Origin of the sequence: Leptospira fainei serovar Hurstbridge str. BUT 6 (assembly GCF_000306235.2) — a bacterium.
Taxonomy (GTDB): Bacteria; Spirochaetota; Leptospiria; order Leptospirales; family Leptospiraceae; genus Leptospira_B; species Leptospira_B fainei.
The window spans coordinates 1-57,671 of sequence record NZ_AKWZ02000012.1; the positions used below are offsets into that span (position 1 = coordinate 1).

Here is a 57,671-nt window from a genome sequence, read left to right on the forward strand (position 1 = left end):
AAATATCAAAGCCGAAGTCGAAAACTAAACCTGTCGGATGTCCGCCTAACGAAAGATAATTGTCGAAGTTCCGCGAGTCCGAAGGACTTGGCGCGAGACTTGCTTTGCAAGACGAGTGACAAAGCGGAATTTGGCGAAGCCCAAGCAAGGGTCGCGAAGCGATCCCGAAGCGCCGCGACAATTTTTAGTTATCTGCTGTGCCGCGCCCCGAATGTCTAACCGGCGGAGCCAAGGAAGGCGAAGCCGGTTAGGGAATGCCAATAGAATTGGAATTGAAGACTTAACGCAAAGCTTTTAAATATCCAATAAATCTCTGGGTTTAACTTTTAATCGTTTAGAGAGTTTGAAAATTGAGTTAGCGGTAAAATTAGCCCTGCCCGCTTCAATATCTTGTAAAGTCCTAACAGGAACGGCATAATCGCCTTCATCCATGTTTTCCTGAGTAAGCCCTTTTTCTTTTCGCACTGTCTGAATATTCTTTCCGACTTTTAATAAAAATTCTTCAAAATCCACACACGGTATATTGCGGCAGAGTTGACAAAAAGTAAACGCGGCATACCGTGGGTCACATATTCTTTCGAGATTTCCGATCGCTAAAGGCTCATTTATGACGAGAAAATTCAAAAGCAAGTCTCAAAGTGCTACCTACAGACAAACAATAGGGAGAATTTCCGAGGAAGAGAAGAAAGCTTTTTATAACCAACTAAAGATAGCTAGAATAGAAGCAAATCTTACTCAGGCGCAAGTAGGTAAAATGATCAAGAGGAGCAGAAGCCAGATTTCAAAAATAGAATCTGGTAAATGTAGATTATACATGGATGAGTTCTTAAAGTTTATGAAGATTTATAGGAAGTCTCCTTTCTTCTTTTATTCTGTATTTACGACAGATGAGATCATTCAATCGCAGAAGAAAGCCCGAGTAAAATCTGCGAAGCAGTTTTAACGAGAGCCCTTAGTACTAACTAAGTGGGAAATTCTGCGTCCCGATCGCGAAGCGTTCGGGTTGACCAGTCGTAAAAACCGAGACAAGCTCAAAGATGTCAAAAAGAGTCTAAACTAGTCTTTCAGACCCGACACATGTAATAGTTCTTCAATTACCACTCGAAGATCGGAACGAATATTATTCAAATCCGGAAGTGTAGCATTATATCGCCTACTATGAGCGGATAGATCGCCTATCTCCTTTAACTTTGGTAAAGCGGTCTTTGAATTTCGAGACACAGACCAAGAATTTTCGGATAAAAAAGCGCTAATTAAATCCTTCAAATAGAAGTAATCACCATTGCCATTTTTAATCTTATTTCCAATAGAATACTTTTCAAAACATTCAATAATAAGCGTTTCCAATAGTCGACGAAACATTACGGCAGAAGCATCATAAAAGCCTACTTCGTATGAACCACATGCCTGTTTCGCAACTCTTTCGATATAACTTCTGGTATTGTTAAAAAGCTCTGAAGGGATAAAAGAATCGGATAATGTAAATTCAGTTTTTTTAGCATCCGAATTCGCTAATAATAGCTTTGATATTTCCGATTTATAAATGAAATCGAGTTCATTTACTGAGCGATTTCTATCTTTAGAATTTGTTTCTAAATCAAAAATTAGCTCTATCGCATTGACTATTTTTTGAAGTGATTCCTTTTTAATGGTTTTGAATTGATCTGATTTATTGAATATTTCTAAGTGATGATGTGCTTTTGCTTTTAGCAAATTAAATTTTTCAGCGTAAAAATTTCGACCCGTAAGAGATTTCCCTGCCCGTTTCGCTTTAGTACAGCACTTAACAGCCTCCTTTGCAACATCGATGAGAGAATCTTTTTCTTGTTTAGCTTTCTTCTTTACCAATTCGTATAAAACCAATTTTCTTTCGAACTTTGCCCAACTTTCATTTTCTTTCTTCTCAACTTTTTCTCCGCCATTAGTGCATCAAGAGGTCTAGTTAAATCACTTTGTTTATATATAACCCCTCTTTCGCTCAGTATTTCGAGCATGTTACTCATATTTCTCGGCTGTTTGAAATAATTCTCATCGACTAATTCATCTAGGCGCGCCTTAGGGCCTAACTTTTTTGAACTGCTTGAAGAGGCTGGTTTTTGACCATTTGCTTTCTTCGATTTAGCATTTGCTTTTTTGCCTTTTACTCGTGGTATCCCTTCGGGATCCACCTCCACATCATCGCCACTTAATAGATGTTTTAACATTATACCAAAGGCGACCTCTTTCAATTTAGGGTCGGCAACCTTGCTCACGCTGCTTTCAGCCTTACCAATAATTTCTTGATATTCCATACGTCAATAGTCCCGATCCAGGCTTATTATGTCAATTACTTTATAAGACATAACAAAAACATACGCGATATACTTAGCCTGCCACGGACGGCAGGCGCTATAATGAGGGGCGCGGCATGGCAGATAACGAAAGAGCGGCTCCGAAGTTCGGCGCGTGCGAAGCACTTGGCGCGAGCTTGCTCTGCAAGCGAAGTGACAAAGCCGAATTTGGCGTAGCCTGGAGCGAAGGTTGCAAAGCAATCCTGAGCGGAACGGAGCTGCGTAGTTAGTCGCCGGTCAGTACTTTATTTCTTAAAACAGCTTCGATATCCCGAGTCTACTTGTTTATATCTTACTTTGCCGGGGTCGTGAGGAACGTATTTGACAGGAGGCGCCAGCAATAACTTAATTAAATTCGGTGAAATTGAAGACATTGTGGTTTCACGTATTTTTAAAGCTAAATTTGAAATTAAAAATCCTTTATTAATCCAATTTGCAACATCTTCAATTGTGCATGCAAAAGTTGGTGGATCAAAATGATTCAAGTGATTTCTTACTGCTTTTAACTCAGTTAAAGCATTCATCTCAGAAGTAATATCGGGCAAATGTTTACCAGTAATTTGGTAGATCCATTTAATTTTATCTACAAGACGAACATAGATTGTACCCCCAACAACTTCTTCATCAAATTTCCAACCGAACAACTGTCCATCATGCTTTCCTTTGTAGTATAACATTATGAGCATATTCTCTATCAAAGAAACAGCCGTATTAAGAAAAGTAATCAACTTCTCAAGCCAATAGTCATTTTCATTAGAGAACATATGAGCTGCATGAAGCACTAAATCAGTCCTCGAAGAATAAAGCATTTGTTCTAATGTACTTAATGTTGATGAAAGAGCAATGCCCTCACGATCAATATTAGGCAAAATTGGATAGTTATGTGAGCCTTTTGTATTCAGTTCTATAGTCAGCGATTTTTCCGAGCCATTTTCCGGAAAATAAAAGTTCAATTTCACTGCTAAGGATGAATCCATCCAAGTCGGAAGTAATTCAGGAGGCCCCCCCTCACTATGTAAATATTGGCGATTTTTCTTAAGGATATTTTCAACTTCGGAAAAACTTGTTTTTCCACTAATCTCTTGCCCCTGTAAATTTTTACCTGAATAATTGAACCTACCCCGTTTATTCCATTTTGATATAGAATCATCTAATCCAGAAATTCTGTTTAATATTTTTTTAGTAACAAGCTTAATTAGATCTTTCCGATAAAAACCTTCTTCAAAGGCTAGAGGACTATAAATTCCTTTAACCAACATATCTGTTGAACTTGTATCAAATGTTTTTTCTGGTTCATCCATAATTTAACTGACTGGCGACTAACGACCAAGGCTTGACGACGTTTTGCAATGGCACGAGTTTGCTCTGCAAACGAAGTGACAGAAGCAAAATGTGCCGGAGGCCAAGCGAGAGTGCGAAGCATCTCGAAGCGATGCGTCAGAGCCGTAAGTTAGGCGTCGTTTTTGCATGAGAGCAAAGTCTCACCCTTTTGGAATATCAAATACAAGTAAAGATAAAGTTAACTTCTTTTCTAAATCGGATGGATGATGAAATTCGTATACAAAAGTACTTCCAAGATTCGAAAGAACCTTCGATCTAAACGCAAGATTCTTATCAAAACAGGAATGCGAAGTTACTATTTCTTGGGCCTTTCTAATGACTTCTGATAATCCCTTATTTTTATTAAATAGAATTATACAAAGTCGATTATCACGCCAAGTCGTATATCGCAAGATTTGATCAATAGTATCTATTAAGCCTTTTTCTCCAGACCAAAATTTACATTCGGCAATAAAGATATTTCGATTTTCATACCGAATTAATATGTCTGTTTTTCCTTGATAATTAAATGTTTCACCCGTTGCCGCTCCTTCAAAATGCCCATTAAGATGAATTAGAATATGGTCTCTAATTTCTTCTTCTTCCAATTTTACAAAAGTGGACGGGCTTCTTTCCATCATCAAAGATAGACTTTGTATAATCTCTAAAATTTGTTCAAAGACTTCGACACTAATCGAATACTCTTTACCTGAGGAGTCTACATTTTTACTAATCTTTGCTTTTTTTCGTATTAGAGGAACTTCAAGTTCCTTAGGCATGTTAGTTCTTTTACGAACGGGTAAGTTAAGAATTTCTGAAATTTTTGCAGAATCAGCTGAAAGAGATTTTTTATGTATTAATACTCTATTCACCAAATTGATAACTTCTAATCTTAGCTTATCAATATCCGAATTCATTGAACCTTCAATATTCTTTAAATGTCGTAAATCATCTTTATATCTACTTTCAATTTTCTGGGGCTCAGGCTTAACAAATTCGTATCTAAGGTGTATCTCATTTCCAATTACTTCACCATACAACACCTTTCCGAGAGTTATCGTAGAGGGCTGAAATTTAAAAAGTTTAGAGTCACCGGAATAAGGAACAGCAATTTCGATATACCTACCTCTAATCAGATTCTTTCCTCGTCCAAAAGGTGTGAAATAATTCGGATCTCCCGATACATCAACATCAGTCTCCCCTTCGTCAACGATTTCAACTTTATCAGTCGAAAACAAAACTCTATCAGGGAAAGATTCCGAAACAATTTCCTGAATTATAGTTTCAATTGACTCTTCGTTAAGTCGAATGGTATCAAAAGTTTCCGCAATGCGTCTAGCTTCATCCTGTAGACCTAAAAGATATTGGAATAATTGCCTCCCAGAAAAGAGGCTTTCCTTTTTACGACTCATTCCTATTTTCCTTCATAATAATTTTAAAAATGACGCCTAACGGCCAAGGTTTGCCGAAGTCCGGCGAAGCCGGATTTGCCGAAGGCCGAGCAAGGGTCGCAAAGCGAGCCCGAAGCGAAGTGGCAAACCGAAGTTAGGCGACGTCCGACCCAAACTCGTTGCAATTCAAATTTCTTTCTAATTTACTATTAGTAACCAAATGCCGAGTTAGTAAAAGTGTTTCTTATAGCTAACTGTTTCGCTCCGAATACGCCAGGCATTGACACCTCTCGCTCAAATCGAACTATATAGATGTAATTCAAATCCCGGCACCAGATCAGAACAGGAGCGACCGTGTAGGAATACATCCACCTCCGGCCAGAACACGAAAATATCAAAGCCGAAGTCGAAAAACTAAACCCGTCGGATGTCCGCCTAACTCAAAATCTCCGTCGGGCTGTCTAAAAATACACCCCTGCTCATCTTCCGCTGTGACGTAAAAGCGTACAACTCCGAACCTTCGTATAAGCGTACATTTCCGGCGTGTCGGATAAATCGCATACCGAATATTTCTATCCCTGTTTAAATAGGAATTTTAGGCCTTTTAGAAATGAAAGTTTTAATCGGAAAGTCTTAAAGATTTTCGGAAAGGCTACCTTCAGTCGATTTCAATCATCTTCTTTAGGGAGAAGAACTGAGTTTTGATCTTACTTTGTATGAATAATATTACGGATTATATTTCCGTTGAATTGAAAGCGTCCAGTGGACTTTGAACCATCAATAGCGAAGGGTCCGTAATCCGGGCGTAAATTTCAGTTGTGCGAACTGAAACATGTCCAAGGAGTTTTTGAATGATTTTTATCGAGGTACCCGATTCAAGCAAATGAATCGCAAATGCATGCCGAAGATCATGGATCGAAACTTCTTTTTTAACTAGAGCCTTATCTCTGGAAGATTCGAAAACTCTTTCTGCAGTCCTAACGTGAATATGCGAGCCGCTCGATTGACCTTGAAATACCCATGCGTTTTCTCCGAAACGATTTACTTTTTTTCTTAATTCCTCCTTACAGAACTTAGGCAGGATTGTGAATCTATCCTTCTTCCCTTTTCCCTGACGAACTCGAATCTGGTTCTTGGACCATTCCAGATCCGTTCCACGAATGGATACCAACTCGCTCACTCGTAATCCCGCCCCATAACACAAGGACAGTAGAAGTCTATGTTTAGCATTTACCGGACTTTTCAAAATCCTAAAAACTTCATCCTTAGTTAAGGCCTCCGGAATTTTCTTTTCGCGCTTTGGGATGGAATAGGAGAGGAGAAATTGTTTTCCGAGGACCGAGTTATAGTAAAATTTTAAAGCTTGTAGAATGGACCGGACTGTGACCGAAGAAAGTTTGCGTGAATAATGAATATCATCCAGATACCCTGTTAGATCCGAATCTTCAACGTAGCAAGGGTGTTTACCCGTCGCTCTCAAGAATGCACGATTGTATAGGAAATAAGCCTTTTCCGTTTTCCGGCTGTAATTTCTCCTCAATAATTCTGTTTTTAAAGGAAGAAGAAGAATATCCGGTTCCGCCTCCACGAACCTACCGGAGAAAAAAATAAACTCGGATAAATGCGAGTCGACTCGGGGAACCAGCCATTCGCTTGAGCTTCGATTCCATTTGGCATTCGGAAGTTTTTTAAAGAAATCAAATATTCCGGAATCGAATTGAAGCATCCGAACTCTTAGGAAAACTCTACCGTTGATCCATTCTTGAACGACCTTGACTCTTGGCGGCATGGGAGAGAAATACAAAATACCAAATATTTGTATAGTAAAATATAAAAAACACTAACTTCATAGCTTCGCCCCTCGAGTCCCAGAAGGCTCAAAAAAAACCGTAAATAGGCAATTTGGTCAAGTAGATTTGTCGAATATATGTCGAACTAGCCCAAAAAAGATCGCATAACGTGGTAAATTTCTTTCAGCCCTAAGCTCGAAAGACTATTTAGCAAAATTAATCATATTACTCGAGTAACGACTGGCCTTTCATTAGCGCATTTATTCATTTCCCCTGCAAACCAGTAACCAAAGTCGATTCGTGATGGCCGGACCGGGCGGGCAAGGGTTCGATAAATTCTTCAGAGAGTCTGAGGAGAATTTCGTGAGATAATTTCAAGATCATAAACATGGATCCGCTCAAGCAAAGGCCAAATGTTCATTCTCAATTGAAGTCGGAAGCTAAAGTCGATTGAATTATAGAGGGCGAGAAAAACCGAACCGACGTCACGGCTACGTTTAATTGCAAAAGTCCTGATTAGCGCGAAGATAATGTATTACGAAAACTCTAAGCAAAGATTTCCGGGAAGGTCAACTCGCAAAATCCTTACTTAATGAAAACGAACATTTGATTTAAGTCAGAGAACAGACTCACAAAAGATTTTTTCCCCTTTTTTTAGATTGGATTTTTCTAAAGAATCGGTTTGAATCCTGTGAAGCGCGATTCTACTCTATAGATTCGCGAAAGACTAAACGTATGGAAAATCGTGAATACGACGTTATTATCATCGGCTCCGGTATGGGAGCATTGACTACGGGATCTCTTCTCGCTCAGTTTTCCGATAAGAAAGTTTTACTTTTGGAACAACATTTCAAAGCGGGCGGCTTCACCCACGTTTTCAAACGGGAAGGAAAATTTCTTTGGGATGTCGGGATCCATTATGTAGGCGATATGGAATCCGGCTCCGCCCTCAGAAAGGTTTTCGACTTAGTTACTGCAGGTAAAGTCCGTTGGGCCGCAATGCCGGACGTATTTGAGAAGTTCGTGTATCCGGATTTTACGTTTAGCGTTAGGAATGATCCGAGCATATATGAAAACGATTTAATAGAATCTTTTCCGGAAGAAAAGGAAGCTATCCGGCGATATTTTCATGATATCAAGAAGGTGGCGTCTTGGCACGGGAGGCACATGATGCTCAAAGCTTTACCCCCTTTTCTGGACACTTTCGGAGCCGCTCTGGATTTGATCGGCTCTTCCTCTGCTTTGGTAACAACCGGAGAATACCTGGATAAAAACTTTCGGAACCAAAAACTCAAGGCGGTGCTTTGCTCTCAATGGGGAGATTACGGCCTTCCTCCTAAAATAAGCTCTTTCGCCATTCATGCTCTTATCGTCTCACACTATCTAAAGGGCGGCTTTTATCCGATCGGAGGCTCCGGTCAGATCGCACAAGCAGTTCAAGATATTCTAAAAGCGCACGGAGGCAGGATCGCGTTGTCCCGGGAAGTGAAGGAGATACTCGTCGATAACGGAAAAGCGATCGGAGTACGAGTCCTCAACAAACGAAAGACCGAGGAAGAAGGAAAGGAAATAGAAGAAATTTATTACGCTCCTCAAATCGTATCCGATGCCGGCGCATATAATACTTTTTTAAATCTCTTACCGACGTCGGTTAAGCTCCCTTACCGTCAAGAGCTGGAATCTTTCTCGAAAGTGTTCCCGTTGACGACAAACGTAACACTCTACCTGGGTTTAAAGGAGGATCCGAGACGACTCGGCTTCCAAGGAGAAAACCACTGGATCTATTCCTCTTACGATCATGATAAGAATTTCTCCGAAGGATATAAATGGACGGAAGGCGGTAGAATTCCCGGCGTCTATCTATCCTTCCCTTCTCTCAAAGATCCGGAAGCACACGCGCACACGGCGGAGATCATCGCATTCTGCGATTATAAGGCTTTCGAATTTTGGAAAGACCAGCCTTGGAAAGAGCGAAACGAAACCTACAAAGCCAAAAAAGCCGAACTCATTCGTCGTCTTCTGGATTACGTAGAAGAGAAATACGAAGGATTTAAGGATTTGGTCGAATATACCGAACTTTCCACGCCGATTACCACGGAGCATTTTACCTTACATCGGAAAGGAACCATTTACGGTCTACCTTGTGTACCCGATCGATTTAGAGAGGTTAAATCGCCCTGGTTTTCGCCCAAGACTCCTATCGAAAATTTGACATTGACTGGAGCGGATGCGGCCTCCCCTGGATTGAGCGGTGCGATGATGGGTGGCTTCTCCGCTTTCGCGAATATGTCGGGCGGAATGACGGTTCTACAACTGTTTCGAAAAACGATGAATTCGTAGGAATCTAGCGTTTAAGAGATCTCTTGAAATCCATCATTCTCAAAAATTTGTATCGTAAAATCCTATGCTATTAGGAAATTCTTTTCGGGCAGAATCGCCATTGAAAAGGTCTTGCTAATAATACGCATGGATTTCGGAAATCAAATGTCGGAATGGTTTCATTGGACACCCTATGCATTCCTGCCCGTTCTTAGCTTCGCGCTCTCTTTCTTAACCCTATATCTCTCTATTCGAAATCGGAATACTTCCGGCTCGAGAGAATTTACCGCCGTTTCATTTGGAATGCTTCTCTATAGTTTCGGTTACTTTTGGGAAATGGTTTGCGTTAAACCCGATAATATCCTATTTTGGGATAACTTTCAATTCTTAGGGCCGGATATCATTGTAACGGCTCTGCCGTTTCTTTGCATGAGAGTCGTGAACTTGGATAGATTCATCAAACCGATTACAGTGGCTCTCTTTTCCGCCATTCCTATTTCCATAGAAACCGTCGTTTGGTTCGGAAAGCCGGAATGGATTCGACCTTCATTATATTTTGATGATACTGCGCCTTGGAGAGCCTTAGTTTACGAATACGGTCCTTGGATGAACGTATATGTCTATAATTTCTTAATTATTTTTTCTCTATGTCTACTGGCTCTTCTGGTCGGCACAATCTTTCAAAGAGGGTTCCACAGAATCCGCAGCGTTGTCTTTTTAATCGTGCTGAGTATTCCGTTTATCGGGCAAATCATGACGGTGGCAAATTTCGTTCCGTTTGTCCATCCTAGACTCGACATTTTTCCTTTAGCCGCAAGTATCTCATGTTTAATCTGGGTCTACGGTCTTTTTTACTTTCGGATTCTCGATTTGATCCCTCTCGCGAGGAACCAAGTCTTCGAATGGATACAAGACGCTGTTTTCGTTTTAAACCGAGAAAATTATATCATAGATTGCAATCAAGCCGCTCTCAATCTGCTCGGAACCACTCGGCTTCGAGGCGATACCAAGCTCTCGCAATTTCTTCCGGATCTAGTCGATGTGCTAAACGATTGCTTGATGCGTCAAAAGACTACTACCGAATGGAAACGCCCCGGGTTAGTTCCGATCGGATACTATGATGTTTCGATCAAACCGCTCGGAGAATTCAACTCCATTTTTCGAATCGTCACGTTAAGGGAAATCACCGAACGAGTCCTGGAGGAAAAGAAAATTTCCGAAAGACGGGATATTCTACAAAGTATTTTAGATTCCACTAAAATACTTTTTCTGGTCTTAGACGGAGAAGGTCGATTAATTTTGGTTAATAAAGCCTGTCAGGAAGTGACCGGATACGACCTCCCGCAACTGGAAGGAAAATCCTTTTGGGATGTGGTTCTTTTCCCCGACGATAAGAATCGGGTCTTCCGAGTGTTTTACAAGAGGTTCGGCCCTAAACGGTTTCCAAAAAGAACCAATATTCATCTGAAACGGCGGGACGGAAAATCCAGATATACCGTTTGGGAACATAAAGAGGTACGGGATCAAGAAGGGAAATTGTCATATGTTATTTCGACGGGAGCGGACGTAACGGGTTTGGAGGAAGCGGAAGGACGAATTCACACTTTACAGCAGGCAAACGAAGAAATTTCCAATAAGAACGAGATCATCGAGTTACAAAAGAAGGAACTGGAAGAAGCTCTCCAGAATTTAAAGCGGACTCAATCGCAGCTCATTCAAACCTCTAAGTTGGCGGATTTAGGACAACTTGCGGCAGGGATCGCTCATGAAATCAATAACCCGATAGGAGCCATCCATGCAGCAGGGCATAATATTCTTTCGCATCTAGTCAAAATTAGGAGCGGGATACGGTCCGAGTTGGATAAGTTAACGAAGCTCACCGATAAAGAATGGAATCTTTTCGACGAATTTATCCTACAAGGAATCGAATCCAAAGAAATGACGATCGGGTTGGAACGAAGGAGAATCCTTGCGCAACTGAAGGAAGAAATGAATGCTAACAAGGCCCTATTACCGGATGAAACTGCCGAATTGTTCGTGGATCACGGAATCATTTCCAATTGGAAAAAATTTCTTCCGCTAGTGACCGAAACAAAGACCAGAGATCTTCTTCCTTTCTTTTTGAATTTATTGGGCCCGGAGCAAAGCGTGGCTACGATTCGAACCGCCGTGGAGCGTTCTTCCAAAATCGTTTATGCTCTCCGAAGCTTTGCCCACTTCGAATCTTCCCACCGCAAGCGGATCTTTTCCTTAAAGGATAATGTGGATACCGTTTTGACTCTCTATCAAAATTTATTCAAACATGGGGTCGATGTTTCCACGGATCTTAAAGATGTTCCCTCCTTTCTAGGTTTTCCGGACGATTTGATGCATCTTTGGACGAACTTGATCATGAACTCGGTTCAAGCTATGAACTATAAGGGGAAATTATCCATCCAAGCTCACGTAGACGGGGACGAGGTTCTGATATCGATCGAGGATAACGGTCCCGGAATTCCGGCCGAAACCAAAGATAAGGTATTCGAAGTTTTTTTTACGACGAAGGCTTTAGGAGAAGGTTCTGGGCTCGGTTTAGATATTGCTAAGCGAATCGTCGAAAAGCACCAAGGCAGAATTTGGTTCGAATCGGATCCTGGCAAAACGATCTTTCACGTATCGCTCCCGTTCGAAAAAGCCTAAAACGAGATCCTTATATTATAAAATTACAAAATTCCTTTTGGAGGCAGAAAAACGATCTCATCCAAATTGAATGTATCGGGCTGAAACGAGAGATTCGCTAGGAAATCAGCGGCGTCCGCCACCGGAATCATATCTCTTCGATCGAATTCGTTTCTCCCGTCCCAAATCGGCGTATCAATAGCTCCCGCATAAACGATACTGACTCGGACTTCCCTATTTTTCCATTCCTCTCTAATTGACTTTGCAAAACCTGCTAATCCGTGCTTAGAAGCGCAGTAGGCGGAAGATTGAGGAAATCCCTGGCGACCGGCTGTCGAAGACAAATAACAAAGTAGAGAGCCTTTCCCGATCAAAGAGGACAATTCCTTAGTCAACAAATACGGCGCCGTCAGATTGAGCGCGATATGCTTTTCCCAATCCTCCAGAGATAAGGTTTCAACGGATTGGAATAATCCGTCTCCGAAAGTAAAGTACAAAGCATCCAAACGGCTCCAATGAATTCTCAGAGTATGGCAAAAATTCAAAAGACTCTTCGTATCGGTGACATCGCATGCGTAATTAGCTCCGGCTTTTAGGGATTGAACGAGCGGAATCCCGCGACGGGAAATACCGATCGCTTCCACGCCCGGAAGAGCATGCAGTTTTTCTAATAGAGAACGGCCGACGCCGGTCCCAGCTCCTGCAACCAGTATTTTCTTGGACATTATGGGTTATCGAGAAAGCGCCCGGACTTTCAATATGAAATCGGCAGCTTCCAAATGGCGATTCGCCTGGGTTAAATCCTTTCCCCAAACTGTTATACCGTGATTTTCAATGACACAGAGCGGAACTTTAGGTTTCTTTTCTTCCAAGTATGCCTGGAGAGCGTCCGATATTTCCTGAACCACAGGAAAATTATAAACGACCGGCGCAAAGACCTGAGGGCTTTCATCCCAAATCCCGAATGCTTTAATAATTTCTAAAGAAGGTAGATTCCATTCCTGCACCGGCGACTCTCTAGTGACTCCCGATTTAATTAGATTCGATTCGGGGGTATGCACGTGCAACGAACATCCGATTTCCGGAAAGGCTTTATACACAGCCCTATGGATGGAGGTTTCCGCCGAAGGTTTCAATCCTTCCCGCCCTTTCCATCCTTCAATCACTTTTCCAGTCTCTATATCGACCGGTAAAAAATCCTTTTTGCTCAGGAGGTTTTTATCCAAACCGCTCCCGCTTACCCAGAAAACATCCGGACGTTTCAAATCGCGAAGGGAAAGATTCCCGGCCGTTCCGGGCATCCAACCCTTCGAATGATACAGAACGCCCGACTTAGCCAGCCGGGAAAGTTCTTTCTTAATGGACATCCTGCTTATGCAAGAACCGTGGTTTCTTCCACGTAATTAGGAACCCAACCGCTCATGTCCTGGAAGTAACGAACCGCTTTGATTCTTTTCTTTTCATCAAGAGTAAACCAATGGTTCGTATTTTTCGGCACAGAAATGAAATCGTTCTTCTCTACCTTTACGAGAAACTTTTCTCCGTTGAGGGAAAATCCGAATATTCCGGAACCGTCCACGATATAACGGACTTCGGCATCCGTGTGATAGTGAACTTTATCGAACTTAGCTAACATCTCGGATAAACCGGGCACCTGTGCATGAAGGACGATCAGATCCCGTGATTGGTATCCTTCTTCTTCCTTTAAGGTTTCAAAGCGATTGTCTAAATTTTTAAGAAGCGTTTCCTTCTCATCGTCGGAAAGAACTTCCTTATCGGTCAAGTTACTGGAAGACGCAGGCACATGCCAATGATCGTATTCGATTCCGCGTTTTTCGAGGAAGGATTTTACTTCCGAATTATCTTTGATTTCCGGTAACCCGGGTTTCTGGACGATAGTCGCCATAACTCATTCTCCTTGGGTGTCGTACTTTTCCCTAAAAAAGCCCCCGACTAAAAACGGACCCCGTACCCTTTTCGGGGAGACCCTAACCGAATTTCTATCCGTCGATACAGGATCTAAGTATGCCGTATAGGAGAAGAATCTCCTACTTATTTATTGACTCTCTCCACGTACGATAAGTCGCGAAGATCTATCTTAACAACGTCGCCCTGCTTCACAAAAATCGGAACGTTAATTTCTCCGCCAGTTTCCACAGTGACTCTCTTCAGAGCAGTGCCGGAAGTGTCTCCTTTGAGTCCTTCTTCCGCGTAGGTTACTTGCAAAATAGCAAAGTTCGGAGGTATTACTCCGATCGGCTTCCCTTCATAAAAGGAAACTTCCATCGGAGTTTCTTCTTTTAAAAACGGAAGGATATCCTCCAGGTATTCCTTTGAAACCGGGATCTGTTCGAAATCGTTCGTATCCATGAAGATTATATCATCTCCCTCGGAATAGCAAATTGTCATTTGCCTTTTTTCGAGTTCGACGGATTCCAATTTTTCCGCAGCTTTGAATGTCCGCTCGATGGAACTGTTACGGACCAAATTTTTTAACTTTGTACGGATAAAAGCGGATCCCTTGCCGGGGTTGACGAATTCGCTCTTGATAACTGTGTAGAGTTCGCCCTCTACTTTAAGGACCATGCCCTTCTTAACTTCGGTAATGCCTAAGTTCATATACGACCTAAAAAAAGGATTGCGCTCCTTCTATATCCGAGCCGGAAGGCGGGGTGTCAAGGAAAAAGAACGCCCCCGTTAGCGACGAAAAAAGGCAAAATTCTTTCCGTTACGCGCCAGCATTGCCAACTTAAAATGGAATCGATGCTTCCGTCGCAGGGCTAAAACCGGCCCTAATATTGAAAAATATTTCCGGACTCAGATTTGAAAGCTCTACTAGCTTCAGTCTCAAGGCGGCTGGAGTTCCTCACCGTTTATTAACGGACGGTGCGAGGAAGCGTAGTCGATCCGGATTCTATTTCGAGACGATCTTGGAAAACGATCGACTATTTTCAAATGCTTACCTCCCTCTTGAAAATTGAAAGACAAGATACATTCGAAAACACTCGTACAAGGGCTAGATCAAAACGCGATCCATTTCGGGGATTGGCAGCGCACAAATAACTAATAAAAGAAAAATCAAAACCCTTTCACTTTCGCGACAAGCATATCGGAAAATTCCGATTACGCAATTCGGTTCTTGTAATAGCCTAAACATAGTAGAATGTCGATATGCAGAAGAATTAATTTTCTCTTTTTTGCCCTATCTTTCATTTTTCAGTATTTTTTGCAGGAAAAAGGTTGCCTAAGTATTTTTATCTCGTCTATACTTACTGAAGACGTATGAAACGATTCTGCATTTTATTTCTGGTCGCGTTTCTTTCCGTAATTTTCGTTTCCGATATTTTGGGGCAGGAATTTGCGGGAGGAAAGGTTCGCGTATTCCAGAAAAAGATCAAAATCCGAGAATATACGGAACTAGTTTCACAACATCATACCTATCTTTCTTCGGGAGAAGACGATAAGGGATTGGTTTTCGGAACGCGTTCCCAATTTTTGTACGGGGCCGACCTTCATTCGGATTACGGATCTCGTATCCATGAGCCGGTAGTCGTACGCCATACGCTATCCTATCGTTATCTTTTCCTTCCTCCCCCGGCCTGAATCCGACAGTCAGTTCTGTAAGTCCCTCTGGGAGGTTGTTCCCGGGAGAATTCAACGGTTTCGGGCAAAAATTCCGTTGTAATACATAGAAAGCGGGAACCCGCTCATCCTTCTCCTAAGTCTCCAACCTAAATTGATGAGCACATCTCCCTGAGGTTTATATAAAGAAAAACCTCTATCGGAAACCTCACGGTTTCCGATTTTTTTATTCGGATACTTCAGTTGACGTCCTTGGCTCTTCGTTAATACAAGAACGAGAGGAGCAAAAATCTGGGATCTTACTCCGTAAGCAATCAACCTTCTCTCATCGATGAAACGAATTGGTGGGATTGGAAATGGCAAATCCGTCATCGCGTCAAGGACGAGAGCGGGTTATGCGAATATTTAGAGCTTACCGATTCGGAAAAAGAATCGCTGCGGGACTGTAGCGAACTTTTTTCATTTTCCGCGACTCCTTACTATTTGAAGCTTGCGGATCCATTGGATCCTCTCTGTCCCATACGTCTCCAAATCGTTCCTCGAAAGGAGGAACTGACTCCGCGAGTTTGGGACCGAATCGACCCGCTCGCAGAAGAATCGCACATGCCGGTAAGAGGAGTAACGCATCGGTATCCAGATCGAGCGCTTTGGTATCTTTCTCATGTATGTGCGGTTTACTGTCGTTTTTGCACTCGAAAAAGAAAAGTATCTCGTTCAATGGAAACTCCGAGTTCGGAGGACTGGCAGGAAGCGCTGAATTACTTCCGAACTCATACCGAAATCCGAGAAGTCATTCTTTCTGGCGGAGATCCGCTAAATCTCTCCGATGCGAAACTCGATTACCTATTAGGTGAATTAAAATCGATTTCGCATATCAACCAAGTGAGAATTCATACTCGCTATCCTGTAACTTTACCGATGCGAATTACGGAAGAACTTTGTTCGATCCTGCGTAAACATTTTCCGGTCTTCATAGTTACACATTTTAATCATTCCAAGGAACTTACTCCAACTGCAAGAGAAAGAATCGAACGTTTGATTAAGGAGGGCGCCGTTACGGTTCTGAACCAGGCGGTTCTTTTAAAAGACATTAACGATTCGGTCGAAGCGCTGACTAATTTATTTTACGGACTGACGTCCGCAGGAATCAAACCGTATTATCTGCATCATTGCGACGAGGTGTACGGCTCCTCGCACTTTCGAGTACCGATTTCACGGGGAGTAGAATTGATGAAGTCTATCCGGGGAAGAATCAGCGGTCTCTGCATCCCTTTATATGTGGTCGATCTTACGGGCGGTGGAGGAAAAGTTCCGCTACCGACGGACTATTTGGAAGAAACGAAATCTTCTTCTTACGTATTTAGAAATTATCGGGGAGATCTGTATGAGATCGGTTATTAGTTTTTTGACGATTCTCCTACTATGCTCAGGTTGTAAAACGCCTATGACCGAGGGAAAAGTTTCGGTCGCGGAAAATCCTTCGATGCTCCGTTTAAATTACGATATCGTTTACTCCACGCAGGGAAACGCAGTGTTATTGGACGCGGGTCGCTTGTTTGCTCGCGGACTTTATTACGACTGCAAGGTCGCCGACGTGAATTCCAACTTTGACCGATTCCGCGCCTCCTCCTACACGGAAGATAATGCGAATGATTTTCGCCAACTTGTTCCGGAATCTGAGCAGGCAAAAATGAACGGGCGTCAGTTCCAGTATTTCCCCATGAAGGAAGATACCCGGTCCACGGTATTCTCGGGTTGCTTTCAAAAATCCTCTCCCGAACGCTGCTATGTGCGTTGGGAATGGCAGAGAGGCAATTTTATCATCGTCTTTGAGACTGAGGTCGAAAATAAAAAGAGCCTTACCACTCTGGAATTGGGCAAGGAATTCCATGATTTTGTAAGCCGTGGGATTCGAGCCTTTTAATCGAAGTTTATTTTTGTCATAATCAGAACGGGGATTTCGTTCCACTCGGTGGCTTGAGTTTAATGTGTAGGAACTTCGACACAGAAATTTGTCGAAGTTCCTACACAATTTCCCGAAGATAAAACGATTTTCCCGCCAGTAAATCGTGAAATAGGCGCGTTTCCCCCCATGAATCGGTCCAGGCCATCCTAATAATAACGACGGGTTCCCCAACTCCCGGTTTGACAATGCGTCTAATCGATGGGCGGATATTGAGATTTACGTTCTAGATTACTGCTAATTCGTATTTTCTTGACCGAATCCGTTCCGGCAACTACCCTATCCGTGCAAGGGGTTTCGCCCCAGGATTCGAAGGAAAATGTGGTTAAAATTAGGGGATACTGAGGTCATCAATTTGGACTTTATTTCCTCCATTAAAAAAAACGTGGCGGGTAACTCGATCGAGATTACTTATCACGACTTTAACCACGTTAAGTCCCTGCCCTTCGGAGATGCGGAAGCAAGGGACAAGGCTTACAAAGCGATTTTAGAGAATCTTTCTAGAATGCGGTTGTTTTTCGAATGAGAAAAGGACATGGAAAGAATTAAGGAAAATCTCTCGAGTGTATCTTCGCTTAAGCCGTTCGAACTGATTTTCTACGGTTCGAGACAAAGGGGCGACGGAACCCCCATGTCCGACTTTAATTTCTTTCTATTGGCCGATCCGTCAGATCAATTAAAGAGCAATTTCATTCGTGAAATTAACCAAGCCTTAGAACCCTTACAATCCAGCGGGCCGGTAAATTTAGTTTCCGGAGATTGGGACAGTTTTCGATTAAGAATGAAATGTTTCGATCCGGGAGCCGTTCATCTATGCGAAATCGGAGAACCGTATTTCGGTTCCGAATATTTTCCGATCATCAAGGAAGAATGGGATAAAATCAAAGTCGAACCCGCCGACGTCTTAAACGCCGGAAAATATTTACGCAAACGCTATCGATTCTTTAAAGGAATCGTTCCGAGAAATACGAAAGAGGACGTTCTACGTATGGAACGCTTATTGGCGATCTATTTGCAGAATTGGATGTTTCGTCATATCGACGATGTAAGCGTTTCCGAGATCGTAAATTCGGATATTCCTTCCCGTATAGGACAAATGTTTCGAATCCTGTATTCCAAGGAGGCGAAGGGAAACATCATCGAACTCACCGATCTATATGATGAAATCGTAAAATTAAAAGCCGAGCTTAAGAGTCCTGACTCCGCTTTCTCAGCGGAACGATTCCAACAAATCAAGGAAACTCTTCGATTCGAAGAGAAAGAAATTCGTATCCTAAAATTGAATTATTAGGAATGCCCGACCGAATTTCAGGCCGGACATTCTTTCTTTAGTTTCGAAGTTCTTTTAGAAGGGCGTTGCTTCCGATTACCGCGGTTGCCGCCGCAAGCCCGGCCATCATCGCTCCTGCAATTCCCGGAGATCCGGCATCGGCTCCAGTAAGAAAAAGTCCCGAAACGGGAGTTCGAACGTCGAACCAAGGGCATTTTTCCTTATCGTATCTTTCTGCTACGCAGGCAAGCCCGTAGATCGCGCCGTCAGGATGAGATGTGAAATGTTCGTTCGTGATCGGAGTGGATAACTCGGAAAATTCCACTAGCTTAGAGAACCCTGGAAATTTGGATTCTATCGTGGATAAGATTCGATTCGTAATCTTCTCTTTTAGAATCTTATAATCCTCTCCTCGTTTTTTCCAAGGAAAAGATTTCCATTCCGCGAAATTTTCATAATCGGTAAAAGTAATCACGTCGGCAGTATGGCTTTTTGCCTCCGGATTCTTCAGACTCGGAAAGGAGACATACAAATTCGGAATTTCGCCCGATTCGTTAATCCAATCGTTCCTTTCGGAGAAATTCTTATCGTGATCGGAAGATGCGAAAATCCAGTAGTTCTCCCCCTTAAACCCCAACTTCGCAGGGCTATCGGAAAGTCCTAAATACAAACAAAGACTCGTCGTCATCTTCTCCCGATCGTAAAAATCCTTCAGTTTTTTACGAAACGAAATAGGAAACGATTCGGGAATCAGCTTCGTGTAAGTCGGATATGCACCGGCGCAGGAAATGATTACGGGCGCAAAAAAATCCCGTTCCTGGCCTTCGCCTCGTAACGCTTTCGTCTTCACTCCAATAGCTTTACCGTCTTGAATCAGAATTTCCCGAACTTCCACCGAGGACAAGACGTCTCCGCCGCCTGCCTTTACGATCGGCTCGATCGCATCGAAAATTTTTCCTGCGCCGCCGACGGGATAATATCCACCGTTAATATAATGTTGCACTAAAGAAGCATGCATCGCGAACGCTACCTTCGAAGGAGGCAATCCATGATCTCCCCATTGGGCCGCTAAAATTCCCTTCAATTCTTCGCTTTTGAAATTCGCGTCAAAATACTCTTTCAGCGTCGTGATCGTCGGGTCTCCTAATAACTCGGAGAAGGATTCCAAAGGTGGAGGAGCCAATCTAAGCATCAGTGATTTGCCGAATAATGCGGAGGTTTTCTTGATATCCTTCAGATAACGCTCGATCGCTTCCTGCTCTTCCGGAAATTGCCGGATCAAGTCGGTTTTGAATTTTTCCGGATCCCCGTAAATATCGAAGGTTCCTGAAGGAAACATCAATCTTTCAAACGGCTCATACATCCGATTCCAGCGAACGGCTTTTCCGGTAATCTTATCCGAAAGCTTTCTACATAGACCTTCTTCGTGCATATCCCCTACGTAATGGATTCCTACGTCCCAATGGTATTTTCCCTGCTTCCTCTGGAATTCGTGGGTAAACCCTCCCGGCTGAAAATGCTTTTCTAAAATTAGCACTTTCTTACCCGCAAACTGAGTCAAAAGACTCGCCGCCGTTAAGCTTCCCATTCCGGAGCCTATAAAAATAACGTCATACCGGTTATCCGAATTTTCGATTTCCATTGACAAAACCCTCTCGTTCCTTAATGTTAACAGTGATTACATTGAGGAACAAATGTAATACTCGTTAACAATGTAATAGATGTCAACATGAAAAACGCTCCCGACAAAAATTCCTATCATCACGGCGACCTAAAACGGGCTCTTCTGGACGCTTCGATACGCATCCTAAAAGAGGAAGGCTATAAGGCACTCAGTCTCAGAAAAGCTGCAATGCTCGCAGGAGTCAGCCAATCCGCTCCTTATAGACATTATAACGATCTTGAATCCCTTTATGCGGATATCGCGGAAGAAGGTTTTAAATTACTTTCGGAACGTCAGAGAAAAATTCAGTCGAAATACCGAACGAATCCACTTTTGCTTTTTCGGGAGGCGGGAGTTTCCTATGTAGAATTTGCTCTGGAGCACCAGGATTTGTTTAGAATCATGTACGGAAATCAAATCGAAAGTCATTTGAAATACGAATCTCTCGTTAGGATGGAGGACGATTCCTTTCGGATCATCGTCGAGATCATCCAAGCTTGCGAAACCGCCGGAATCATCAAAACTCCTAGCATAGAAAAATCCGCCATAGCGGCTTGGACGATGGTACATGGAATCGCCGTACTTTTATCGGGAAAACAAGTCATGTTTCGCTCGGTCGAATTACGTAAAGCGAGAAAGATAACGAAAGATTTGATTTTATTCCTGTACACGGGTATGAAAGCCTAACCGCAATCGAACGGGAATCCGATAAAGCGGTTCCGTAAAATTAAGCTTTCTTAAACAGATAGTGGGAGACAATCCATTCCTCGCCTTTTCGATACTTCCATAATTCGGCGCAAGCCATAAAGAATACCTTCCAGTAAACGAACCATTTGACGGCCTGGCCCGAGCCGTACGTATCTCCCAAAATACGCAATATCTTGTTCCGATGCGCATACATATTGGATAACCATGCTTCCGAAGTAAGTCCGTAATGAGTTCCGTTAACGACCCACTGATCCTCCAATAAGAAATCCTTTTGAAAATGCAAGAGCAGATTATGGGAAGGCATTTGGCCGCCCGTGAAGAAATATTTCGCCATCCAATCGGTCTCATCCACCACCTCGAACGGATATGCGTAGTCCTTGTGGGTGAATATATGCACGAAGAATAATCCGTTAGGTTTCAAAAATCCGGCCAATCTTTCGAACAAGGCTTCATAGTTTTTCATATGTTCGAGCATTTCGATGGAAAGAATTCGATCGAACATTATGGAAGTCTTAAATACGTTCATATCCATAGTCAAAATCGTTAGATTTCTTAATCCCTTCTTTTTAGCCTCTCCTTCGATGAAGATCTTTTGACTTCTGGAATTGGAAACTCCTGTGACTTTACATTTAGGATATTTTTCGGCTATATAAAGAGAGAGTGATCCCCATCCACAACCTAAATCCAGGACGCTCATTCCGTCGGACAAATCAGCCCGATCGCAGGTTAACTGAAGCATCGTCCGTTCCGATTCGTCGATTCCTACCGCTGGGGAAACCCAATATCCCGAACTGTATTTCATGTACTTCCCCATAACCAACTTGAAAAATTCGGCAGGGACCTCATAATGCTGTTCGTTAGCTGCGATCGTATGAACCGCTATCGGAGAAGCTTTCAGAGTCCGAATATATTCCATTAGATGCTCTTGGTTCTTTTCGAAACTCCCTCGATTCTCCTGCCGCAATCGTAATCGCAAAAGTTGACGTATTCGCAGGCGAATCAACCAGTCCGGAAATACGTCTCTCTCCATTAAACTATATAGGAAGTTCATTCGCTAATTCCTTCTTCATATAATGATGACCTAATGATTTGCACGGGTCCCGTACAAAATCAGTCGAACCTCTACGTGAACCGATTTTTATTTTTTAGGAAACCAGGGGAAGAACGAGCTGGTTTTTTCCTGATATTCGCGGTAGGCGTCTCCCTTGGATTTCAATTGCCCTTCTTCGTTTAACGGAATACCTGTGACTTGAGTCAGTAACAGGAACATAACTATAGGAGATAATAAACCGATCCATCCCCAGGGAGACGCTAAAGAAACTAACCCGAAAGAAACCCAAACCAACCATTCGAAAAAATAATTGGGATGTCTGCTGAACTTCCACAGTCCCGCGTCGCAGACTTTTCCTCGGTTTAAAGGGTCTAGCTTGAAGTCGGCCAATTGGGAATCGGCAATCGATTCTCCCAATACGCTAACGGCAAAAAAAACTAAGCCGAAAATTTCCAAAGGATGAATTATCATAGAGGCGTTCAATGCCGGGAAAATAAAAGGAAGACTGAGAGCGATCCCCAGGATTCCTTGAAATTGAAAAACGTTGGTAAAAAATTTCCGATCGACTTTCTCTCCGTATTCCGTTCGAAAAGCCGTATATCTAGGATCTTCATGGCCGGTAAGAACACGAGTCACTAATATGAAATAAGAGAGCCTCCAGCCCCATACGGTAGCCATGAACGCAAAAATCGCCTTGCGGACCGGATACCCGTCTCCAAGTATAAAATAGATAATTGCGGCAGTCGAAATGCAAAGTCCCCAACCCATATCGACGATCGAATAATTATGAAATATCTTACCTAAGAGCCAAAGAACGCTCATCAGTGCAAACACGACCGCCCAAGCTGTGAAGATTAAGAATAAAGCGTTTTCGTACACAAAATTCTCCTGCCTATTCAACTTTTCGCGGATTCTTTACGAACAAGCTGATTGATTTTTTTTACGATCGGTAAAAGAACGAAATACGAAGCGATAGCGAGTAGAGGAACTATGGAACCCCAACCGACTACGGCATAGATCGCGGAATTGGAGAGACCTTCCCAGAGTTGAGAAGCGTCGCCGTCCACAAATCGATAAGCCCAGCCTAAATCCAATTCCTTACCGGAAATTCGAGCTCCCAATTCAAGAAATGGAATTAAGAAAAGTATCTGGAAAGGATACATTAAATAATTTGCAATCTGAACCGAAACCGGGTTGAGCCTTAAAAGAAAACCTAATAAAGCACAAAGGGCCATAGTCGTTCCGATCAAAGGAAATACGCCGATTCCGGCTCCCAACGCCAAGGATAAGGCTATTTTTTCGGGAGTCGTTCCCGTTTTGAGTTCTTTTACGATGACATCCTTCGTTTTTTGTACGATGGACGTCTTTTTTTTAGATTGTGGAAATTCGGATGCAGTCACGCGCGATTTAGCTTGAGATTATTAGGTCGAGTGTACACCGCTTGTACCACAGTAATGTTACGCATATGAAACGCAGCGGCACAATAAGAGAAATAGTACCTCCACTTTCTGATGAAAGTTTCATCGTGCCCCAATTCACGAATTCCTAAAAGATTACTTTCAAAGCTTTGTAACCAGGATAAGAGAGTGCGATCATAGTTTCTACCGATATCTTCCATTTCATGGAGAAACATATCGCTAGTGCGATTGATCGCTTGATTGATTCTTGCAATCGAAGGAATCAAAGAGCCTGGGAAGATGTGTTTTTGTATAAAATCGATCCCTTTACGAAAGGATTCATAGCGCGAATCGGGACAGGTAATGATTTGATGCACCATTAAACCGTCTTTTTTTAAAACCTTATCGCACATCGAAAAAAAGTCCTCGAAGTATTCATGTCCGACAGCTTCGAGCATTTCCACGGTGACAATCTTATCGTACGTACCCTCTACAAGTCGATAGTCTTTTAACCGGACTTCGATTTTATCTTCGAGTCCCATAGATCGGATTTTCTCCGTCGCGAACTTGAATTGTTCCTCGGAAATCGTGTAGGAAGTCACTTTGCAGCCGTAATTCTTAGCGACATACGTCGAAAATCCTGCCCAGCCGGTTCCGATTTCTAGAATATGATCGTCCGGTTCTAATCTCAATTTTTTACAAAGTCGCTCGATTTTGGCCGTCTGCGCGTCCGCCAATGTCATGTCGGATTTCTTAAAATAGGCGCAGGAATACGTCATCGTAGAATCGAGAAACGTCTTATAGAATTCGTTCCCAAGATCGTAGTGTTCCACGATATTTTTCTTACTCCCTCGGACGGAGTTCGCTCTAAAAAGATGAAGGAGACGATTTCCTAGATTCATCAACGTTAAATGAAAAAAGTTCTTATTAGAGCCGCTGAGAGAAGGCGTGCTATCTATATTCAGAAGAAACCAGCAGATAATTGCCCGAATATCATCCGTATCCCAGTCTCCGTCCAAATAGGATTCCGCCAATCCTATATCGCCGTATAGAACCAGCTTCTTAAAGAATACGGAGTTCTTAACTTGAATGAGCGCATGATGGAATTCGGACGAAGCGGTCGAATTCGGATCGCCAAGATAAGCCTGTCCTCCGTTCGGGAATAGGATCCGAAGCGATCCTTTATTCATTCCGGACAAAGCACCGAAAAAAATCTTTCTATAAAATCCGTATCCTTCTACGCCGAATGCGGCTCCGGATTCCAAACGTTCAACCTTAACGAAATTATCGCTTTCCAAGATGAACTCCTATTTGCAGATTGCCGTTTTCATTTTTTCGAATGAACGGAATTTTCCGTAAGTACAGTTTCAGCGCCTGCCAGTGAATCAAACTTATCACTTTAAACGTAACGAACGGGTACTTGAAAAACATCCAAAGCAATCCTAAATCGGTCAATCTTCTAGCCTTTCCGGTATAAGTCGTCACCATAGTAGTCTCGCCATTTTCGAGAGCGTCGATCCGAATATTCAATCGATCATCCGCCGGCGGATTGAGCCGAAAATCGAAGACGGAGTCCAAGCTTACGAACGGAGAAACATAGAAGTATTTTCTCTCTTGTCTCCGAAATCCTCGATCATCGAGAGTTTCCTTTCCCAAAAAGTAATGCTTCATTTCTCCGAACGTATTTCCAACTTCCGCCACGCTGCAGAGAGGTTGCCCAAATTCATCCTCCGCAAAGTAAAAGGAAACCGGATTAAACGTATAACCTAGAATACGCAGATTCGTGACCAGCGTAACCTTGCCTACCTTCTCTTTGACCCCTGCCCGAGCTATGTACTCTAAAAAATTCTCCTTAATTCCCGCTTTTCCAAAATTCATATGATCGGTATCTCGAAACGCAAAAAGACGGTTCCTATTCCTCCCGATCAATCGAAACGATTGGTTCAGCAAATCCAATTCATCCAAGTCGACCTGAAAGGTAAAAATTCCGTAACGAAAACGGTTTCGCTTTGGGACTCGGCGATCGTGCATTACTTTGGCTTCGATTATTTTGGAATTCAATCCCATATCTTCCTGCCTAGCAAAACCTCGGACAAGATCTTGGCTGACCAAAAAGCATCTTCGTGAAACCCGTATCTAAAATAACTTCCGCAAAAGTAGATCGAACCGCCGCCTTGGTTCAGCGTCGAAAGCCGCTGTTGTGCTTTCAATGATCCTACATGAAACAAAGGGTGCTCGTATTCTATTTCCCGTATGATTTTTTTAGAACTCACTTTACCCGGATCGCCTATCGACACATAGTAGTTCCTTTTTTTAGATACGTCCTGCAAACTGTTCATCCAGTAAATCGTATGAGGACGTATCGTTCCATCAACACTATCCATTCTATAATTCCAGGAGGACCAGGTGGATTTCGTTTTCGGCATCACGGAGTCGTCAGTATGAAGAGTCGCAATATTCTTTTGATAGGAAAATTGAGAAAGAAGTTCTTTCTGAAGCGACGTAGGTTTCTTTAATAATTCTAAAGACGTATCCGCATGGGAGGCTAAAATCACTTTATCGAAGGTTTCCGTTTTTCCGCCCTTCAGAATGACCTTTACTTTTCCTCCGGCTGCGGGCTCCACGCCGAGTACCGGAGTTTTTAATCTGAAAGCTTCTTTAATCGGAGCCGTTAAACGCTTTACATATTCTTTAGATCCCCCGTCGACAGTGTACCATTGATGCTGGGTGTTTAGTCCGAGAAATCCGTGATTCAGAAAAAATCTAACCAAAGAATACGCGGGGAATTCCAACATTCTTTCCTCCGGCGTGGACCAGACCGCCGAACTCATCGGGACCAAATAGTATCGCAATATGTCCGGGTGATATCCTTCCTCGCGAACGTATCGACCGAGAGAATAATCCATATATTTCGGATTGCTTAGAATCGCCGGGGCTTCCGAATTGAATCGATTAATGTTTAACAGTAAGCGAAGAAAACGAAAATTGATTAAATTCTTTCGTTGAGCGAATAACCCGTTCATTCCCGATCCGCAAAATTCCAACCGCTCAGGCACATGCTGAACACTGAAGGACATGCTTGTTTTTTTGGTCGGAACGTTTAGATCCTCGAACAGGCGCTTCAAGTTCGGATACGTTACGTGATTAAAAACGATAAAACCGGTATCGATCGGGATCGAGTCTCCGTCTTCGCCGACCATAACGGTATTGGAATGGCCGCCGATATAATCCCCTTTTTCGAATATTGTGAGCCGAAACTCATTTTTCAAAAAATGAGCGCAACCCAATCCGGCAATTCCGCTCCCAATAATCGCTAACTTCGGTTTCGACCCGCCAATCTTCGGTCGCCGGAAAGACATTCGAGACGCGGTCTTTTTCTTGGGAGCAGATTGCTTCAAGTAAATCTCCGAAAAATATTTCCTTATAGACCGATCGAGATGGCTTCCTTGCCGGAAAAAAATTGAACTTCGATGCTTGGGAGAAAAAAGTTAACGGCAATTAAGACTTCGCAAATCGAATATTCAGCCGGGAGATAGAAGTCCGTAAGCGAGAACGATATATCTTAAAATTCTAAGAGAGAATACTAAAGGAATAAAAATGACAAGCCTCTGATGAAGGAAACCGCTTAAAACCGTAATTGGATCGCCGATGATCGGCAAGAAAGAAAGAAATAAAACGGGAATTCCTCTTCTTTTCATTACTGCCGCCCAATGAGAATACGTCTTGGATTTCGCTATCTTCATCTCAACGCCGTTTCGAAACCAATACCCTATCCCATAGTTGAAGCAACACGCGGCACAGTTTCCAATGGAGGCCCAAAAAACGGCCTTTTCCGGAGACATCCCTGAGAGGATAGCTACCGCCAAAGCCGCCTCGGAGCTGAACGGTAAAAGCGTAGCAGCTGCGAAAGAAATCAGCATCAGCCCGGACCCGCCGAATTGGGCAAGTAACTCGGTACCTATTTGCAAAAAATCTAGGCTCATCGATTGTATGAAGGGCGTCCCTTAATTAGTATATAGGAATCTATATTAGAATTCTATGCATCAATTAAACTTGATCGACGCATATCCGTTTATCGGGAAAAGCGAGGTTAAAAGGAAAGAAGTTTCTTCATCTGAACGGTGATCGATTCGGCCGACTTCCGAGCGGCTTCCGCAAAATCAGACCCGGAAGACGCGAAAATAATACTTCTAGAGGAATTAATAAGCGAATTTTCCCCACAGACAGCGATCACTTCCTCAAGAGAAGCTCCTTGAGCTCCGTACCCGGGGATGAGAAACATGCGATCCGGGTGCAAGGTCCTGAGCTCTCCCAATTCGCTTGGATGAGTCGCACCCACGACCAAACCCACGTTTCGTGCGGAAAATGTTTCGCTTAACGCTGCAACTTCTTGATACAAGGTTCTTCCCGTTTCCGAAAAGGTTTTTTTCTGTAGCTGTGCCGAGTCAGGATTGGACGTCAAACACAGGAGAAAAACCAACTTGGAGGAATCTTCAAGAAACGGTTGAACGGTATCGGCTCCCATATAAGGGGACAAAGTTAAGGAATCCACTCCTAACTCTTTGAAAAAGAATTTCGCGTATTGCCTGGCGGTATTATCCAAATCTCCGCGCTTAGCGTCCGCTACGATCGGAATTCCCGGATAATGGATTTTAATATGACGGATCAGTTTTTCGAACTGAGCGATTCCTTGAGAACCGAAAGCTTCGTAAAAAGCGATATTAGGCTTATAAGCGACGGCAAAATCCGCCGTTGCATCCACGATCTCTCTCGAGAACAAAAACAGTTTTTCATAATTTCCTTCTAGAGAGGGAGGAAGTTTCGCGATATCGGGATCGATCCCTACGCAAAGGAGAGAGCCTAGCTCCTCTCTCCGCCGAATGAATTTAGAATGAAAATCCAAAGCCTACTTACGTACGATATATTCCTGAGCGAATGGTGGAAGCATAAATGACGCTTTATGCATTTCTGCAGAATAATACTTCAACCCTTTAGGAACGCGCTTAGGGTCCGGATCAACCTTATACGGATCCGGTCCTTTGGAGCAATATGTGAATCCGATAATCCCGGACGGGTATGTCGGCACTACGGTGAAATAATAACCGCAATGATCGAAGACTTGAGGAATGAATTGGAAGAGTTCCTTGATGACCTTACCATGATAGTAAAAACTTTCTCCCTGAGTGGTACAAATACCACCTTGCCTTAGGGAAGCCGCCATCGTTTCATAAAAAGGTCGTTTAAAGAGAACTTCCGCAGGACCCACCGGGTCGGAAGAATCCACGCAAATTACGTCGAAGTATTCCTTATAATCTTGGACATACTTAGCTCCGTCTTCATATGCGTGCTTCACCCTTGGATCCTTCATCGCGTTAGCGATTGCAGGGAAGTATTCGTAACAAACGTCTACAACCCCTTTATCGATTTCGCAAAGATGAACTTCCTTTACGGACGGATGCTTTAGAACTTCTCGCACTGTTCCACCGTCGCCTCCCCCGATCACCAAGACTTTCTCGGGATTGGGATGACTCAACATTGGAACGTGGACGATCATCTCATGATAAGCGAATTCATCCGCCTCGGTCATCATCACCACTCCGTCAAGAGTGAACATGCGACCAAAGCTTTGGGATTCGAATACGTCTATCTTCTGGAAAGGAGTCTTACGGCTATGTACGAATTCCTTTATTTTAATCTTGAGAGCGCGCCCGTTCGTTAGTTCGAGCGCTTCGTCCAGCCAGAGTTCCAATATGCCTCCTAGAAGCGGTTTGTTACAGTCAGGCGCATCGCATCGCCTTTAAAGAATTCCCGAGTAAATTCCGCCGCTACTTTCGGATCGTACCCTTTGCAGGAAAAGATATCGATATAGGAAGTATTGGTTTCGTTTGCGAAGTGAGCGGAAATGCAGGAAGTCTCTATGAGTTGGAACATGGAGTATCCGGCGACTCTTTCATCCTCTCCAAAATGAACGACTACGGTTTCACCGAAGCGTTTCATTTCGATTAGATCACAAAGTTCGCGAACATAGCGTTTGATCGCATCCGCATCGCGAATTAAAGCCGCGTCACAGCCTTCCAGATCGATGGAGGTCAAAAGACCCCAGGCACCGTTCTTGAAGGGCTCGTAGACCTTTAATTCAGGGTCTGCGTCGATTCTAGATTGGATGTACGACGGGAAACTTCCGTTAAAGCGATTTCTCACGATCTCAGCGTCTTCCGTACGTGCCCAAGCTAGTTCCGGATTTTTCATCGCGGGATGATAGGTGATTTCTTCGCCAGCGGGGATGTCTCTCAGGGCTACGAGAGTAATGTCGCCTTGAAATCCGCAGTTCGGTTCCACACTTTGTCGAATGTAGTGAATCGAATCAATCCCATCATCATGAAGCGGAGAAACTAGATAGAAGTCGCTATGAACCCGATGAGGGGTAGACAACCCGGAAAGTCCAGCCAGTTCGTTTTTATGAACTGCCTTGCCTCCCCAGACGGCTACAACTTCACCCGCCGGAATGGCTTCTCTCGTAAAGAGGAAAGCCTCACCGGACTCGGTGGAATTGATTTCAATAGTACTTCTTAAAAAAGAAAAACGGTTAACGATCTTTACTTGTTCTTTGGTCTTTAGGCTCATACTCTGATACCTCTCCTCGTGGTAATAATATAAAAGAACTCCTTGCTCCCTCCGGGAGAAGGAAATTCGTCTTTATCGATGGGGGGTTTTCCGGCTCTGCCGGAGAGATAGTCCTTATTTCCCAACTGGCTTGTGAGGTAGGTCGACGCCTAATTGCAACAAACCACGCTTCATCTCCACTACAGAGATGCTTTTGGCACAGAAGCGTTCCTTGAGATATTCCAGAGCGGTCTGGTTATCAATAATGTCTCCACATGTGAAGACGTCGATTGCGCAGTAACCGTATTCGGGCCAGGTATGGATCGCGAAGTGGGATTCGCTTACGACGACCACACCGCTTACGCCAAAGGGACTAAACCTATGAAACACAGATTTAACCGTAGTGGCGCCGGAAAGGTCGGCGGCCTTCAACATGATATCTTCTACCAATTCGTGATTGTTGATGGTCTCGTAATCACACTCATAAAATTCTGCAATTACGTGCTTACCCAATGCGTTCATCTACTGCCTGACACCTCCGAAACTTGGTTTTTGGTTTAGAAACCGAGCATGCGTATGACTATGTTTTTTTGTCAACTCTCTACGTAAATTTATATTTATTTTTTCCAAACTTCTTTTTCTTAGAATCGGAAAAAACGCCGAACAAATTATATTACAATTCTATGGAAAGATCAAAAAGCGAATTCGCAAAATCGGAAGCGGCGCCAACCCGAATGATAAATTTTATTTTCAGAAAACGGGCTCTTTTGATTCTTTTCGGGCTCTTTTGCTTTATTTTAAGTATTGTTTGGTTTACAAATAGCGCTTTTTTTTTCGTCCCGACTCTCAATAAACGAATTCAAACTCGAGCCATCGCCTTTTCTCACGCCGAAAAATCGGATAAAAAAGGAGTGTTGTTTCTCGTCGAGGTTCCCGACTGCCTCGGCTGCGAGGAAGCCTCAGCGTCTCTACAGACGCTCGAAAAGTTCGGTTGGGAATTCCTCGAGATAGGCTCGGAGAGTCCCGACTATGAACAACTTTTATCTGACGATCGCTTCGCAGACAAATTGACTACCCTTCAGGAAAGAAAACCGGTTTGGGGAGCATGGAACCTCGGAGAAGAGTTGATTTATCTAGGAGAAGGAAATCCCACGATGGAGCTCCTTGAAGCGCTAAAGCATTGGGGAACTTCTCCAAATAGCGGAGAATCGACAAAAGAATGAATTCGAAGTACTTAAGGAATAGAATCTCGAGCAGCCGGCGACAAGAAGCTGCTCGATTCCCCGGTGGACGGAAATTACTCGACCTGGTATTTTTTTAAAAATTCGGAGATTGAATTCTTATCCTTATCCAATGAATGCCTGTGAATCTCCTCGATAACCGTTTCGATTACGGTTCCCATCAAGAAAACTCCTGAAGAGACTTGCACGTCGTAACTCCGCTCCGATTCATTCGGGCTCAATTCCCGATAAACGGAAACTCCCTTGATTGTTACAATCGAATCATTCCCGGGGGGAGCTATCGTAAACTCGTGCGTGTTTGTGCTGAGGTCGAAGACGGAATTTTCCAAAAGCGAAGGATCGGAAAGCAGTGCAGCCAGAACTTTAGGAAGAGAATCCGCCAATTTTACTTTTCTCTTTTGAAATACCTGATTTCCCTCTTTTCTTTCCTCCAAAAGCTCTACATTTTTTAATTCCGGAAACTGTTCCAGGTATTTGTAACGATCTTCCCTTGCTTTGAGAAGATCCTGGAGGGGAACGGGGAAGGTTTGCACGACTTTATATTGCTTCATCCGGTACTTCCTGGGTTGTTTGTGAGGAGTTTTCTCGGGCAGCTTGCGGAGTTTTCTTCCGTCGGGAAACCCTTTTTTTTCCGCGATCGATCCGGAAAAAACTATTGGGAAGAAACCGGGAGAAAACAATACTAGGAGAAACGGAAAGGAACCGAGACGACCCTTGAAAGACAGAACCTGGATCGAACTTTCACAAGAGGCAGTGACGCTGAACCTCAGAAGCTTTCGTTCCCTTCTCAGTCCCAAGACCCTTTTAAGCGCAGTGATCAAGTCCAACGCATACGGTCATGGCTTTCTGCAAATGGCGGAATTATCTTTAAACGGCGGAGCGGATCTGCTTGCGGTCAATTCTCTCGAGGAAGCTAATTATCTTCGAAGCAAATTCCCGAACGTTCGGATTCTCATTATGGGAGCTACACCGGCTATCCAGGAACGAGTTAAGGAAATTTCGGATTCTAATTTCTGGGTTATCGTTTCAAGAACGGAAGATGCCAAGATTCTTGCCAGCTGCCGACCGCGACCGCAAATTCATTTGAAGGTGGATACCGGAATGGGACGACTCGGCTCTTTCGGAAAGGAATTAGAGTCAATCTTATCCGATTTTAAACGGGAAATTTTACCTTTGGAAGGAATTTCGACTCATTTTGCCAGCACAGAAGACGTCATCGAACAAAAATACTCTAAGCTGCAGATACAAAAATTTGCGGAAGCGATTCAGACGCTGGAAACATTCGGATATACAAACGTTATCCGACATGCATGCGCGTCGGCTTCCACCATGCTCTTTCCCGAAGCTCACTACGATTTAGTCCGAATCGGAATATCTCTCTACGGGCTTTGGCCCAGTCTTCAAACGAGACTTTCTCTTCATTTAAACGGAAGAAACGAATTTCGCCTAAACCCCGTTCTTCGCTGGAAAGCAAGAATTGTGCACTTGCAAGATCTGCCGTCGGATAGTTTCGTAGGCTACGGATCAACCTACCAAACCAGCACTCCTACGAAAGTCGCAGTCGTTCCGGTCGGATATTACGAAGGGTTGGATCGAAAACTTTCCAATAACGGAGTTATGCTAGTACGAGGCAAACGTGCAAAAATTCTAGGACGAATTTGCATGAATATGACCATGCTCGATGTGACCCATATCCATAACGTTGAAATCGGAGACACGGTCACGATCATCGGAAAGGACGGCCAGGAAGAGGTCACTGCCGACGATCATGCCAATTGGACAAATACGATTAATTATGAAACTACGACTAGGATAAGCGAATCCGTACCGAAGTATATCGTGGAATAAAAAGGAAAAATTTAATGAACTCTACGTCCCAAATGAGCATACCGACCGATCAAGTTGAACCTGTTCGGACAACGAAAACGTACAGCTGGATGATCGATCTCGTTTATAAAGCACGAGGCTTTGCGTTTGATTCTTTTGAAGAGCATTTCCCGAACGGAAGGTCGGACGGAAAATTAGATGCGCCCTATCCTTCCGTCCTTATGGCAAATCACGTTTCGGAAGCCGATGTCCCTGCGCTGGCGGCGGTCTATCGGCACGTATTTCCGAAGATTAAATTCGCAATTCCTGCTCGTGAAGATATGCTTGGGAAGGGATTCTTAGTGAACGAACTCAGACCTAAAGGGATCTTGAAATTTATCTTAGGCTTGATCGACAAGTCTATGATCATTCCAAAATTCATGGATTATATAGGCTGTGTTCCTATAAAGAGACCGTTTCGGGATAATACAAGGGAACTTCTGAAAAAAGGGGAACTCCGGGATATGGTAGAGCAGGAATGGAGCTACCTCTCCGAAAAAATCGCCCAAGGAAGAACCTTGTTCCTATTCCCCGAAGGTACATTTAACCACGACGGTTATATGAATCAAATCAAGAAAGGGGTTTATTTCCTTCGCTCCAAGTTCAAAGGATTACATTTTAATTCGTTCACGTTCACTTACGATTATTTCTCTTCAAAAAAGGCCGAACTTCATATCGGTTACGGACAACCCTTCCCGATTCCAGAAGAAGCCAGCGCGGATGAAGTGGCGGGCATCGTAAAGGAAAGATTAGGAAACGGTTATACGGTTACGGCCGGGAATTTAGCCTCCTACATTCTTCTAAAATGCGAAGGAAAAGCGAGAGAAAGTAAAACCAAATTATTCAGCGCGCTAAAGACTCTCGCGGAAACGATCCGTTCCAAGCATCCCGAAATTTATATTTCGCAAAAATTTTCAGGCGAGAATTTAGCGAGCGCTTTCGATTCCTTCTTAGGAAAGGTCAAAGAGAAAGGGTATTTAAAACTGGACGGCGAAGATATCGTTTTCGATGAAAAATTATTTCAAGCGCCGAAAGATACGCATAATTTAAGAAAGAAAAATTTAGTCCTATATCATAAAAACCAGCTAACTTCTCATTTACCAAAATTGGAAGCGGCTTGGTCCAGTTTGCAAACCGCATAAGGAGAATCGTTTGGCGTTTCGAATCGGTTTTTTTCGATCGCGAAAGTCCAGAGTTACCGTCTGGCTTACGCAACCCGGGCGACTCGAAGAGTCTTTCCGCAGGAGCTTACATTTTTTATTCGATTCAAGTTTGGAAGAACTCTTACCCGAAAACATCCGTCTTTCTCCATCCTTAGTCGGTCTGATTCGACTACCCGAAGAAAAGATCCAAGTTTTGTCGGAAGAATTCCCCATCGAAAAAGCGTTCCCGCACAGTTCATTCGATGAATTTTTATCCGAAGAAACTAGAGAAGCCTTAGTAGAGTTGATTGCCGGCACTCAGGCTGCGCCGTCCAAGAATCTGATTTTAGGAATACTAAACCAACCTGAAATTCAGGATATCCTTTCCCAGGGATTAGAGAAAGTCTTAACCGAGTTCCATAAAAAAATCAACCCGTTGCACGGCGTCTTTCAAGCTGCCGGTTTGGAAAAGCAAGTTTCTCAATTCTTATCATCCTTATTACCCGCTTTTACGGAACGTATCGCGGATTTTGTCTCGATCGGTTCCGGGGCAACGGAAATCCAATCGGCGCTTCGAAACACACTGCGACTTCTTTTTAAAACCGGATTTGCCGAAATGGGGAGAGTTGACGGCGGACAAATCGGACCTCGAGTGGACCGCCTTAGACGCGCCGTTGCTTCCGATTTGAAAGTTCAATCCGCAATAGAGAATTTGTACGCAACAGCGCGCGACACCTTGCTGAATCATTACCGAAAGGAAACGATCAGGGAATTCCTTGGCCTTTCCGCTACGGAGCTGGAACTTTGGATCGGTAAGGTTGCCGAGGACGCTGCCCATAATCTTAGGGAAGTAAATAAAAAAAGGAATCTTTCGCCCCTGATTTTAGAAATATTGAAGGATATACTAGGTTGAAAAAAGTCATATCCACAATTCAAAATGCTCTAGAATATCTGGACAAACTCGGTCCGCAGAAATCGTTTCAGCTATTTCGAAATTTAGGATATGAAGCCCTATTTTCCATCTCGGAAAAAGTGGACCACAAAAAGCTACTTTATCTAAGTCAGCATCTGGGTGAAAAGGAAATAGTCTCGCTCATCCAGTCTATACCGGAAACGATTTTAGTTCCGCTGATTCGGGAATCGGATCCGGCAGACCTTGTTTTTTTCGTAAAACATTTGGGATTGCCGGACTTGACGATTTTAGCTCAGGCCCTACCGGCGGAAGATGTCCGAGAGATTAATCAAGCGTTAGGACATAAGGCAATCGTTGAAATTTTACAAGGATTGGGATCTCTTCGATCTTTAGAATATTTGAATGCTGTCGGCCTGGAATCGTTTTTGGAATTAGCGAAGTCCCTTCCGGTCAAAGACTTTATCCCGTTAGCGAATGCTCTGACTCCGCAGGAATGCGCCGAATGGATGCAAAAAAGGGGTGTCGCCGAAATCCCCCGACTCCTAAAGGGATTCGGAACGAAGAACGCCCTGATTTTGCTTAAGCAGGTCGGCTTTACGAAAATTCTGCCTTTGTTGGAACTCCTAGGACTAGAACCGTTATTTTCGCTCACCGCTCTTCTTGCGGATATGAATTTACCGATCACAAAAAAGGCCGCAGGGAAAAAGAAACTTATCGCGAAAAAGAAAAAAGGGAAACATAGGCGTTAAACGAACCCGTTAATTTTCATTACTTTTTTTTGATGCAAGAACTTCCCCCCTGCTCTTTTCGATATTCTCGATTCTCTCTTTGACTATTTTTCCGTATTCGCTGTTTGTTGATCGATCGGAGGCGGAAGATTTTTCAAAGTTCTCCATGCTATACTTAAGAATTTCCAGCATATCGTCCGATCTTTTCAATTTTGTATCCAAAAAGAAATTCATATCCTCTTTGGAAACCTCCTTTCTATCTAGAAGGTCGCTCTGGATGCGATAGTAATTATCCTCTTCTTCTTTGCGTTTGACGGCTTCTTCCGAAGAGATTTTACGGGGAATCAATCGATTGTTCGGGAACCGATCCGCAAGCGGTTTGAACCTTTCGTACATCTGCTCATAAAGCTTTGCTCTGTCTTCATCGCTCAACTTATCCAAGTAAGATTTTTTTTCTTCCGGGATCTTCGGTTCGTTCGGATCCGAGACTTTTTCTTCCGTAGAGCCGGAGAAATCCACAAACCCGGATGAGCTATCAAAAAGAGAACTTTCCTTTCTGGAAACGGTATCTTGGGAGAGCCCGCCTTGAAGGAGCTCCGACTTCCTTTCGTTATCGGCAGGAGACCAAAAGGCAATCAGTAACACCGATAAAAGTAGAATCACAAAAATCGAATAAAAGAAAAATCGATGCTTCATGCGGTAAATAAGGGTAAAACGACCCTAAAAATACTTCCACCTTTTGGGTTGGGCTCTACGAAGACTTCCCCGCCGATTTTATTCACGAGAGTACGGCTAATCGATAACCCGAGGCCGGTTCCTCCAACGGTACGATTCCGCTGATCCGGCACGCGAAAAAATCGTTCAAAAATCATTTCCTTATATTTCGGATCGATTCCGATGCCCATGTCGATAACGCTAAGTTCTAATTTGGAAGGGGAAATCTTCTTTAAGGTAACGTCAACAGTTCCCCTTTCCGTATATTTGATTGCATTCACAAACAAGTTGGTGACGATTTGAGAAAACTCGAATCGAACCCCCTTTATCCGCAATCCTTTGGCAAGATTGGATACGACTTCCAAACCTTTCTCGACTGCCGGCGGAGAATTAATGTACAAGACTTCCTCGATAACCACCGCAGGGTCGAAAATTTCCTCCATTTCCTCGGATGACTGGGAATCCTTCTTTTCCAACTGAAGCAGATTTTCAATCAGGAAATTCAGTCTCCGTACGTTCTTACGAATTACGTCGGCCATTTCCTTTTGCTCTTCGTTTAACGTTAGGACTGGATCCGACAAAAGTAAATCGAAGTACCCTTGAATGTTCGTCATCGGGGATCTTAGTTCGTGGGAGATATTGGAAATAAATTCGTGTTTGATTCTCTCCGATTCCAAAACGAGCGCGTTATCACTGACTTGGATTTGATAAAATCTCTTTGTTTCGGCGCTAAATCCGGTTACGCTTAAGCCTACCGAAAACCGAGTCCCGTCCTTTAAAATCAAAGTCGCCTCGGGAAGAAATGCCATATTCTGATCTTTTCCCCCAGGCGCTTTCAGTTCGTTTTGGTCCAGAATGTCCGGTAGAATTCTCGCTAGTCTGATATTTTTGATTTCGGAACCTTGGTATCCGGAAACCTCCCGAAAACGGCGGTTAGCGTCCACTATCATTCTTGTATCCGCGTTAACGATTATCATCGCGTCCGTCGCGAATTCGAACATATAGCGATAGCGTTCTTCGGTAGTTTGTCTCTTTAAATCGCTTATATCAAGGCGGGTCTCTAAGAGATAATTATCCTCCATGAGGCGTTTGTTCTTTTCTTCTAAATCACGTATTTCTTGATTTAGATAATCTAATATACTATTGATCGTCGAACGAATAAAAAGATAAGGACTTGTCGGGATCTGCTGATCTAAAGACATCTCCCGCCGACCCGAAAATAAACCCAACGCAAGTTCTTTCATGTCCGTGACTAAGTTTCGCAGGGGAGATTTCGTGAGTTCTTTCTTGTTCAGGCTGCGATTCGGATGTAGGGTTGAATAATATTCCGTATGTAATTTCGTTTTTTTGAAATCCAGCGCGCCGGGAAATTTCGGGAAGGGATTATCCGCTACCCGCTGTGCAGCCATATCCAATAATTGAGCGGTTTGACCGTCTCCCGGATATGTCTTTCTATATATTTCCACGACAAATCGGACGTCGTCTAACGAAGGCATGCTAGAAAGGATCCGTCCCAATTCCGAAACAGGACGTCTGTAAAATCCGTCCAAATCCACCGGTTTCCAAGGACATGGACCTACCCAATCGGCCACGTACGAATCGCCTTCGTAAGCTATATGATTGGCAAGATCTTCCATAGCCTTTTTCAAAGCCCTCGAAACCCGATTCGCCTCGTCGGGAAATTTAGACGCAAATCTTCCCGTAAACGCTAGCATGTTCGTCGGAAGATAGTACGGCGGAATCTCATTGTCCACGGTGAGACAGTAACCCTTTTCGCCGAAAAAAGGATACTCCTGCAATGATGCCGCAACCCCTAAGCATTCCGCTCTTATAAATTCGTGCACTAATAGGGTCGGGCGAGTAACCAAATAAGGCACCGGCTTTCTTCTATGATAGTTTTCCGATCGGAAAAATTCCTCCGCCACGAATCGATCTAGGGACAACGGGTGAAGGATCGGTAAAAAACTGTGATAAGAGTCACGTATCGCCTCCGCTTCCATATATGAGGCTGAATAAAATCCCTGAACTAAGCAGGATAGAATAATACCCCGGTATATGGTCCAATTCGGGGAAGTCCGACGCAATTGTTGGTCAAGCCAAGCGGTAAACGGAACCTCTCCTGCTTCGGCTCTTCCTTCTCTCAAATGAGCAAAAACCGCTTCGTAACTCTTCAGGACGCGTACACGAACTTTTACACCTTCTTCTTCGAAATATCCCCGGCTGAATGCCAAGAATACCGGGAAGGCGGTAAGCCGAGGAGTAGTGACTATCTCTATTTCAATCACCGGCCTATCCTTCAATATCCTTATCTTTTTTCAACCAACCCTTTTCTCAAACTGTGAAAAGACCTAAAAAACGCTTCAGAAGCCCCTAAAAATAGCCGAGAGACATAATAAGTCATTTTATACCGAACGGACTATAATTCGACCCGAGGACTGATGAAGCTGACTGATCTACCTGCCTTTCAAAGTATACTAAGCCGGATGGAAGAAATTCGAGGAATTCCGGATAAATTTGTCCACAAGACGGACGAAAACCGGGCTGACGTAGTTCCTACAGCCAATACCCAAGAATCCTTTTCCGAAATTCTAAATTCAAAGTTATCCGCCATCGAGAACACTCGAAACGTTAGAGGAGATTTGGATACTCTAGGCCTTTCCGGCTTCATTCAGCAAGAGTCGGCCCGAAACGGACTGGATCCGAATTTAGTAAAATCAGTGATTAAAGCGGAATCGGATTTTAAACCGAATGCTATCTCGCGGAAAGGAGCGATCGGATTAATGCAATTAATGCCCGGAACGGCGGAAATGTTGGGAGTCGAGGATCCTTTCGATCCTGCCGAGAACATATCGGGAGGAACAAAATTTTTAGGGGATCTAGTAAAAAGATTCGGCGATACGGATCTAGCTATCGCAGCTTATAACGCCGGGCCCGGCGCTGTGGAAAAGCATAAGGGAATTCCCCCCTTTAAAGAAACCAAGGATTACGTTAAAAAAGTAAACCGATTCTGGAAGGGATAATCCTCCAGAATCGGTTTCCAATACCAAAAAGTTATTTTCTAATAGTACTTCTTAATTTCCTGAAATAAACAGGACGTTAAATGGGTGCAGGAAGACATCTTCTCCGGAATCAAGCAGACCTGCATTTTATCGAAATGTTTTCTGCAACCTCTCAAACAAGAATTCTCCATCTTATATAATTGATCTTCCGAAGCTTGCGGTAAGGATTCTTTCGTACATCGAGTTAGGGAATCGCAATATTCGATACAGATCTCCTTGCCTTCCCAATCGCCTTTGCTGATAGAACCCGGCAGTTTTGCGTATTTTACCGCTACGAATCCCCCTATGGCAATTCCAAGCAGTAGAATGGGAAGATAGCGGAAGACTTTTACAAGCCAGGGAGAAGTCATCTTGCCTCCGAATTTTTTAATATGTGAGTAGGTTCATAATAGAAGATTAATTCTTGGCCGTGGCCGCTTTCGAGAAATTCGGACAATGTGAGCTCCCTTTTTCGGATCGGCCAGGATTGAACGAGTTTATAGTCTGCTCTAGGTTTCCAATGCGTAATATAGTCGATGACCGCCCGATCGCCATCGATACAATTCCGTTCCGAGCCCGGAACCGAATGGGCCACATCCGAGCCGACTAAGGCATTCTTATACGAAAGTGCCGTCCAGGGATTCTCCGCAATTACGCAAACTTTCTTTGCTTCTAAAATTGGTCCCGAATCGGGAAAATCCGACAAGCTTAAGCCGGGGATTAAAGAAAATTGAACGTAGGCCATTAAGATGCCTGCGATAACTATATTACTAATCGCGTATATACTAATATTATTTACTAATTTAGGCGTAAGAATGAACGCAATGAACGCTGAGACGGCAAGAATTGCGGATAATATATCGAGAACTGTAGCAGCTCCAACAATCCATTCGTAGCAAACTTGTCCGACCGTGAGAAAGGCTCCAAAACCGATTAAAAAACCCATATTATAGGATAGAGGTTTTTTCAAGATTTCCAAATCAGTTCGAGAAAAGAAAACTCCGGCTCCGAGAAATGCAAGAGGTAATATCGGAAGAGCATAATAGAAATCCTTACGATTCGGGGTAAGATGAATCATAAGAATCGCAATGGATGCCCATACGAACGTCTTTCCTAAAACTTGCCCGTAATTTTTCGCTTTATTAGTAATCGCATATATATTTGCAAAAAGAAGTAAGAATGAAAAAGGCAGGCTATAAAGCAGCCAGCCTGCGGGAAGAATCCACTCCCCTTGATTCGTAGTTGCACTGGAAAATTTTCCCAAATTTTCCGTTAGAAAAAAGAAAGCCAGAAACTCTCGTCCCGCTTCGGAAAACGATAATAAGCTGATAATCCATAATGCAGGAACGACGAGAGCCGAAAGGTGAAATATTACGTTATCTTGAATTTCCTTCCCGATTCTTTTGAACCCGGTCCACTTTCCGGCCGAGTTAACGATAAAGACGCTTACGCTTGAAAACGATACTAATACGATTCCGGCATAGACCTGGAATAGCGGGCCTTTCACCAAGAAGGCCAAACCGGAAAGAATTCCGGCTGCAACCAGCCATCGTCGTTTGTGTGAAACCCGATACTTAAGAACTAAAACGGACACGGCCGCCACGAAAAAGACAAGAAACGCCTCCATCATAACTAGCCGGGAAAATTTAAACGTTCCCAAAGTGAATAAGAAGGATGCTGAAAATGCAAAAGCGAAGAAAGGATGAGAACCTACGACTCGCAAACCATAGTATATGCAAAGTGCCGCAGATAAAAAAAGAAGGAAGGATGGGAATCTTTCCGCAAAAACGCTGGTCCCAAAAATAGAATCCGCGGCGATTCCGGACCAAAAGAGCGCAGGAGGTTTGTAAAGATTCATCACTCCTTCAAATTTCGGAAATAGAAACGAGGAACTTTGAAGACTTTCACGAATCGTCGCAATATGCATTTCTTCGTCGCCTTGCGTAAGAATTTGATAACTGCCTAAACCCGGCAATAAGAGACCTAACCCGAGCAATAAGAGAAGAGCTATATACATTGAGTCCCCTTTCCTGATCCAGAATCCCCAAAAAGGATCGTTTTCGAGGTTCTGTTGAGACGGTTTATTTTCCTTTGAAAGTTGAGAAGATTTTGTTTGAAATTCAAGCGCGCTCATTATCTACTATGTAATTACTTACTTACATTTTACATTCTTCCGAAGGACCGGAATGCCGAGCAAGCGCGAAAAGTTTAACAAAATGAAAAATCCGCTTGGCTGATTAGGCAACGGTCGGTATACATTTCCTGTGGACGGTTAAATGACAAAACCTGTAAAAAAGAAGATCAAAAAAGAGGTTCGGAAATCCTCAACTTTGTCCGCGACAAAATCGTCCCCTAAGAAAAGGGACCGTATCGGAACAGAGAAAGCTTTAATGAAAGCCGCGATTCAGGTTTTTGCGCAAAAAGGATACGACGCAGCTACAACTAAAGATATCGCTAGCTTAGCAGGCGCGAATGAAGCCCTCATAATGAGATACTTCGGCGGAAAGCAGGGTCTGTTGGAAGCAATTCTCACCAGAGCGGAAGAGCTGGACGAAAATGGAGATGCTCTTCTCAAGAAATCTCCCACAGCTAAGGATTATACTCATCTGGAAGAAGCTTTGCTCGACTCTATTTTGGAGCGATGTTCCGAATTTAGAAACTATTCCGATTTCATGAAAGTTGCGGTGAGCAGAATCATCTTAGATGCCAACGTAAGCAAAATTATACAAACGAAAATCTATGAAAAAGCAATCCCGGAAATGGTTCGAGAATTAGAAAAATTTAAAAAAGCCGGCGAAATCGATTCTAAAGTGGATCTAAAGTCTGTCGCATTCGGAGTTTCCTCGCTTACGTTTGCTTTAGGCTTCATGGGGCAAATCGTCTACAAGGTTCCCGAGCCGGAAATCAAAGCAACAATCCGAGAGATGGTTCGGTTATTACATAAAGGATTGAAATCTGATTAGATTTTTTTCCATCGCCCACCCTTCCTGGGTGGGGGATGGAGGCGGTTTTACAAGATCCGATTTAATAACACGCAATGGACGAAATGTCAATGAAAATCCTGTAAATTCCTATGTGTGAGCTCCCACAGAAAATCCATTCAAAAATGCTTGCAAACAAAAAGAAATGATATTCGCGAAACCGCAAGCCTTCGCGGGTACCACCGACCGGCCCCCGCCCAGGAAGGGTTTCCAAAGACCAACCCTTAATCATTACTACCTTCGGACTAAAGGCAGATATAACAAACGGCGAGGATTCACCATTCGCATAAAATTTTTATTATAAAATACAAATTAATGAAACGGAATATTTGATATCGGTGTAGAATAAATCGTCTAAAAATTCGCTATCATAGATAAAGAAGGCAAGGCGTGAACACGAAAAGAGAATCCGAAGTAATCCTTTCCGATACCAAACAATCCGAATTGTTGCATTCCCCCGAAACGCAGGATCGTCCATTCGTGTATTCTAATGAATCTTTCTATGATTCGGAATGTTTTGGAGAAATTTTAGAAAGTAACTTCGATAGTTCTTTTTAAGAAATCGCATTGATAGTTCAATCAAGACCATTTCATTCATTTTCCGGGCCACAAATTGGGTATATTTATTAGTAGTCCTTGTGCCTGTTTGAAGCCGATCAGAATCACTGCATAAACCGACGTTCTGAATTCGTACAAGATCGGCGGTAGAATCCGGGTTAATATTCTTTTTTTCCGAACACGGCAATCATATCCCAATAAGATCGAAATAAACTCCTGCGCGGAAGACTCGCTATTTCGGTTAAAAATGAGCCGTCCTTCGAGCGAATTCGGCAATTACCCGAAAGAGAACTTCAGGGTCTGTATGAAAAATTCTTTTCATACGAGTAATTGCTCATCCGGAAATAAGACCGGATATTTGCACACTTCAGACCCTTGGAATGCTATACCGGTCGGCGATGCGCCGCAAAAAAATGAATCGATCCATCCGAATCTTATACGATTAAGAATTCAAAAAGAGTGACGAAAAACGGGCAAGCTGCTAATCTTCGTTTATGAATCGAATCTTACCGGCTATGCTGTTTCTTATTTCATTTCCAACTTTAATCTTTGCAGATACAAAACCGACGTTTGATATTCGAAAAACAGCGGTGTTAATCATGGATTATCAAAATGCAATTATCAACGGTGGATATATGAAGACCTCCGAAGGAGTTCTAGTAAAGGCCGACAAGGTGCTTTCGGAAGCGAGAAAAATCGGACTCCCGGTAATTTATATCGTTGTCGGCTTTCGCCCCGGATTTCCAGAAATTAGCCCGAATAACCTGATGTTTAGCTCCATCAAAAAGTCCGGTGGATTAGGTCAGGATCCGAAATTGTTGGCAATTCATTCCTCCGTTTCACCGAAGCCCGAAGACATCATAATTACGAAACACAGAGTCGGCGCGTTCCTAGGTACGGACTTGGATATGATCTTGCGAGCAAAAGAAATCAATACGATAGTTATGTTCGGGGTCGCGACGAGCGGAGTCGTTCTCTCCACGTTACGTCATGCATCGGACGCGGATTATAAGAGTATAATACTCAAAGACCTCTGTGCGGATAAAGATCCGGAGACGCACCAAGTATTGATGGAAAAAGTATTTCCCAGACAAGCCGAAATCATATCTTCCGACGATTTTCTGGCAGCTCTTGCTAAATCGGCAAAGTAGCCTTTGACTGGCGAGTCCAAAGTCTCACTCGAGTAAATTCTCGGTGAGTTTTTAGGCAACGGCAACTCTCCTTTGATTTAAGAATCGATAAGGATCAGGTTTTAAAAAACTCGACGTCGCCTTTCAAACTTGCAGCCTGATGAGCGAGTTTTTCCGCAAGGTTGTCTATGTCGCTCACCACTCTATTTAACAGTTCGGTCGTTTCGGATATCGATACGATGGTTTTGGAAAATTCCGCCGACGTCTGAGACTGTTCTTGCGTATGATTTCTAATTTCGTCCGCCGATCGAGATAAATCCGTAAATGCGGATCGAACATTGCCGCTCGCGGAAAGTTGGGAATCCGACAAATCGGCGACTTCGGATATTCGATCTAGCGTGATCCCTACTGTTTGTCCTATCTTTTGAAAGATTGTCTGAGTCGATTCGATCACTTCCCGGCCGCTTTTCGTCGCGGTTAAAGCTTCTTGAATTGCAGCCCGAATTCTCTTCGCATTCTCTTGGGTCTGTTCCCCTAGTTTAGAAATTTCTTGAGCGACCACTGCAAATCCCTTTCCGGCCTCGCCTGCCCTTGCGGCCTCGATTGCGGCATTTAAGGAGAGTAACCCGATTCGATCGGTAATCTCGTGAATGACATTTACTGTGGCTCCCATTTTAGAAGTACTCTCTTCAATGTCTGCCATAGCCTTTTTGGTTCCGAGCAGCGCCTCTTCGCCTTTTGCCGTCTCGAACTTCATCTTATCCGCATCGCTCTTAGTTTCCGAAAGCGCCAGGTGAACTTGTCGAATCCGACCGTCCAATTCCGCCAAGGAATCGGTCGCTTTTTGCGTGATTGCCGCCTGCCCGTCGGCACGGGAGGCTGTCGAACTTACCGATGCCGCAATCTCCTCCACTCCGGCGCTCATTTGCTCCGTAGCCGCGGCCTGCTCCTGCATCTTTCTAGATAGTTCTTTCGTATTCTCTTCCAAAATTTTGGAACTGCCCGAAAGTTTTTCGGCTTCTCGAATCACACTCTTCACGATAATTCTAAGTCGTTTAACGAAATCGTTTAACGATTTACTACTATTGCCCAATTCGTCCGTAGAGAGCATCGGCAATTCTATCGTCAAATCTCCCTTCGACATTTCGTCGAATGCTTTTACCATATTTCCGGAATTCTTCCGAATGCTAGCTGCGAGTAAATAGGAGGCGACCGCAACCGTGATCAACATAAAGAACACTGTAAGCGCGAGCGGAGTAGTCACATCTCCAAGTTTAACCCAACCTTTGGTTTCCTCGAAAAGCAAATAACCGAAGATGACTACCGGTAATAGGGAAATTGACGCAATCGTAGCGAATATACGGGAGAAAATCGAAACTTTCCTGACTGAAGAAGCTTGCGTTTGTATGCCGCTTAACATATCGGATTCAAGAACCGACGAAAGAATCGATTCGGTCAAAAAGAAATGGGATACCCCTAAAATCGGATAGATGATTGCCGGAAGAAAGGCAAACGGTAAAGATTCGAGAAAAGTCGGCTGAAAGGAAAGATGCATAATCCGCCAAGCCGAGGTTATTCCGTAACTCCACTGAATTACGTAAAAAAAAGTATTCAAAAGAGGAAAGTTGAGGATTCTCGCTTTCGTCCGTGATTTACCGGCCGCGTTTAATTTACTCCATTCTTCGGGTTCAAGGACTCTGAGAATTCTACCGAGATAGAAAAACCGAATGGCAGGCACGACGAAAGAGGTCACGAGCGAAATGCAGGAGCTGATGATCAACGCTAAGGATTTATGAAAGTCGTAACCACCCGCGGCAATAATAAACAAGACTGCTAGAGGAACTGCTAAAATGGAAGTTAACACTTCCATTCCTATCGTAATTTTCCAACGTAGTTTGCGGGATTCCCTCTGATTCATAATCTAACTTTCCGTATTTATATATATAGAAACAATAAATTTCTTTAGTTTCAAGATATATGACGAAATCCCTAAAGTCTTGCACACAACTTTCTTAGGTCCCGCGTTATGACACGAAACAATCAACCAAAAAGCCGGAATTCCGACACACCTGCGCCTCTTTCGAATCATGTCTTCGAATACTTTCGAGGGTAAATATGGCCGCCCCCTCTCTTTCGTTCGGGCCGGGCTATTTCGGGTTCGTCGCATAGCGACTCATCCCTCGCAGAAATCAATACCTCAAAAGAAATATTCCCGAAGCTTTGCTCGGGACTGCCGCCCTGCATATCCCTGGCGGTTCGAAATCCGAAATTCTACCGGCGTCGAAGGCGCCGTGCAAAAACGGTCTTTCAGATTACTTTCCGTTCGAACCGAACGAATTGTATAATAAATTTAGTATATACCGATCGGATAAAGGCAGCATATCAATTTCTCTTGGAAAATTTTTTCTCCAATAATGATCGCATAGTATGGAGATCTTTCAAAACCCAATCCCGGTCTTCTTTAAATTTTTCCGATGTCATATCGGCAAGACGGAACAAAGTTAAAATAAGTTCGCAACCGGAACCGTTCGAAATCAAGCGCATAGGAATATATATTTCATTTCCCGATTCAAGAATCACGTAATGATCGAGCACCCCGTGAATATTTCTATCGGTAAATCTTGCCCGCAAATTCCCCTCAGGCGCTTCGATCAACCATTCGTCACCCTCTCCCGGAGAAATGGATTTACATAAGCCGGAAGCCCATTCGGGGAAATTACGAGGCTCGGATAGGAAATCATAAACGATTTGTTTGGGTAAATCGACCGAAATACTTAAATGCAAAACTTCAAAAATATCATTCATGCTTAAAAATCCCGAGATTTACGTTCTATGCGATCCGAAAGAATCGACGGAGAATTCCCGTTACATTAATCTGTTGTCAAATCGAGATTAAAAGGAATTTACGGTCTTCTTTTTGAAATCAAGAGATCCGCATGTCCAGGGCTTTCATACCTTTTCGAGTATTTATTTCTAGGGTTTCTAGTACTACTACTTTTACTTGGCCCTTCCGCTATTTCGACTTTGTATCGAATTCTATCGCTTCCTTTCCGTCTCAAAAACCGTGTACTTTTTTCATCCCAGCAGAATCTTAACCATCTCTTTTTACATTTCTTCCTCCTCTACCTCTGCACCAAGAATCATTCTTCTGCACCTCGGGCAATTCCGATCTCAATTTATCCTTTCGCTCTTCTTTCGGAGAATTCTCCCAATCCAGTCGATACGATACTGGAATTGTTATGGATCTCCCAAAAAACGACTTCCCCTTCAAACGCATCCGTTCTTAGTTGAATCTTCTGACAATTTTTAGCTTATATTCAAACGGTTTCCCATTCAGGAAAATCGGCGGATAAAGATGCACATCACATTATCGATATGAAAGCGATTACAAAATCTATCTGGATTCTCTCGTTCATCAGTTTGTTTACGGATATTGCCAGCGAAATGCTATATCCTATACTCCCTCTGTACTTAAAAAGCATCGGGTTTTCCGTTTTATTAATCGGAATCTTAGAAGGTTTCGCGGAAGCAACGGCGGGTTTGAGCAAAGGATATTTCGGAAATCTTTCGGACGCGAGTGGCAGAAGGGTCCCCTTCGTACAATGGGGATATTTTTTAAGCGCTCTTTCCAAACCGATGATGGCGTTATTGACTGTCCCGGTATGGATCTTCTCCGCGAGAACATTGGATCGATTCGGAAAGGGATTACGAACCGGCGCTCGTGACGCTTTATTATCCGAAGAAGCCACACCGGAAACGAAAGGAACCGTTTTCGGATTTCACCGTTCGATGGATACTCTTGGCGCCGTAATAGGTCCCGTCTGTGCTATTATCTATCTGCATTTTTTTCCGGACGATTATTCCTCTCTTTTCTATTGGGCCGTAATTCCGGGTATTCTTGCCGTGATTACTTCCCGATTTCTAAAGGAGAAAAAGAAGGCTACCTCTTCCCCGACGGTAAAGCCGACGGGATTCTTCTCGTTTTTGAATTACTGGAAAGAGAGTCCCGCCGCATACAGACGTTTGTCGATAGGGTTGCTCGTTTTCGCTTTAGTGAATAGCTCCGACGTTTTTTTGCTGATGATGGTTAAGAATAAAGGGTTTACCGATTTGGAAGTGATTGGGGTTTATATTTTCTATAATCTAATCTACGCAATCGCATCCTTTCCGGTCGGAATCCTATCGGATAAAATAGGATTAAAGCGGATTCTACTGCTCGGCTTGGGTTTGTTCAGCATAGTCTATTTTGGAATGGCCTTTGCGGAGAAGAAGGAATTCTTCTATCTATTATTTTTCATCTACGGAATTTATGCCGCGTCTACGGAAGGAATCACGAAGGCGTTGATTACGAATATTACGAGTTCTAACGACGCGGCCACTGCAATCGGAACATTCGCCGGACTCAATAGTCTCGCGGCTCTGCTTGCCAGCTCGTTTGCAGGACTCTTATGGTACGCATTCGGCGCGCCTATCGTCTTTATCGTTTCCTCCATAGTTGCAATTTTTGTTCTACTTTATCTAGCTTCTTTTAAAACTGTTTCGGGTAAAAATTAATTATCTTCCCTGATTAAACGACAAGCTCGAATGATCCAAATTCTCTCGGGAAAGTTCACGCGGTTTCATAAGAGAATATATAATAAAAATATAATTAGTCTTAAGAGTCAGGAATCGGAGCCGATTCGACTCTTTATTTCAAAGGTTATTCCCCGCTCGCTTCGAATCAGCGGAATCGGATCAGCGCTACCTTCCAGCCAGGCATCGAAATTTTCTTTCGCGATGGTCCCAGGCTGGTGATCCCCTACCGGAGTCATTTCCAAAGACGCCGGAACGGTAATAATGGCGAATCCCGGTATAATTTTACCGTTTTCATGGTAATGCACATGTAAGCCCGCAAAGGCGAATAATTCGTCGGACTTATGAAAAATTTCAACATTGACCTTCTCTTCCTCGGAAATCACTTTCCATTCGAAAAAAGAACTCGCGGGAATAATGCAACGGGAATCCTTATCTTTGATCGCGTCCTTCCAAAGCGGAGACGTCTTAATACTTTCAATTCGAGCGATCGTTTCGTATTTTTGACTCTTACTATTCCAAATTCCCCATTTATAATTCCTGAGAATACGGTCTTCTCCCTTTGAAATTAAAACCGGAGCGATATCTCCGGGCTCAACGTTTCGATTCAATCTGTATTTTTCACCGATACTCTCGGGTTCACCGTTAATTTCAAACTGTGAAATGATTTGATCGGCTACTGCATTGATGCTATAAGAATCGCACATTGATTAATTTTCGAAGGAGAAAGGAAGAAAATCAATCGATTTTCGGATAAGTGTGACTAAGCCGAAAGATGTATATAATCATATATCCGTCGTTAGGTTTAACCTTCCAGTTTCCATAATGCGATCCAATCTGTCGGAAATATTCACCGAGTCTAGCGATAATCCCATAATGGAATCTTAATTGTTTTCTTCGAAGAGTCCCAATAATGCCTCCGCGTTTAAAATCTCGATTTTACTTCCCGTAGAGGAAACCAATCCTGCGGCTTTCAATGCACGCAATTCCCGAACTATGACTTCCCGCACCGTGCCGATCGAATCGGCCAAGTCTTGCTGCGACATTCTCACCGATAGAAAAGGAGGTTCCGATTGGCTTACCGCTGTCAAGAGTAGATGACGTGCCAATCGTTCTCTAACGCTTGTAAAGGCAACGCCGTAAAGTTCCCGAAGCACGGAATAGACCCTCGAAGCGCATTCTTCGGCAAATATCCAGGAGAGTTCCGGAGAACGTTTTCCGTATTCCTTAATATCGCGGAACGAAATTGCGAACACTTCGGAGTCGCTTAACGCTTGCACATAAGTATCATCGGATTCCTTTATCGTTCCTCGATTGGCAAGCGCCCCGACTAAACCCATCACCTCTCCGGTTCGTGCATAGCGAACGGTCGCCTGCCTGCCGGAAGGAGACGAAAGATACAATCTAAAAAAACCGGAAAGAACCAGCCCGGCGTACGTGGCCTCTTCAAATGCTTGGTGTATGACTTCTCCGGCGGAAAATTTTACGATCCTGCCCCGTTGAAACAAAGGCTCGTACGACTCTTTTCTAATTCTCGAAAAAATACTCAGCTGAATCGCTTTTAAAACTTTTTCAGAAAAATCCACGTAATTCTTTCCTCTATTCCAAGAATAAAACGGAAACTGGAACAAAAGTTCCAGCACAATTGAATGCGTTCGCTTATTCTTCGAATCAATGGATCGACTCCCGATTCGGAGACGATCCCGGAGGTAACGATGTTAAGTAAAGATGTACGGTGCATAACCGCGGGAATTCCGTTGTTCTTTAGCGCCTTAATTGTCGGAGGATGTTTTCTAGGCCCTCCCCTACGTAAGGATTTTCGGGATTGGCAAAAGCTTGCAGAAAAAAGTATTCGGTTTTCCGATTGGAAGGAAGTTTTTTCCCGTCCGGTTAAACTCAATGTGACTGCAATCCATACAGGATATGTTTTAACGGGGCCGTCCATTCTGATCGACGGGAACGACCCGAACACTCCGGCATCGGAGAAAAAAGAGCAATGGGTTCCTTCGCTGAGTTATCTAGTCCAGCATCCGAAATTCGGTAAATTCCTAATGGATTCAGGAGTTCCTGCCGTAAACGACGAAGGTAAATGCGATTTTAGCCTGATAGGTTCTTTCTATAACATTCCTTGTAAATCCGAAAAGGGATCGGACATAGGCAGTAGATTAACAAAGATGAATATTCCGAATACGGATATTATTTTCGTAATCGTCTCTCATTTGCATTGGGACCATATAGGAGGAATGGAATCCTTGCGCAAAAGAGGACCGATCCGAATTCTCGTATCAAAGGAGGAGGCTGAAGACGCAGGTAAACCGTTCGCGATTTTTCACGGATATGCTCCTAAGGCCCTATCGATCGATTTTGAAGGCTCCGTTCTGCCGGACCTAAACTATTATGAAATGCCGATTTTAGGAAAGGTTTTAGATTTATTCGGAGATGGATCGGTTTGGATAATTCCGGCATTCGGACATACTAAGGGAGAAATAGCCGTGCTCTTAAATGCCGAAAATGAACCTTTGCTTTTCACATTCGACGCATCTCACTTGAAAGCCGGTTTCGAGAAAACGATTCCTCCGGGAGCGACTGTAGACCGAAAAGAGAGCGTCGCCGCGTTACGAAAATTGAATTCTTTTTCGAAGGCATTTCCGAAAATAAAAGTAATTTACGGGCATGAGCCTACCCAATGGCAAGGAAAGAACCCGATCTCCTTACTTGCAGGCGATTCATTACAGAACATTCGTCGATGAAATTCTCTAGGCGGAGATTCGGTTTTCGATTCCGTTTCATACGAGTTCCTCATTATGAAACGCGAAAAATCGGATCTCTTCCCTTACAGAATCGAATTCTGCTAATTCGCTTTTACGAACGATAAGTCCGAATTAAGATTCGAATTTAATTCTTGTTGACCCGAATATCCGATCTAACAGTCTTACTTCGCGTCAAGAAACTAGGGCCGGAATATGTCGATTCGAAATGTTATATTAATTTTGTATTTTGTGCAATTGGTATTCACAATCCTCTTGAGATATCTTTCTTACATGGGGGATGTTTCGCCGGAAATGCACGAAACTATTTTAAAATATTTTACGGAGGAGGATATTCGGAACGGAATCGAATATGAACGGAGAGGTTTCTTTGCGTCGTTAGCTTCCGATTTGCTCGACTTTCTATTAGCCGGCTTGATCGTATTCACGCCGCTCTCGATCAAACTGGAAAACTATCTACTAAGAAAAACTAATAACCGATTCTATCTGTCGGTAGCGTTATTTTTACTGATTTTGAGTTTTGCAAAATTCCTAATCGAATTGCCGTTTAGCTTTTATTTCGGATACGTATTGGAACACGAATTCGGATTTTCGGCGATGACGATTTCCGATTGGATTATCTTTACGGGCAAATCACTCGCGGTCGGAATCGTAATCATGACTTTGATCGGTTTAGGTGCCGCATATATTTTACGAAGGTTTCAGGATATTTGGAAATATCTTATACCGTTAGGTGCGCTCGTTTTAGGGTTGTTATTCTCCGTTTTATTTCCGATTTTAATCACTCCCATTTTTTACGAATATCATCCTATCGAAGAAGGTAGCTTGAAGCATAAAATCGTCCAGCTATGCGATCGTGCAAAGATAGAAGTTTCGGAAGTTTATATAATAAATGAAAGCAAATACTCCGGGCACACGAACGCTTATTTTACCGGTTGGGGATCCAACCGTAAAATCTTTCTGTATGACACTCTAATTAAGAATCATACCGAAGAAGAAGTAATCAGCGTATTAGGGCATGAGATCGGACATTGGATTCACAATCATCAAATTAAGGATATCGGCATTAACACTTTAGAAACCTTAGCACTTTGCTTTATTCTCAGTTTTATATTTTTGAGAGTGAAGCAGGAAGGAAAAATCCCGCTAAAGGAGTTTTATTCGCCTTCTACATTGCCGTTTCTTTTTTTGATATTATCCCTAATCGGCACTCTTACCAAACCGGCTTGGAGTACGTTTAGCAGAACGCAGGAAGCGGAAGCGGATATGGAAGCGCTGATTCTCACGAACGACAAGAAAGCTTTCATCGGCGCCGAACAAAAATTAGCAAAGGATAATAAGTCGCGGTTAAATCCGAACCGATTGGAAGTGATTTATAACCACTCCCACCCGACGACGCTGGAACGAATCGAAATGGCCGAAAAATATTCGGCTCCTTAAATCGAAATATTTTGTTTTCGTCATACATTAATCATTCTATGTTGACTTACGACTTAAGTCCTTATATGGCAAGTTGTCCGGGAGAGAATCGATGAAACCTGCAAGTACGAATTGGAAAGAGGATATCGCGGCGGATGAAGAAGCACGATTTACGGGATATTCTAAACAGTTCCAGTCCATTCAACAGGAAAATTCAAAACTGTTCGGGAAAGGCAGAACTTTACACCGCAACCAATTATTAGGGATGAAGGCGAAATTAGAAGTTCTCCCGAATTTGCCGGAGCATGCAAAGCAAGGACTCTTCGCGAAACCTGGAATTTTCGATTCCTGGATTCGTCTTTCTAGCGGAAGCATGAAAATCCAGCCCGACTCAAAGGGCGATATTCGCGGTTTTGCGATTAAAGTACTCGGCCTCAATTCTCCTGGAGCGTTAGAAAATGGGAATACAACTGCCCAGGACTTTCTGCTCATTAATCTGGAAACATTCTCATCGCCGAAAAGCGACGAATTTGTCGGTTTAGTAACGGCAGTGGCAAAAGGCGGCGGCGCACTTCTAAAATATCTTTTTACGACTTACGGGTTTTTAGGAGCATTTTCAAGGATTCGAAACGCTGCAGCTACGTTTAATAAACCGTTTAGCGGATTCGCCACGGAACGATTCCATAGTGCAGCTCCGATCTCGTGGGGCCCGTATGCGGTACGCGTTCGTCTTTTACCGCCGGAAAATCAAGTCCCGTCTAAGGACGCCTCGAATCATTGGGGTACTGATATGAAGACGCGCCTAGCAAAAGAGCCGCTTGTTTATTCTTTTCAAGTCCAGTTTTTCGTGGATGAGGCGACGACCCCGATCGAAGACGCCTCCAAGAATTGGGCCGAATCGGAAGCTCCTTATATAACCGTTGCTCGACTTACGATCCCTCGGCAAGAATTCGGCGACCAAGAAGCGATTTTATTCCAAACAAAAGTGGAAGAATCCATTTTTGATCCATGGGAAGCGCTGATGGAACATCGTCCTCTGGGAGACGTGATGCGTGCTCGAAAATACGTTTACTTAACGAGCCAAAAAGGAAGAGGAGCCGTTTAAGGAACGTTCTGCGACCGTGAACATTCAGGTATAAACGAAATTTTGCATAGAGTAAAAGAAATCGATTTTCGATAAATCTTCAGAAAGCCGGTCTTTTCGGTTGAACTTAGGATTATTTCTGCTAAAATTGCGATACTTCATGTCATAGATTCCGTCTCCTAACGATGCGATGCATTTCGGAAAACGAGTCTTTATCGAAAGGGAAATCCTATGCATTTTTATGAAACTATCTCCGACGCAATCGCGGGCTTGAAAACGGAAGGTTACTCCGAAGACTTTAATCTTTTATGGAATATGCATCGGAAAGACAGTGAAATCTTTAACTCTCCTCAAAATTTCAAAGTAGATAAATTCTATCGATTTGAGGGCAGCACCGACCCCGCGGACGAGGCCATCGTATATGCGATTTCATCCTCCAAATCTTCCCATCGAGGAATTCTCGTAGACGGTTATGGAATTTCATCCGACGAAGGCACAGGTGACTTGGTCGCTCGGCTATTAAGCAAATCCGGAGAACGATAATCTTATTTTGCGAGAACCTTCCGGAGCTTCCAAATAGTTCTATTTTCTCCGAACTCGGATAGAGAAGACTTATGCACTCGTTTCAAAGGAGTAGAAATGAATTCTTTCTATAAAGATAAGGTCGTCTGGATCACCGGCGCGTCGTCCGGTATCGGGGAGGCAATCGTTCAGGAACTTTCCTCTCAAGGAGCAAAGATCGTCCTTTCGGCTCGAAGAGAGAAGGAACTCAAAAGAGTCAAAACCGAAAATAAATTGACTGATTCCAATTGCCTGATCCTTCCGTTAGATTTAGAAAATTATAATTCTTTAAATAAGTTTCCGTCAAAAGTAATCAAGAAGTTCGGTCGAATCGACGTCCTGATCAATAACGGGGGAATCAGCCAGCGATCTCTCGCTCACGAAACTTCGGTCAAGACCTACGAGTCTCTTATGAACGTGAATTATTTCGGCAATATAGCGCTGACTCTTGCGGTGCTCCCGCTTATGCGAGAGCGAAGCACCGGATGGATTTCTTCGATTTCAAGCGTTGCCGGCCTATTCGGGGTTCCGCTGAGAACCGGCTATTCCGCTACCAAAGCCGCGTTGACCGGTTTTTATGAAGCATTGAGGGCGGAAAATACCGATGCAAAAATCAAAGTCACCTTAGTCTATCCCGGTTTTGTCAAAACGCAAATTTCCAATAACGCTTTGAAGGGCGACGGAAAAAAACAGGGCAAGATGGATCATGTGATATCGAACGGAATCGATCCGAACGAATGTGCAAGACGAATTTTGAATGCGATTGCCGGCGAAAAACTGGAAGTCATCATTGCCGGACCGCGGGAAAATTTCGGAGTTTGGCTGCACAAATTTTTCCCGACTCTTTTTGCTCGCTTTATTGCAAAGGCGAAAGTCACCTGACCCGGCAATTTTTCGAAGATAGATATCGGATCAATATGATATCTATCGAGGACCCGGCCTGACGACCGACCGTGCAACCGATATAATCGTGTTCACACTTCCGATCCGGAAATGCCGTCGTCTATAAGCCGAATCTGATTCTTGCGGATAAAGTTTCTTTTATCATAAATTAAGTAAAGCGCTAACGCCTTACTCGATCACTCTTTCCGCCGCGTTGAGAGCGTTTACCGGCTTTTAATTTACGTGTCGGCTTTTCTTCAACTTCGCTGTCGCCTTCTGCATCATAGGATTCGGGATGAAGAATAAACGAATTCGATTCGGGATGTTGATTGTTTCCTTCCCTTTTTTCCATGATCAGGATATACAAACTCGGCATGACGGTTAACACCAAAAGTAATGCGGAGCTCAATCCCCCCACCATCACCGTAGCCAAGGGCCGTTGAACGTCCGAACCGACGCCGGTAGCCATCGTTGCGGGAATTAACCCTAGCAACGCTAAAAGCATAGTCATCAAACGAGGCCGAAGCTGACTTACTGCCGACGCGACCGAGGCTTCCCGGACGCTCATCTTCGTTACGCCTGGCGTCTTATCGTGCAAATAATGGTTCGCCTTTGAAACGAATAAGATACCCGCCATCGTAGCGATTCCGAAAAGGGAAATAAACCCGACTCCCGCAGATACGTTGAAATAATATCCTCTCGCTAATAAGGCGTAGATTCCTCCGATAAGGGAAAGAGGAATACAGGAAAGCGCCACAAACACCGATCGAAGATCCCGGTACAGCAAATACAATAAACCGAAAATAATCCCGATCGTTAAAGGAATTACGATTGCTAATTGCTTCCCGACCCTCGCCAAGTTCTCGTACTGTCCGCCGTACTTCACTTCGTAACCGTCAGGAAAATGAACTTCTTTCTTTACTCTTTTTTGAAGTTCGGAAACAAAACCGCCTTGGTCCCGCCCTCTCACGTTCAAGCGAACCGTAATCGTTCGTTTACCGTCCTGACGGAAAATCATGGTCGGTGAATCTTCCTGAGTAATATCCGCAAGTTCGGAAAGTGGAATTCTTTCTCCTCTGGGAGAAATGATGGGAATTCTCGCGATTTCCCTGGCCGATTCCCGATAATCCTTAGCAAATCGAACCACAATCCCGTAAAGAGCTCTTTCTTTAGGCGGATCATCCATCGGGCCTTCGTATAAATTACTGATCGGTTCCATCCCTACGGCGGCTTCGATGACTTGCTGAATATCGCTTACATTGATGCCGTATCGAGCTGCGACATCCCTCCGAATTCGAATCACGAGTTGAGGCGCGGGGCCTTCCTGCTCGATCCCGTATTCGCTCGCACCCTTCATTTCCGAAACGATCTTTAAAATCTGATCCGATAAATTCCGCATCACTCTCATGTCTTGCCCGGAAACGAATACGGCCAAGTCTGCGATTGTCCCCATGATCGCCTCGGAGAGATTGTCCATGATCGGTTGTGAAAAGCTGACTCGTACTCCGGGCAACCCGTCTTCAAGATCGTTTCTTAAGCGAAGCAAGAGCTGTTCCTTCGTAATCTTCTCTTTCCAAGCTTTATAATCCTTTAATCCGATATAAACTTCCAGACGGTTCGGAGGTAAAGGATCCGTTCCGTCGTCGTTCCTACCGTACTGGGATAAGATGGTATCTACCATTTCATTTTTATAAATTATTTTTCGGACTTTCGGAATGAACTTCTTCGCTTCAGGTAACGAGATCCCGACGGGAAAATAAAGTCGAAGAGTGAAGCCGCCTTCGTCCAAGGATGGCAGGAACTCCGTTCCGAGTGACATGAATCCGATTACCAACAGTCCTGTTACGGCGGAAAATGCGATGGCAACGACGCGTTTGGATCTATCGACCAGATAATGGACGATTTTTTCATACTGGGTTTCGATCCAATGATAAATCGGATTATGCCATTCGATCGGCCCCGGATTCGAAGATTCGAAATACCTCCGATAAAAAAAGGACATTAGGACCGGAACAATCGTCATCGTGAA

At 43.5% G+C, this 57,671-nt stretch carries 56 protein-coding genes (1 of these 56 running past the window's edge); 24 read left to right on the forward strand and 32 right to left on the reverse strand.

Going from position 1 to position 57,671, the window contains the following annotated elements:
- Positions 1-294 precede the first annotated feature (294 nt).
- Complete coding sequence (locus tag LEP1GSC058_RS19245) at positions 295-513, reverse strand: helix-turn-helix domain-containing protein (protein WP_016551389.1); 219 nt, start codon at positions 511-513, stop codon at positions 295-297.
- A 94-nt stretch (positions 514-607) separates the two neighbouring features.
- On the opposite strand from LEP1GSC058_RS19245, the gene LEP1GSC058_RS19250 reads away from it, so the two are divergent.
- A complete protein-coding gene (locus LEP1GSC058_RS19250) occupies positions 608-943 on the forward strand; it encodes a helix-turn-helix transcriptional regulator (RefSeq protein ID WP_051133852.1) in 336 nt (111 codons plus the stop codon).
- Positions 944-1,056: 113 nt separating this feature from the next.
- On the opposite strand, the gene LEP1GSC058_RS20410 is transcribed toward LEP1GSC058_RS19250, so the two are convergent.
- The 5 genes from LEP1GSC058_RS20410 to LEP1GSC058_RS19275 all read right to left on the reverse strand — a co-directional run bounded on the left by LEP1GSC058_RS20410 (position 1,057) and on the right by LEP1GSC058_RS19275 (position 6,830).
- Positions 1,057-1,848 carry a DUF4145 domain-containing protein gene (locus tag LEP1GSC058_RS20410; RefSeq protein ID WP_198014437.1) on the reverse strand — a complete coding sequence of 264 codons (792 nt, stop codon included), beginning with the start codon at positions 1,846-1,848 and terminating at the stop codon, positions 1,057-1,059.
- Positions 1,842-2,291 carry a hypothetical protein gene (locus LEP1GSC058_RS19260; RefSeq protein ID WP_016551417.1) on the reverse strand — a complete coding sequence of 150 codons (450 nt, stop codon included), beginning with the start codon at positions 2,289-2,291 and terminating at the stop codon, positions 1,842-1,844. The genes LEP1GSC058_RS20410 and LEP1GSC058_RS19260 overlap by 7 nt, the downstream gene beginning before the upstream one ends.
- Before the next feature lie 284 nt (positions 2,292-2,575).
- The gene (locus LEP1GSC058_RS19265; RefSeq protein ID WP_016551431.1) at positions 2,576-3,631 is read right to left on the reverse strand and encodes a hypothetical protein; all 1,056 of its coding nucleotides are present in this window, start codon (positions 3,629-3,631) and stop codon (positions 2,576-2,578) included.
- 180 nt (positions 3,632-3,811) lie between these two features.
- Positions 3,812-5,062: a hypothetical protein gene (locus LEP1GSC058_RS19270; protein WP_016551404.1), complete on the reverse strand. Its 1,251-nt coding sequence runs from the start codon at positions 5,060-5,062 to the stop codon at positions 3,812-3,814.
- Positions 5,063-5,774: 712 nt separating this feature from the next.
- Positions 5,775-6,830 (reverse strand): tyrosine-type recombinase/integrase, encoded by a 1,056-nt coding sequence (locus tag LEP1GSC058_RS19275; protein WP_016551468.1) that lies wholly within the window; start codon positions 6,828-6,830, stop codon positions 5,775-5,777.
- Between the two features lie 736 nt (positions 6,831-7,566).
- Between LEP1GSC058_RS19275 and LEP1GSC058_RS19280 the strand changes: the two genes are divergently transcribed.
- Positions 7,567-9,171: a phytoene desaturase family protein gene (locus LEP1GSC058_RS19280; RefSeq protein ID WP_016551423.1), complete on the forward strand. Its 1,605-nt coding sequence runs from the start codon at positions 7,567-7,569 to the stop codon at positions 9,169-9,171.
- Between the two features lie 144 nt (positions 9,172-9,315).
- Complete coding sequence (locus tag LEP1GSC058_RS20590) at positions 9,316-11,829, forward strand: histidine kinase N-terminal 7TM domain-containing protein (RefSeq protein WP_016551401.1); 2,514 nt, start codon at positions 9,316-9,318, stop codon at positions 11,827-11,829.
- Positions 11,830-11,852: 23 nt separating this feature from the next.
- Here LEP1GSC058_RS20590 and LEP1GSC058_RS19290 read toward each other — a convergent pair whose 3' ends face one another.
- From LEP1GSC058_RS19290 to efp, 4 genes are all read right to left on the reverse strand, one after another.
- On the reverse strand, positions 11,853-12,533 hold the full coding sequence (locus LEP1GSC058_RS19290) for an SDR family oxidoreductase (protein ID WP_016551464.1): 681 nt from the start codon (positions 12,531-12,533) through the stop codon (positions 11,853-11,855).
- Positions 12,534-12,539: 6 nt separating this feature from the next.
- Positions 12,540-13,175 (reverse strand): methylthioribulose 1-phosphate dehydratase, encoded by a 636-nt coding sequence (gene mtnB / locus LEP1GSC058_RS19295; RefSeq protein WP_016551471.1) that lies wholly within the window; start codon positions 13,173-13,175, stop codon positions 12,540-12,542.
- 5 nt (positions 13,176-13,180) lie between these two features.
- Positions 13,181-13,714: a 1,2-dihydroxy-3-keto-5-methylthiopentene dioxygenase gene (locus tag LEP1GSC058_RS19300; protein WP_016551478.1), complete on the reverse strand. Its 534-nt coding sequence runs from the start codon at positions 13,712-13,714 to the stop codon at positions 13,181-13,183.
- A 146-nt stretch (positions 13,715-13,860) separates the two neighbouring features.
- The gene (gene efp, locus LEP1GSC058_RS19305; protein ID WP_039948889.1) at positions 13,861-14,427 is read right to left on the reverse strand and encodes an elongation factor P; all 567 of its coding nucleotides are present in this window, start codon (positions 14,425-14,427) and stop codon (positions 13,861-13,863) included.
- A gap of 663 nt (positions 14,428-15,090) precedes the next feature.
- Here efp and LEP1GSC058_RS19315 point away from each other — a divergent pair.
- From LEP1GSC058_RS19315 to LEP1GSC058_RS19340, 5 genes are all read left to right on the forward strand, one after another.
- A complete protein-coding gene (locus LEP1GSC058_RS19315) occupies positions 15,091-15,411 on the forward strand; it encodes a hypothetical protein (RefSeq protein WP_016551466.1) in 321 nt (106 codons plus the stop codon).
- A 270-nt stretch (positions 15,412-15,681) separates the two neighbouring features.
- The gene (locus tag LEP1GSC058_RS19325; protein WP_039948891.1) at positions 15,682-16,791 is read left to right on the forward strand and encodes a KamA family radical SAM protein; all 1,110 of its coding nucleotides are present in this window, start codon (positions 15,682-15,684) and stop codon (positions 16,789-16,791) included.
- The gene (locus tag LEP1GSC058_RS19330) at positions 16,775-17,314 is read left to right on the forward strand and encodes a hypothetical protein (protein WP_039948893.1); all 540 of its coding nucleotides are present in this window, start codon (positions 16,775-16,777) and stop codon (positions 17,312-17,314) included. Before LEP1GSC058_RS19325 ends, LEP1GSC058_RS19330 begins: the two co-directional genes overlap by 17 nt.
- Before the next feature lie 358 nt (positions 17,315-17,672).
- On the forward strand, positions 17,673-17,879 hold the full coding sequence (locus LEP1GSC058_RS19335) for a hypothetical protein (protein WP_016551434.1): 207 nt from the start codon (positions 17,673-17,675) through the stop codon (positions 17,877-17,879).
- A 9-nt stretch (positions 17,880-17,888) separates the two neighbouring features.
- Entirely contained in the window at positions 17,889-18,644 is a 756-nt protein-coding gene (locus LEP1GSC058_RS19340) for a hypothetical protein (protein ID WP_016551388.1), read from the forward strand.
- Positions 18,645-18,681: 37 nt separating this feature from the next.
- On the opposite strand, the gene LEP1GSC058_RS19345 is transcribed toward LEP1GSC058_RS19340, so the two are convergent.
- A complete protein-coding gene (locus LEP1GSC058_RS19345) occupies positions 18,682-20,265 on the reverse strand; it encodes a phytoene desaturase family protein (RefSeq protein ID WP_016551452.1) in 1,584 nt (527 codons plus the stop codon).
- Positions 20,266-20,352: 87 nt separating this feature from the next.
- On the opposite strand from LEP1GSC058_RS19345, the gene LEP1GSC058_RS19350 reads away from it, so the two are divergent.
- Positions 20,353-20,973, forward strand: coding sequence for a TetR/AcrR family transcriptional regulator (locus LEP1GSC058_RS19350; protein WP_016551429.1), 621 nt, complete (start codon positions 20,353-20,355; stop codon positions 20,971-20,973).
- Positions 20,974-21,013: 40 nt separating this feature from the next.
- Here LEP1GSC058_RS19350 and LEP1GSC058_RS19355 read toward each other — a convergent pair whose 3' ends face one another.
- The 11 genes from LEP1GSC058_RS19355 to speD all read right to left on the reverse strand — a co-directional run bounded on the left by LEP1GSC058_RS19355 (position 21,014) and on the right by speD (position 30,567).
- Complete coding sequence (locus LEP1GSC058_RS19355) at positions 21,014-22,045, reverse strand: SAM-dependent methyltransferase (protein ID WP_016551399.1); 1,032 nt, start codon at positions 22,043-22,045, stop codon at positions 21,014-21,016.
- Positions 22,046-22,132: 87 nt separating this feature from the next.
- Entirely contained in the window at positions 22,133-22,924 is a 792-nt protein-coding gene (locus LEP1GSC058_RS19360; RefSeq protein ID WP_016551438.1) for a DUF1295 domain-containing protein, read from the reverse strand.
- Positions 22,925-22,941: 17 nt separating this feature from the next.
- Positions 22,942-23,445: a DUF2062 domain-containing protein gene (locus LEP1GSC058_RS19365; RefSeq protein WP_016551395.1), complete on the reverse strand. Its 504-nt coding sequence runs from the start codon at positions 23,443-23,445 to the stop codon at positions 22,942-22,944.
- The gene (locus LEP1GSC058_RS19370; protein WP_016551412.1) at positions 23,442-24,740 is read right to left on the reverse strand and encodes an SAM-dependent methyltransferase; all 1,299 of its coding nucleotides are present in this window, start codon (positions 24,738-24,740) and stop codon (positions 23,442-23,444) included. Before LEP1GSC058_RS19370 ends, LEP1GSC058_RS19365 begins: the two co-directional genes overlap by 4 nt.
- The gene (locus LEP1GSC058_RS19375) at positions 24,727-25,509 is read right to left on the reverse strand and encodes a DUF1365 domain-containing protein (protein WP_016551454.1); all 783 of its coding nucleotides are present in this window, start codon (positions 25,507-25,509) and stop codon (positions 24,727-24,729) included. The genes LEP1GSC058_RS19370 and LEP1GSC058_RS19375 overlap by 14 nt, the downstream gene beginning before the upstream one ends.
- Positions 25,500-26,801 (reverse strand): NAD(P)/FAD-dependent oxidoreductase, encoded by a 1,302-nt coding sequence (locus LEP1GSC058_RS19380; RefSeq protein ID WP_232224758.1) that lies wholly within the window; start codon positions 26,799-26,801, stop codon positions 25,500-25,502. The genes LEP1GSC058_RS19375 and LEP1GSC058_RS19380 overlap by 10 nt, the downstream gene beginning before the upstream one ends.
- A 162-nt stretch (positions 26,802-26,963) precedes the next feature.
- Positions 26,964-27,425, reverse strand: a complete 462-nt coding sequence (locus tag LEP1GSC058_RS19385; RefSeq protein ID WP_016551481.1) for a YqaA family protein — start codon at positions 27,423-27,425, stop codon at positions 26,964-26,966.
- Positions 27,426-27,532: 107 nt separating this feature from the next.
- Positions 27,533-28,345 (reverse strand): orotidine-5'-phosphate decarboxylase, encoded by an 813-nt coding sequence (gene pyrF, locus LEP1GSC058_RS19390; protein ID WP_016551392.1) that lies wholly within the window; start codon positions 28,343-28,345, stop codon positions 27,533-27,535.
- A 3-nt stretch (positions 28,346-28,348) separates the two neighbouring features.
- The gene (gene speE, locus LEP1GSC058_RS19395) at positions 28,349-29,191 is read right to left on the reverse strand and encodes a polyamine aminopropyltransferase (RefSeq protein WP_016551480.1); all 843 of its coding nucleotides are present in this window, start codon (positions 29,189-29,191) and stop codon (positions 28,349-28,351) included.
- 8 nt (positions 29,192-29,199) lie between these two features.
- Positions 29,200-30,066 carry an S-adenosylmethionine decarboxylase gene (locus LEP1GSC058_RS19400; protein ID WP_016551435.1) on the reverse strand — a complete coding sequence of 289 codons (867 nt, stop codon included), beginning with the start codon at positions 30,064-30,066 and terminating at the stop codon, positions 29,200-29,202.
- 114 nt (positions 30,067-30,180) lie between these two features.
- Positions 30,181-30,567: an adenosylmethionine decarboxylase gene (speD, locus tag LEP1GSC058_RS19405; RefSeq protein WP_039948894.1), complete on the reverse strand. Its 387-nt coding sequence runs from the start codon at positions 30,565-30,567 to the stop codon at positions 30,181-30,183.
- A 212-nt stretch (positions 30,568-30,779) separates the two neighbouring features.
- Between speD and LEP1GSC058_RS19410 the strand changes: the two genes are divergently transcribed.
- On the forward strand, positions 30,780-31,268 hold the full coding sequence (locus LEP1GSC058_RS19410) for a hypothetical protein (RefSeq protein WP_232224753.1): 489 nt from the start codon (positions 30,780-30,782) through the stop codon (positions 31,266-31,268).
- Between the two features lie 74 nt (positions 31,269-31,342).
- Here LEP1GSC058_RS19410 and LEP1GSC058_RS19415 read toward each other — a convergent pair whose 3' ends face one another.
- Positions 31,343-31,837: a DUF2505 family protein gene (locus LEP1GSC058_RS19415; protein ID WP_016551472.1), complete on the reverse strand. Its 495-nt coding sequence runs from the start codon at positions 31,835-31,837 to the stop codon at positions 31,343-31,345.
- A 163-nt stretch (positions 31,838-32,000) separates the two neighbouring features.
- On the opposite strand from LEP1GSC058_RS19415, the gene alr reads away from it, so the two are divergent.
- Genes alr through LEP1GSC058_RS19435 form a run of 4 tightly spaced genes read left to right on the forward strand, consistent with a single transcriptional unit; the run spans position 32,001 to position 35,956 of the window.
- Positions 32,001-33,134, forward strand: coding sequence for an alanine racemase (gene alr, locus LEP1GSC058_RS19420; RefSeq protein ID WP_039948913.1), 1,134 nt, complete (start codon positions 32,001-32,003; stop codon positions 33,132-33,134).
- Between the two features lie 14 nt (positions 33,135-33,148).
- Positions 33,149-34,294 (forward strand): lysophospholipid acyltransferase family protein, encoded by a 1,146-nt coding sequence (locus tag LEP1GSC058_RS19425; protein ID WP_016551458.1) that lies wholly within the window; start codon positions 33,149-33,151, stop codon positions 34,292-34,294.
- 10 nt (positions 34,295-34,304) lie between these two features.
- Positions 34,305-35,207 carry a hypothetical protein gene (locus LEP1GSC058_RS19430; protein ID WP_016551410.1) on the forward strand — a complete coding sequence of 301 codons (903 nt, stop codon included), beginning with the start codon at positions 34,305-34,307 and terminating at the stop codon, positions 35,205-35,207.
- The gene (locus LEP1GSC058_RS19435; RefSeq protein WP_016551393.1) at positions 35,204-35,956 is read left to right on the forward strand and encodes a hypothetical protein; all 753 of its coding nucleotides are present in this window, start codon (positions 35,204-35,206) and stop codon (positions 35,954-35,956) included. Before LEP1GSC058_RS19430 ends, LEP1GSC058_RS19435 begins: the two co-directional genes overlap by 4 nt.
- Before the next feature lie 9 nt (positions 35,957-35,965).
- On the opposite strand, the gene LEP1GSC058_RS19440 is transcribed toward LEP1GSC058_RS19435, so the two are convergent.
- Both LEP1GSC058_RS19440 and LEP1GSC058_RS19445 read right to left on the reverse strand, forming a co-directional pair.
- Positions 35,966-36,631 carry an LIC_20245 family lipoprotein gene (locus tag LEP1GSC058_RS19440; protein WP_016551474.1) on the reverse strand — a complete coding sequence of 222 codons (666 nt, stop codon included), beginning with the start codon at positions 36,629-36,631 and terminating at the stop codon, positions 35,966-35,968.
- Positions 36,628-38,934, reverse strand: a complete 2,307-nt coding sequence (locus tag LEP1GSC058_RS19445) for a sensor histidine kinase (RefSeq protein WP_016551424.1) — start codon at positions 38,932-38,934, stop codon at positions 36,628-36,630. Before LEP1GSC058_RS19445 ends, LEP1GSC058_RS19440 begins: the two co-directional genes overlap by 4 nt.
- Before the next feature lie 153 nt (positions 38,935-39,087).
- Between LEP1GSC058_RS19445 and LEP1GSC058_RS19450 the strand changes: the two genes are divergently transcribed.
- Positions 39,088-39,669, forward strand: a complete 582-nt coding sequence (locus LEP1GSC058_RS19450) for a lytic transglycosylase domain-containing protein (RefSeq protein ID WP_039948896.1) — start codon at positions 39,088-39,090, stop codon at positions 39,667-39,669.
- A gap of 38 nt (positions 39,670-39,707) precedes the next feature.
- Here the strand turns inward: LEP1GSC058_RS19450 and LEP1GSC058_RS19455 are convergent, their stop codons facing one another.
- Both LEP1GSC058_RS19455 and LEP1GSC058_RS19460 read right to left on the reverse strand, forming a co-directional pair.
- Entirely contained in the window at positions 39,708-40,058 is a 351-nt protein-coding gene (locus tag LEP1GSC058_RS19455) for a Cys-rich protein (protein ID WP_016551391.1), read from the reverse strand.
- Positions 40,055-41,821 (reverse strand): ArnT family glycosyltransferase, encoded by a 1,767-nt coding sequence (locus LEP1GSC058_RS19460; protein WP_016551460.1) that lies wholly within the window; start codon positions 41,819-41,821, stop codon positions 40,055-40,057. The genes LEP1GSC058_RS19455 and LEP1GSC058_RS19460 overlap by 4 nt, the downstream gene beginning before the upstream one ends.
- Before the next feature lie 142 nt (positions 41,822-41,963).
- Here LEP1GSC058_RS19460 and LEP1GSC058_RS19465 point away from each other — a divergent pair, with 142 nt between their 5' ends.
- The 3 genes from LEP1GSC058_RS19465 (at position 41,964) to LEP1GSC058_RS19480 (ending at position 44,377) form a co-directional block, all read left to right on the forward strand.
- Positions 41,964-42,650: a TetR/AcrR family transcriptional regulator gene (locus tag LEP1GSC058_RS19465; protein ID WP_016551433.1), complete on the forward strand. Its 687-nt coding sequence runs from the start codon at positions 41,964-41,966 to the stop codon at positions 42,648-42,650.
- A gap of 880 nt (positions 42,651-43,530) precedes the next feature.
- Positions 43,531-43,689 (forward strand): hypothetical protein, encoded by a 159-nt coding sequence (locus LEP1GSC058_RS20415; protein WP_198014438.1) that lies wholly within the window; start codon positions 43,531-43,533, stop codon positions 43,687-43,689.
- A gap of 31 nt (positions 43,690-43,720) precedes the next feature.
- A complete protein-coding gene (locus LEP1GSC058_RS19480) occupies positions 43,721-44,377 on the forward strand; it encodes a cysteine hydrolase family protein (RefSeq protein ID WP_016551469.1) in 657 nt (218 codons plus the stop codon).
- Between the two features lie 94 nt (positions 44,378-44,471).
- Here the strand turns inward: LEP1GSC058_RS19480 and LEP1GSC058_RS19485 are convergent, their stop codons facing one another.
- Together LEP1GSC058_RS19485 and LEP1GSC058_RS19495 are read right to left on the reverse strand one after the other, a co-directional pair.
- Complete coding sequence (locus LEP1GSC058_RS19485; RefSeq protein ID WP_016551461.1) at positions 44,472-46,274, reverse strand: methyl-accepting chemotaxis protein; 1,803 nt, start codon at positions 46,272-46,274, stop codon at positions 44,472-44,474.
- Between the two features lie 464 nt (positions 46,275-46,738).
- Positions 46,739-47,161 carry an SRPBCC family protein gene (locus tag LEP1GSC058_RS19495; protein WP_016551436.1) on the reverse strand — a complete coding sequence of 141 codons (423 nt, stop codon included), beginning with the start codon at positions 47,159-47,161 and terminating at the stop codon, positions 46,739-46,741.
- Between the two features lie 570 nt (positions 47,162-47,731).
- On the opposite strand from LEP1GSC058_RS19495, the gene LEP1GSC058_RS19505 reads away from it, so the two are divergent.
- On the forward strand, positions 47,732-48,910 hold the full coding sequence (locus LEP1GSC058_RS19505; protein ID WP_016551428.1) for an MFS transporter: 1,179 nt from the start codon (positions 47,732-47,734) through the stop codon (positions 48,908-48,910).
- A 107-nt stretch (positions 48,911-49,017) separates the two neighbouring features.
- Here LEP1GSC058_RS19505 and LEP1GSC058_RS19510 read toward each other — a convergent pair whose 3' ends face one another.
- Complete coding sequence (locus tag LEP1GSC058_RS19510) at positions 49,018-49,635, reverse strand: SOS response-associated peptidase family protein (RefSeq protein ID WP_016551451.1); 618 nt, start codon at positions 49,633-49,635, stop codon at positions 49,018-49,020.
- A gap of 177 nt (positions 49,636-49,812) precedes the next feature.
- Positions 49,813-50,514: a Crp/Fnr family transcriptional regulator gene (locus LEP1GSC058_RS19515; protein WP_016551387.1), complete on the reverse strand. Its 702-nt coding sequence runs from the start codon at positions 50,512-50,514 to the stop codon at positions 49,813-49,815.
- Between the two features lie 129 nt (positions 50,515-50,643).
- Here LEP1GSC058_RS19515 and LEP1GSC058_RS19520 point away from each other — a divergent pair, with 129 nt between their 5' ends.
- From LEP1GSC058_RS19520 to LEP1GSC058_RS19545, 5 genes are all read left to right on the forward strand, one after another.
- On the forward strand, positions 50,644-51,678 hold the full coding sequence (locus tag LEP1GSC058_RS19520) for an MBL fold metallo-hydrolase (protein WP_016551409.1): 1,035 nt from the start codon (positions 50,644-50,646) through the stop codon (positions 51,676-51,678).
- Between the two features lie 213 nt (positions 51,679-51,891).
- Positions 51,892-53,136 carry a M48 family metallopeptidase gene (locus tag LEP1GSC058_RS19525; RefSeq protein WP_039948902.1) on the forward strand — a complete coding sequence of 415 codons (1,245 nt, stop codon included), beginning with the start codon at positions 51,892-51,894 and terminating at the stop codon, positions 53,134-53,136.
- Between the two features lie 91 nt (positions 53,137-53,227).
- Entirely contained in the window at positions 53,228-54,220 is a 993-nt protein-coding gene (locus LEP1GSC058_RS19530; protein ID WP_016551453.1) for a catalase family protein, read from the forward strand.
- A gap of 210 nt (positions 54,221-54,430) precedes the next feature.
- Positions 54,431-54,742 (forward strand): hypothetical protein, encoded by a 312-nt coding sequence (locus LEP1GSC058_RS19540; RefSeq protein WP_016551447.1) that lies wholly within the window; start codon positions 54,431-54,433, stop codon positions 54,740-54,742.
- Between the two features lie 96 nt (positions 54,743-54,838).
- A complete protein-coding gene (locus tag LEP1GSC058_RS19545) occupies positions 54,839-55,642 on the forward strand; it encodes an SDR family oxidoreductase (RefSeq protein WP_016551407.1) in 804 nt (267 codons plus the stop codon).
- Between the two features lie 181 nt (positions 55,643-55,823).
- On the opposite strand, the gene LEP1GSC058_RS19550 is transcribed toward LEP1GSC058_RS19545, so the two are convergent.
- A protein-coding gene (locus LEP1GSC058_RS19550) for an efflux RND transporter permease subunit (RefSeq protein WP_016551462.1) crosses the window boundary here: on the reverse strand, positions 55,824-57,671 show its 3' portion. Its footprint extends 1,479 nt past the window's final position; only the last 1,848 of its 3,327 coding nucleotides appear in the window; the start codon falls outside the window, past its right edge; it ends in the stop codon at positions 55,824-55,826.

Coding starts and splice junctions, on each gene's coding strand:
- efp (WP_039948889.1), bottom strand. CDS start 14,427: ATGAACTTAGGCATTACCGAAGTTAAGAAGGGCATGGTCCTTAAAGTA.
- LEP1GSC058_RS19265 (WP_016551431.1), bottom strand. CDS start 3,631: ATGGATGAACCAGAAAAAACATTTGATACAAGTTCAACAGATATGTTG.
- LEP1GSC058_RS19350 (WP_016551429.1), top strand. CDS start 20,353: ATGAAAAACGCTCCCGACAAAAATTCCTATCATCACGGCGACCTAAAA.
- LEP1GSC058_RS19485 (WP_016551461.1), bottom strand. CDS start 46,274: ATGAATCAGAGGGAATCCCGCAAACTACGTTGGAAAATTACGATAGGA.
- LEP1GSC058_RS19300 (WP_016551478.1), bottom strand. CDS start 13,714: ATGGCGACTATCGTCCAGAAACCCGGGTTACCGGAAATCAAAGATAAT.
- LEP1GSC058_RS19465 (WP_016551433.1), top strand. CDS start 41,964: ATGACAAAACCTGTAAAAAAGAAGATCAAAAAAGAGGTTCGGAAATCC.
- LEP1GSC058_RS19540 (WP_016551447.1), top strand. CDS start 54,431: ATGCATTTTTATGAAACTATCTCCGACGCAATCGCGGGCTTGAAAACG.
- LEP1GSC058_RS19400 (WP_016551435.1), bottom strand. CDS start 30,066: ATGAGCCTAAAGACCAAAGAACAAGTAAAGATCGTTAACCGTTTTTCT.
- LEP1GSC058_RS20590 (WP_016551401.1), top strand. CDS start 9,316: ATGTCGGAATGGTTTCATTGGACACCCTATGCATTCCTGCCCGTTCTT.
- LEP1GSC058_RS19280 (WP_016551423.1), top strand. CDS start 7,567: ATGGAAAATCGTGAATACGACGTTATTATCATCGGCTCCGGTATGGGA.
- LEP1GSC058_RS19380 (WP_232224758.1), bottom strand. CDS start 26,801: ATGTCTTTCCGGCGACCGAAGATTGGCGGGTCGAAACCGAAGTTAGCG.
- LEP1GSC058_RS19480 (WP_016551469.1), top strand. CDS start 43,721: ATGAATCGAATCTTACCGGCTATGCTGTTTCTTATTTCATTTCCAACT.
- LEP1GSC058_RS19250 (WP_051133852.1), top strand. CDS start 608: ATGACGAGAAAATTCAAAAGCAAGTCTCAAAGTGCTACCTACAGACAA.
- LEP1GSC058_RS19330 (WP_039948893.1), top strand. CDS start 16,775: ATGAGATCGGTTATTAGTTTTTTGACGATTCTCCTACTATGCTCAGGT.
- LEP1GSC058_RS19520 (WP_016551409.1), top strand. CDS start 50,644: ATGTTAAGTAAAGATGTACGGTGCATAACCGCGGGAATTCCGTTGTTC.
- LEP1GSC058_RS19345 (WP_016551452.1), bottom strand. CDS start 20,265: ATGGAAATCGAAAATTCGGATAACCGGTATGACGTTATTTTTATAGGC.
- LEP1GSC058_RS19290 (WP_016551464.1), bottom strand. CDS start 12,533: ATGTCCAAGAAAATACTGGTTGCAGGAGCTGGGACCGGCGTCGGCCGT.
- LEP1GSC058_RS19450 (WP_039948896.1), top strand. CDS start 39,088: ATGAAGCTGACTGATCTACCTGCCTTTCAAAGTATACTAAGCCGGATG.
- LEP1GSC058_RS19425 (WP_016551458.1), top strand. CDS start 33,149: ATGAACTCTACGTCCCAAATGAGCATACCGACCGATCAAGTTGAACCT.
- LEP1GSC058_RS19415 (WP_016551472.1), bottom strand. CDS start 31,837: ATGAAGCAATATAAAGTCGTGCAAACCTTCCCCGTTCCCCTCCAGGAT.
- LEP1GSC058_RS19275 (WP_016551468.1), bottom strand. CDS start 6,830: ATGCCGCCAAGAGTCAAGGTCGTTCAAGAATGGATCAACGGTAGAGTT.
- LEP1GSC058_RS19525 (WP_039948902.1), top strand. CDS start 51,892: ATGTCGATTCGAAATGTTATATTAATTTTGTATTTTGTGCAATTGGTA.
- LEP1GSC058_RS19510 (WP_016551451.1), bottom strand. CDS start 49,635: ATGTGCGATTCTTATAGCATCAATGCAGTAGCCGATCAAATCATTTCA.
- LEP1GSC058_RS19505 (WP_016551428.1), top strand. CDS start 47,732: ATGAAAGCGATTACAAAATCTATCTGGATTCTCTCGTTCATCAGTTTG.
- LEP1GSC058_RS19335 (WP_016551434.1), top strand. CDS start 17,673: ATGTGGTTAAAATTAGGGGATACTGAGGTCATCAATTTGGACTTTATT.
- LEP1GSC058_RS19355 (WP_016551399.1), bottom strand. CDS start 22,045: ATGAACTTCCTATATAGTTTAATGGAGAGAGACGTATTTCCGGACTGG.
- LEP1GSC058_RS19340 (WP_016551388.1), top strand. CDS start 17,889: ATGGAAAGAATTAAGGAAAATCTCTCGAGTGTATCTTCGCTTAAGCCG.
- LEP1GSC058_RS19410 (WP_232224753.1), top strand. CDS start 30,780: ATGATAAATTTTATTTTCAGAAAACGGGCTCTTTTGATTCTTTTCGGG.
- LEP1GSC058_RS19260 (WP_016551417.1), bottom strand. CDS start 2,291: ATGGAATATCAAGAAATTATTGGTAAGGCTGAAAGCAGCGTGAGCAAG.
- LEP1GSC058_RS19545 (WP_016551407.1), top strand. CDS start 54,839: ATGAATTCTTTCTATAAAGATAAGGTCGTCTGGATCACCGGCGCGTCG.
- LEP1GSC058_RS19455 (WP_016551391.1), bottom strand. CDS start 40,058: ATGACTTCTCCCTGGCTTGTAAAAGTCTTCCGCTATCTTCCCATTCTA.
- LEP1GSC058_RS19315 (WP_016551466.1), top strand. CDS start 15,091: ATGAAACGATTCTGCATTTTATTTCTGGTCGCGTTTCTTTCCGTAATT.
- LEP1GSC058_RS20415 (WP_198014438.1), top strand. CDS start 43,531: ATGAAAAATTCTTTTCATACGAGTAATTGCTCATCCGGAAATAAGACC.
- LEP1GSC058_RS19440 (WP_016551474.1), bottom strand. CDS start 36,631: ATGAAGCATCGATTTTTCTTTTATTCGATTTTTGTGATTCTACTTTTA.
- mtnB (WP_016551471.1), bottom strand. CDS start 13,175: ATGTCCATTAAGAAAGAACTTTCCCGGCTGGCTAAGTCGGGCGTTCTG.
- LEP1GSC058_RS19375 (WP_016551454.1), bottom strand. CDS start 25,509: ATGGGATTGAATTCCAAAATAATCGAAGCCAAAGTAATGCACGATCGC.
- LEP1GSC058_RS19495 (WP_016551436.1), bottom strand. CDS start 47,161: ATGAATGATATTTTTGAAGTTTTGCATTTAAGTATTTCGGTCGATTTA.
- LEP1GSC058_RS19460 (WP_016551460.1), bottom strand. CDS start 41,821: ATGAGCGCGCTTGAATTTCAAACAAAATCTTCTCAACTTTCAAAGGAA.
- speD (WP_039948894.1), bottom strand. CDS start 30,567: ATGAACGCATTGGGTAAGCACGTAATTGCAGAATTTTATGAGTGTGAT.
- LEP1GSC058_RS19270 (WP_016551404.1), bottom strand. CDS start 5,062: ATGAGTCGTAAAAAGGAAAGCCTCTTTTCTGGGAGGCAATTATTCCAA.
- LEP1GSC058_RS19385 (WP_016551481.1), bottom strand. CDS start 27,425: ATGAGCCTAGATTTTTTGCAAATAGGTACCGAGTTACTTGCCCAATTC.
- LEP1GSC058_RS19530 (WP_016551453.1), top strand. CDS start 53,228: ATGAAACCTGCAAGTACGAATTGGAAAGAGGATATCGCGGCGGATGAA.